Raw genomic sequence first — 55,754 nt, forward strand, 5'->3', positions numbered from 1 at the left:
GGTAACCACGCTTTACCGACATGCCACAGGTATAGGCCCAGCGGTGGGCACGGGAAACTTGAACGGGATTCTGCGTCTGCATGTTCTCGCCCTCTTCTGAGCGTTTTCATGATTGAGACAGGAGTAATAGCGTACTACTGAAATCGGCCCGTGCCTGACCGTTTATCAGTTTGCCCCAGCCGAAAAATCTTCACTGGAAGACAGAAGACAAGCTCCGTGAAACAGCGTCTCTACAGTCATTGACCCATGTAAATCGTCCGGCTAAATACAAGGTATGGATCGCTGTTATCAACAGCACCTTCCCAGGTAGCCAGAGCCTTCAAGGCTACGTTCACTTCGGTGATGGCTCTCCCCAAGTGCGATTAGCGTTCGGTAGTTCGCACGGTGACCGTTTCTACGGTGATGAACGCCTACTGCTCTCCTGAGCGCCTTTCGAGCTCTGCTCGTGAGGAAAACCCTCTTGATTTTCTTCAACCCACTGCGGGGAAATCTTTCCCCGCACGGGACAGGTTTCTTCGCGTTTTCAACGGAGACATACCATGCCCAACTCACTTACACCGGAAACACTGAACACCCTTCGGTTGCCCATCGTGTTCACACCTGGCGCGTGGCAACGCGCAGTACAGCTCGAGCGTTCTGATCACGCTGGGAAGCTGCAGATCGATCGGTTGAGCCACGTATTGCGCCTAGCCTTCGAAGCCCACTTGGCCTATCCACAAAGGCCCTATGTGCTGTTCGAGGTAGTCCACATTGAACCAACCGATCACTTCGACCACGACCCGTTACTGCAATTGAGTCTCAGCCTACTCCAAGAACCGGGTCAGCCTGGCGCCTTGCTGATAGCGCTTGCAGGAGAACACCAGCGCTAAGCGCAATTGGCGGCGCCCACCTCCACATTCGGACGGCATGCAAGACCTGCATCAATCCAGCCCATCACCCACCGGGGAACCCTCCCCCCGACGGGCAAGGCGTTCCTCCGTTTTTCTCTCGAGGAAATTGCCATGCGCGATATCTACCAAGACGTAACTGACAAGATCGTTACCGCGTTAGACCAAGGCGTTGCTCCCTGGATCAAACCCTGGTCCTCAAGTGGCTCAGCTGACGTCGGCCATCATCAACCCTACCCCATCAACGCCATTACGCATCGTCCCTATTCGGGCATCAATTTACCGCTGCTCTGGGCCGAGGCCAGGTTGCAGGGGTTCACTCAAGACCGTTGGCTGACCTTCAACCAAGCGAAAAAGGCCGGTGGGCACATCCGTAAGGGTGAGCACAGCACCCTGGCGGTGCTCTACAAGCCGATCGAGCGCGAGGAGCAGATCGAGTCAGGCCAACCCGTACTCGATGAAAACGGTCAGCCCAAGGTTGCTCACTTCGGCATTCTCAGGACACATTTTCTGTTCAACATCGAGCAAACGGAGGGGCTCGAAATGCTCAATGAAACTCTGCTCGAGACGGAACAGAGTGATCCCTTCCAGCCCAACAGCGCCGCGGAAAATCTGCTGTTAAGTTCAGGTGCACGCATCGTTCATCGGCCTGCCGACGAAGCCTTTTACCACCCGATCAGGGATCTCATCCAACTGCCGACAAAAGCACAATTTCACGATGAAGGCGAGTACTACGCCACGGCACTGCATGAGCTGACGCACTGGACCGGGCATCACGCTCGGTTGCAGCGCGAAGGCATGACGTCAGCCTGTCCGTTCGGCTCGCCAGGCTACGCGTTTGAGGAGTTGATCGCCGAAATGGGCGCTGCGTTTTTATGCGCCTACACCGGTATACAGGGAGAGCTCCGACACGAGGGCTACATTGACTCCTGGCTCAGCCTGCTCAAGGCAGACAAACGCGCGATCTTCCGCGCCAGTGGTCACGCCCGAAGCGCCTCGGAGTATGTGCTCAACCTGGAGCAGCAACTGAAGCAAGCGGTCTTAGATGACTCACTCTGCATGAACGATGGAGTTTGATCGTTACCTCACCGCTGCAAGTGCATCACAGGGCCCAACGCGAGTTGGGCCCTTTTTTCTGCGCCCAGAAAACCCCATGCCGCAGGGCTCGGATGCAAAGAGTCAGGGATGGGCACACACCCGCAGCCTGTCATTCCGCATCCAGGTTCTGCGCCAGAAAATCCACCAGCTCGAGAGGACTTCGGCTATCGATTACCTTGTAGATCAGATCACGCTTACTGCGCGGCAACTTCTTGACCACGCTCTTCGCCGAGGCCCGGACGGCTTCGTCAGTCCCATGGATACGTGCCGCGAGCAGCAGCACGAGCGTGGCGTCAGTGAGGTTCATGGCAAGACCCAAAAAATATGCACCGCAGTGTACCGACTCTTGTCTTTTCCATACCAGCCCCCCAACAAACTGACGTGTAGCAGTATCGATAATCCGATTGCCGCACAAAGGGACACGAGCCAAAAGGACGGGTAAGGGTTGGAAAGGAATGGGGAGTCAAGGGTAAGAGCCCTATCCGAAAAGGCTAAAAGGCCACTGACCCAGCTACTTCCCGGAGGTCACGATGCTCAGTCTGTTTCGCCACAAAAGGCGGAAGCCCCCTCCGCCACCGACCGTGAGCGTCGCCGAAGGTTACCTGCCCATCGAGTCGGCTTACAGCTTGTTAGCTGCGGAGCACCGCCGTCAGTTGCTCGATCGCATCTGGCAGTACACCGCCCTCTCCCACGCGCAGTTCACCCAGCTCTATTTAAACCCGATCCATCGCTACGCTGAACAGGTCCAGCAACTCCCGGCCAGCGAGACCCACCACCATGCGTATCTCGGCGGCATGCTCGACCATGGCCTGGAGCTGGTCGCTTGCAGTTTGAAACTGCGTCAGTCGTATCTGCTTCCCACCGGAGCCGCGCCTGAAGACCAGGCCGCCCAGACTGATGCCTGGTCCGCGGGCATCGCCTATGGTGCGCTGCTGCATGACATCGGTAAGATCGCCGTTGACCTGCTGGTCGAACGGCAGGATGGCCGTCTTTGGCACCCCTGGCAGGGACCACTGGATCAGCCCTACCGTTTTCGTTACCTCAAGGGTCGTGACTACCACCTACACGGTGCCGCCGCCGGCTTACTCTACACCCAGATTCTCGACCGTCCGATCCTCGATTGGCTCAGTGGATTTCCGTCGCTGTGGGCCAGCTTGCTGTATGTCCTGTCCGGTCAGTACGAACGTGCCGGCGTGCTGGGCGAATTGGTGATTCAAGCTGACCGAGTCTCCACCGCACAGAACATCGGTGGCAACCCGAACAAGGCGCTGCAAGCGCCGATCCATTCGCTGCAACATCACTTGATCAGCGGACTGCGTCATCTGGTTCAGCACGAGCTGAAACTCAACCAACCGGGTGCCGCCGGCTGGCTGACCCAGGACGCCCTCTGGCTGGTCAGCAAAACCGTCACCGACAAACTGCGCGCCTATCTGCTGTCGCAAGCGATTGAGGGCATTCCCTCATCCAACATTGCGGTGTTCGACGAGCTGCAGTCTCATGGTCTGGTCGAGTCCACCCCGGAAGGCAAAGCCATCTGGACCGCGCTGGTGACTCAGGGCAACTGGAAGCAGAGTTTCACTTTTCTGCTCCTTCAACCGGCATTGATTTGGGGCAGCGAAGAGCGCCCCGAAACCTTCAGCGGAACCGTGAGCGTGGTCGTCGAGGACAATTCGTCTGACGTTCCACCCTCGCCAACAGCGCCCAAGGCTGTCAGTACGGGATCGACTCCAACACCACCGCAACCAGAACCACTGGCAATGGAGGATGCCGACTACCTCGGAACACTGCTGGGTATGTTCGAACCGGTAGAACCCGAAATCAATGAGGCACCGCCAGAACCCTCTCTCGAAATCTCAGGTCCCCCTGGTCAGGTTTTCCTGGACTGGGTCAAGGAAGGCATCCTGAGCCACCATCTGATCATAAACGACAGCAAGGCCAAGGTGCACACGGTGAGCGGTTCGGTATTTCTGGTCACACCGGGCCTGTTCCAACGCTACGCTCAAGAGTTCCCTGGTATTTCACAGGGGGCCGATCAAGAAACTGAAGAGTGGCGTTGGGTGCAGAAGCAGTTCGAGAAATTGAAGATCCATAGGAAGCGTGACGACGGTCTGAACATCTGGGCCTGCCAAGTGCGAGGTCCCAGGAAGAAAACCATCTTAAAGGGGTATCTGATTGAGGAATCGAAGCTGCTTTTCGAATCGATCCCCCCCGACAATCCTTTTCTTAAAATCGCAGAGCCTTAAATTTCCGTAACTGTAAGTCCCAGCTCGGCGAGCAATTCAGCCAATGAAATGGTTTGCCTGAAATGGTGCATCCATAGGCTAACTCGCACTCCTTACCTCTCGTCTGGAAAAGCCTTCGACGGGCTACGAATTGGCTCATCAATTCGACCACTCCATTGGTTATTTCTGGCCTGCTGCAAGTCATGAATGACTCCCTCTCTCGCGTTACGGCCTAGTTGGGGTGCTGCGTGGCCGACGCCTGTGCTGGCACAGCATCACAAAGCCGCGAAGGGTGGCCGAAAGACGTAGGAGACATGAAATGAAACTGATAACGATCTTTGAACTGGCCACAAAATCTGAAAGCGAACTGCGCGTGCTGTACCGGGCGGTCTTCAATGTCGCAGCGCGCACCGGGAAACCTGGAGCATCAGAATGCCCCTGGCCTCGCTGGAAAATATCCACCGCGTAATGATTTCAAGAGCGTTGCGCCCTTGAGTCGTCATACGGAGCGGCCATGAGGCCGCTCCGTACTGCCAATCAGGCTCGCGACCCGTGAAGCAATTACTGGATGTTTTGTTTACGCCAGTTATCTACCGCAATCGAAAGTCGCTTGTCTTTGACCGGCTTTTGCCATTCATCCCAGAAATTGACCGTGCCGCTATTCGGTTTGTTTATGGGCTCATCGATCCCGATTCTGCTTGGCAGCAAGCTCGCATCGCCAACAACCAAGGCCTCGCCTGTATCGAGGGTCGGCAGGATGTCGCTGAACCCACCGAGGCTATCGGGAAGAAGTCTCTTGATAACGCCCTGATCCTCGGCGTTGGTCAGCCGCATGGATACGAAGTTGCTGCATTGGCTGAGCATCGTCTTATTCACTTCGGACGGACGCTGGCTTATCACGACAAGGCTGACACCGTACTTACGGCCTTCCTTGGCGATGCGCTCGAAAATATCCAGGGAAATATCGTCAGCTGATTCCGCCATGCTTCGTTGGGGCATGTAGAGATGGGCTTCATCACAGAGAAGCGCAATAGGATGACGCAGCTCGGATGGCGTCCACTGTTGGACGGAGAATGTGACCCGCGCGACAAGGGAAACGATCAGCGGGAGAACATCTGATGGAACCTCGGAAAAGTTTATGATCTTGATACCAGCTTTGCCATTTTCTTCAGAGCTGCCGAGCACGGCAGTGGTGAACTTTTCAAGCCAGGAAAAATCCAGAACGTCTCCACCGCCATTGAACATAAAGCCAAGGCGCCGATCAGAAATTTTGTTCTCCAGGCGGGAAATCATGCGTGCGGGCTTTCCAAAAAAATCTCCCTGCTTTTCTTTACCGGCCGCAGCCCCCGGAACCATCTCCACGTTGATGTCGTTCAGCCTGCCCATCAGGACATTCAGATCGAATGGAACCGGGCTATCTACGGTGAAGTGCTTCAGAATTTCCTGTTGGTCGCCATCCTCCAGATACTTTCTTTTGGCCTGGTTGATCTCACGCGCCATAATCATGGCCTGGTTGGGCGCATTCTGGTCACTCCGGTCAACAAACATTGCCACGAGTGCTTCATACGAAAGCAGCCAGTAAGGCAGGTAAAGCACACCGTCATCAATGGTGCGTTTAGCCTCAACATCTGCGGGACCGGCCACTTTGAAGTGCTGAATACCTTGGCCCACCAACGGCGAGTATTCACCATGAAGATCAAAAACAATGGCGTTAGCCGTAGAGAGCCCCGCCATCGGCTCAATGATCTTGGCTGTCGTCCAGGATTTACCTGATCCGGTACTGCCGCCGATGAAGGCGTGGCGCTGGAAAAACTTGTTACCGTTGAGGTAGGCAACGGCATGTTCGTCCAGGGTGTATTTGCCCAGCGTCAGGGCATTCCCATCGGCTGAGACGCTAGAGAGCGTACGCATAAAGCCAGTAAGGTTTTCGCCCTCTAGCGAAAAGCAATTTGCATCAATTTCCGGAACGCTTTCCAGAGTGCGGCGAAAGACGTTTTCTTTTCCTCCGTCACGATCCAGCATCGTGCCAATCAGGGCGATTTTGCACAGGTTCAGTTCTGAGGTCTGGTCGCTGATGCCATCGCCTGCGATGTCCTCGATGCCGCGCTTGCGGGTCACCTGGGTGATGAGGCCGATGAGATGCTGTCCGGGCCTGCTGCTTTGGAGCACGGCCAGATGGTTGACTTGCAACCTTTTGAGTTGGTCGACATTTTCCACGTCCACGATCACGTTTGTCGTGTCAACGGAGGCAACCTTCCCAAGCGCGTCTTTATCCTTAAAGTTAAAAATCGGCATCTCTTCTTCCTACATGATGAGTGACAGGTAACCCTCAAGACTCCAGATGTTTTTTTCAACGGTCACCGGAGTCTTATTCAAAGAGGAGTAGACGATGGACTGGTCGTCTGTTGCTCCCCGTTCTATTGCCAGGTAATTCTGCGCCTTGCCATCAAGGATGAGCTTCCTGGCAGCGTCTGAGAGCGCATAGGTAATGATCGTGATCGGGGTATTCTGGCGCTGGCATTTAGACATGATATTCGGCTGAATATGCTCGTCGTTGAAGCCGTAGCCAATACACAGGTAAGAGTTGGCAGCGGTAATGGCCAAATCGGCATTGTGAATAGTCGAGCGATATGGCTCTAAATGCGTCGTTTGATATTTCTGAGTGCCCGGGGTCACGATTTCCGGCTTGTAGTTAGCAGGTATCCCTTGAATGTTTGAAAGGGCTACGATGTCTTCAAGAGGCGATTTAAATCAGTCCAGAGAACCGTGAACCTTCCAAATATTCACCCTGCGTGCAGACGTGATTTCATTCGGTGCGGCGCGCTGCCGAAAAAATCCGTGTGAGAAGCCCGTGTAATGATGGGCCCCCTCCTGATCGCAGGCGTATTCTGCCAGCCTGTCATAATTCGTAGTGACGATATTTATTTTGGTGAGGCTGCTTTTGAACATGTGGCGCAGCAGTCGACTCAGCGGAAACATCGCTTGATTCTGAAGGCTATCGTGGAAGATTTGAATGTCTTCAGAGCTGATGAGCGACCAGGTTGCTGTGATAATTCTGGAGGTCAGTTCTTCAGTAACGGCCACCTGATGCAGCGCCGACTCCAGATCAACGCCGTCCAATAAGAGCTGGCAGAATTTCTCCCAAGCCTCAATCTCGGCAGCAGACAAGCCAGAAGTGTCGGTATTTGCGACCAGGTGCTTCGCAAGCGCACCCATTCCAGACATGCCATGGGCAGCCGATGCACCGCTGCCCAGGATGATGAGAGGAGCCTTGCCATAAAAGTCCTGCGCTTGTTTTTCAAAATTCAGGTCTGACAAAATTCTATCCTTGCCGTTTGTGTCGATCCGAAAAAACTACGCTTGGCGGCCTATCAGCCTACAAGGCTCAATACCCTGGGGATCACCATACACAATCCTGAAGTCAATTTGGATTACGGTCGGTGCTTAACGTTACTCCATCTGCGCCGCCACGGTGGCGACATGTCTTGAAAGGCTGGTCACAAAGGTTTTGAAGCTGGTCAAATCCGAAAGAGCCCCGTGCACTCCTGAGCCCACAGCATCATGCGGCGAGGCGATTAAAGAGGTGGCAGAATAGAGCTGCTCCTGCATGAGCCGCTGGCACAAAATGTCGTACCGGCTCAAACAGGATGCCCCGTTAAGCTCCTTGAACGTCGGGAAGTGAGGCGACTTGTCACGAACGGGTGTCCGCGAGCCTGGGGCATCTTCGACCGCCATCAGCCAGCCAATGAAAGGCCGGGGTTGCTTACCAAACGCGCCCTCACGATAGGCAGTCCACAGACAGTGTTCTGTGCCGATGGCCTCTTCCGTTCTGTTGTTGAAGTTGTTCCCGAATGTCGGCCCTACCTGGCTCTTGAGCTCAACGGCGGCAATCAGCTGGCCCTTGTGCATGACGATAATGTCCCAGAGCCTGGTGGGCCTGAAGTAGCCCGGAAGCGTCAGGGCAGCCTTTTGCTGATGAATCTGCGGCACGAGAAAGGGCAAAAAGCGGCGTGAGCCCACCGCTATCGAGATCCAAAATATCTGTGGGAGTAAATGTGGGAGTAATTTTCCAGGCATGAAAAAGCCCAACTGGCTAGAGTTGGGCTAAGTCAGTGAAAAATATGGTCGGGACGGAGTGATTCGAACACTCGACCCCTAGCACCCCATGCTAGTGCGCTACCGGACTGCGCTACGCCCCGACTAGGCGTTAAATCTGTTCCTCATCTCGAGGAACGCTCAAGAATATATCGCAAGCTTTTGAAAACTGGAAGTATTTAAAAGCAGGAATTTATTTCTTGAGAACCACCAGAACATCTTCAAGCTCGGCGATCATCTGGCGGATCATTTGTTTGTATTGGGTGGTGTCGTCTTTGGCTTCATCGCCGGACAAACGCAGGCGTGCGCCGCCGATGGTAAACCCCTGATCGTAAAGAAGCGCGCGGATCTGCCGGATCATCAGCACGTCCTGGCGCTGATAATACCGGCGGTTTCCGCGGCGTTTGACGGGGTTGAGTTGAGGAAACTCCTGCTCCCAGTAGCGAAGCACGTGCGGTTTTACGGCACATAGCTCGCTGACTTCACCAATGGTGAAGTAGCGTTTTCCCGGGATGACGGGGAGTTCGTCGTTATGACTTGGTTCCAGCATAAGCCTCAACTCGGGCCTTCAACTTCTGCCCTGGACGAAAGGTGACCACACGGCGAGCCGTGATCGGGATTTCTTCTCCCGTTTTCGGATTGCGGCCAGGCCGCTGGCGTTTGTCCCGAAGGTCGAAATTGCCGAAACCGGACAATTTGACTTGTTCGTTGTCTTCAAGAGCGTGCCTGATTTCTTCAAAGAACAGCTCGACCAATTCCTTGGCCTCCCGCTTGTTCAGGCCCAGCTCTTCATACAGACGTTCCGCCATCTCAGCTTTCGTCAAAGCCCCCATACGTCACTTCCTTAACGTGGCGTTCAACCTTTGTTCGAGCGAGGTGAGGATGTTTTGCGTCGTGGTATTCACCTCATCGTCATTAAGAGTGCGCGATGGATGCTGCCAGGTCAAGCCAACTGCAAGGCTTTTTCTATCAGGATCAATGCCTTTACCCTGATACACGTCAAATAGCCTGAGGTCTGTGAGCCATTCGCCTGCATTTTCACGGATTACGTCCAGTACGGCGGTCGCCGCAACGTCTTTATCCGCCAGCAGTGCAAGGTCACGACGCACTTCAGGAAAGCGCGATAACTCCTGGAATTCAGGCATTTTGCCCAACGCCACTTCGGCCAGAACCAGCTCGAATACGAAGACCGGACGGTCGAGACCGAGGGTTTTCGACAATTCAGGGTGAATCGCGCCAACGAAACCTACCAAACGGCCTTCACGTTCGATGCGCGCGGTTTGACCCGGGTGCAACGCAGGGTGTTTGCCCGGCACGAAAGTGAACGAATCCAGTGCACCGGCGAAGCCCAGTACTGCTTCCACATCAGCTTTGACGTCGAAGAAATCGACGACATCGCGACCTTGCGCCCAGCCTTCCGGCAGACGGCTACCGCATACCACACCAGCGAGCATCGGCTCTTGCTTCAGGCCTTCCAGCTGACCAACGAAGCGCAGGCCGCTTTCGAACAGGCGGACGCGATCTTGTTGACGGTTCAGGTTGTGCTGAAGCGCCTTGACCAGACCAGGCCACAGGGTCGAACGCATGGCAGCCATGTCGTTGGAAATCGGGTTGGCCAGCAGCAGCGGCTCGACACCTGGATTAAACAACTCGAATTGTTTCGGATCGATGAAGCTGTAAGTGATCGCTTCCTGATAACCACGAGCCACCAGCAGGCGACGCAGTTCAGGCAGATCGCTACGCGCTTCGGCCTTGGCTTGCGGCGCCAGACGGGCTTGCGGGTAGCGAACCGGCAGACGGTTGTAACCGTACAGACGGGCCAGTTCTTCGATCAGGTCGACTTCCAGGCTGATATCGAAACGGAAGCTTGGCACTTCAACGCGCCACTGCCCTGCCCCATCGGCGGAAATGGCCAGGCCCAATGCGCTGAGCAGACGCTCGACTTCGGCCGAATCCATCTCCATGCCCAGCATCTGGGTGATGCGCTGGGCACGCAGGGTGATCGGCGCGATCGACGGCAGGTGTTGCTCGCTGACGGTCTCGATGATCGGACCCGCTTCGCCGCCGGTGATGTCCAGCAGCAGGCCAGTGGCACGCTCCATGGCTTCACGGGCCAGCTGCCAGTCCACGCCACGCTCGTAGCGGTGCGAGGCATCGGTGTGCAGGCCGTAGGAACGAGCCTTGCCAGCGACAGCAATCTGGTCGAAGAACGCGCTTTCCAGGAAAATATCGCGAGTGGTCGCGGTGTTGACACCGCTGTGCTCGCCACCCATGACGCCGGCGATAGCCAAGGCACGGGTGTGGTCTGCAATCACCAGCGTATCGCTACGCAAGCTGACTTCCTGACCATCAAGCAGAACCAGCTTCTCGCCTTCTTCGGCCATGCGTACGCGGATGCCGCCATTGATTTCGGCGAGATCGAACGCGTGCAGCGGTTGACCCAGTTCCAGCATCACGTAGTTGGTGATGTCGACGGCGGCGTCGATGCTGCGCACGTCGGCACGACGCAGACGCTCGACCATCCACAGCGGCGTAGGCTTGGACAGGTCGACGTTGCGGATCACACGACCCAGGTAACGCGGGCACGCGGCCGGTGCAAGTACTTCAACCGAACGCACTTCGTCGTGCACGGCCGGAACGCTGGCAATCGCCGGGCGCACGACTGGGGCGGCATAAAGCGCGCCGACTTCGCGGGCCAGACCGGCCAGGGACAAGCAATCACCGCGGTTCGGGGTCAGGTCGACCTCGATGCTGGCGTCGTCGAGGCTCAGGTACTCACGAATGTCCTGACCGACTGGCGCATCGACCGGCAATTCCATCAGGCCATCGTTGCCTTCGCCGATTTGCAGCTCAGCCTGGGAGCACAGCATACCGTTGGATTCAACGCCACGCAGCTTGGCTTTCTTGATTTTGAAGTCGCCCGGCAGTTCGGCACCGATCATGGCAAACGGGATCTTCAGGCCGGGGCGCACGTTTGGCGCACCGCACACTACCTGGAAGGTCTCCGAGCCATTGCTGACCTGGCAAACACGCAACTTGTCGGCGTCCGGGTGTTGCTCGGTGCTCAGCACCTCGCCCACGACCACGCCACTGAATTCACCGGCGGCCGGCGTAACGCTATCGACCTCAAGACCGGCCATCGACAGACGAGCAACCAGCTCGTCGCGACTTACCTGCGGGCTTACCCAGCCACGCAGCCATTGTTCACTGAATTTCATCCTGCTCTCCTAAGAATTCGTTACGACTAGCGAAATTGCGCGAGGAACCGCAAGTCGTTGTCGAAGAACAGACGCAAGTCGTTCACGCCGTAACGCAGCATGGCCAGACGCTCAACGCCCATGCCGAAGGCAAAGCCCGAAAACTCTTCCGGGTCGATCCCGGACATGCGCAGCACATTCGGGTGAACCATGCCGCAGCCCATCACTTCCAGCCAGCCAGTCTGCTTGCAGACGCGGCAGCCTTTACCGCTGCACATCACGCATTCCATGTCGACTTCAGCGGATGGCTCGGTGAACGGGAAGTACGAAGGACGGAAACGCACGGCCAGTTCTTTTTCGAAGAACACGCGCAGGAACTCTTCGATGGTGCCTTTCAGGTCGGCGAAATTGATATCGCGGTCGACCAGCAGGCCTTCGACCTGGTGGAACATCGGGGAGTGAGTGATATCGGAGTCGCTACGGTACACACGGCCTGGGCAGACGATGCGGATCGGCGGTTGTTTCGATTCCATGGTGCGGACCTGTACCGGAGAGGTATGGGTGCGCAGCAACATATTGGCATTGAAATAGAAGGTGTCATGCATCGACCGGGCCGGGTGATGGCCTGGGATGTTGAGCGCTTCGAAGTTGTGGTAATCGTCTTCGACCTCAGGGCCTTCGGCGATGCCGTAGCCGATGTGGGTGAAGAATTGTTCGATACGTTCCAGAGTGCGAGTAACCGGATGCAGACCACCGGAGGTCTGACCGCGGCCAGGCAGGGTCACGTCAATGGACTCGGCGGACAGTTTGGCGGCCAGGTCGGCCTCTTCAAACAGTGCCTTGCGGGCATTGAGAACCTCTGTGACACGCTCCTTGGCAACGTTGATCAGCGCGCCGACTTGCGGACGCTCTTCTGCCGGCAAATTCCCCAGGGTCTTCATCACCTGAGTCAATTCGCCCTTTTTGCCAAGGTAGTGAACCCGGATTTGCTCCAGGGCATTGATATCTTCAGCGCTTTGCACAGCCTCTAGTGCTTGAGAGACGAGCGCATCCAGGTTTTCCATGTACAGACTCCAGATACAAAATAGGGGAAGAGCTTGAAGGCTCTTCCCCTATTTATGACGTTTAACACCTGACCCCACAGAGGTGAGGCCGGGTGACTGTCGGGGGTACTTAAGCCAAGGTGGCTTTAGCTTTCTCGACAATCGCAGCAAACGCCGCTTTTTCGTTCACTGCCAGATCAGCCAGAACCTTGCGGTCGATCTCGATGGACGCTTTTTTCAGGCCGGCGATGAAACGGCTGTAGGACAGACCGTTGATACGTGCACCAGCGTTGATACGAGCGATCCACAGAGCGCGGAACTGACGTTTTTTCTGACGACGGTCACGGTAGGCGTATTGGCCTGCCTTGATTACCGCTTGCTTGGCAACACGGAATACGCGCGAGCGAGCGCCGTAGTAGCCTTTAGCAAGTTTCAGAATTTTTTTGTGACGTTTACGGGCAATGACGCCACGCTTTACACGAGCCATGAGTTACTTCCTCTATTCTTGACTAAAATTAACGAAGGCGCAGCATGCGCTCGACTTTTGCCACGTCAGACGGATGCAGCAAGCTGCTACCGCGCAGTTGACGCTTACGCTTGGTCGACATTTTAGTCAGGATGTGGCTCTTGAAAGCGTGCTTGTGCTTGATACCGTTAGCAGTTTTCAAAAACCGCTTAGCAGCACCACTTTTAGTTTTCATTTTTGGCATGTTCGGATACTCCGCATTCAGTTGATAAACATAATCAGAAGGCCTGCCGTGCCCTATTGATTACTTCTTCTTTTTCGGGGCGATGACCATGATCAGCTGGCGTCCTTCCATCTTAGGATGCTGTTCGACCGAACCGTACTCGAGCAAGTCACCTTCAACTCGCTTGAGGAGTTCCATCCCCAGCTCCTGGTGGGCCATCTCACGGCCGCGGAATCGCAAGGATACCTTGGCCCTGTCCCCATCACTCAGGAAACGTACCAGGTTGCGCAGTTTTACCTGGTAATCCCCTTCCTCCGTCCCTGGACGAAACTTGATTTCTTTAACCTGAATCTGCTTCTGGTTTTTCTTGGCCGCGGCAATCTGCTTCTTCTTCTCGAAGATCGATTTGCCGTAGTCCATCAGTTTGCAAACAGGGGGTACTGCATCGGCGGAAATTTCCACCAAATCCAGTTTGGCCTCTTCAGCCTTAAGAAGCGCGTCTTCAATTGACACAATCCCAAGCTGTTCACCTTCAGCTCCAATTAACCGAACCTCGCGTGCCGAGATATTCTCGTTGATCGGGGCTTTCGGTGCAGCTCGTTTATCTTGTCTCATTTCACGCTTAATAATAATTACTCCGAATCTGGGCGACCACGCCGGGAAACCGCTTGCGCGAGAAACTCAGCGAACTGGGCGACGGGCATCGAGCCCAGGTCAGCACCTTCACGAGTACGCACAGCGACAGTCTGCATCTCGACTTCCCGATCTCCGATAACCAAGAGATAGGGAACCTTGAGCAAAGTATGCTCGCGGATTTTAAAGCCGATCTTTTCATTTCTCAAGTCAGACTTGGCACGAAATCCGCTTTCATTGAGGGTTTTTTCAACCTCAGCGGCAAAATCAGCCTGTTTATCAGTGATATTCATGATCACTGCCTGGGTCGGAGCCAGCCACGCGGGGAATGCACCCTCGTAGTGCTCGATCAGGATTCCGACGAAACGTTCGAACGAACCCAGGATCGCCCGGTGCAACATAACCGGGTGCTTGCGACTGTTGTCTTCGGAGACGTATTCGGCTCCCAGACGGACAGGCAGGTTAAAATCGAGCTGAAGGGTACCACATTGCCAGACGCGGCCGAGGCAATCTTTCAGCGAGAACTCGATTTTCGGACCGTAGAATGCACCCTCGCCCGGCTGCAGATCGTACGGCAAGCCAGCACTATCAAGGGCTGCAGCCAGTGCAGCTTCGGCGCGATCCCACAGCTCGTCGGAACCGACGCGTTTTTCCGGACGAGTGGACAGCTTCATCTCGACGTCTTTGAAGCCGAAGTCGGCATACACGTCCATGGTCAGCTTGATGAACGCAGCGGATTCGGCCTGCATCTGCTCTTCAGTACAGAAGATGTGCGCATCGTCCTGAGTGAAGGCGCGCACGCGCATGATGCCGTGCAGTGCACCCGACGGCTCGTTACGGTGGCAGGCACCGAACTCGGCCAGACGCATCGGCAGTTCGCGGTAGCTTTTCAGGCCCTGATTGAACACCTGCACGTGGCACGGGCAGTTCATCGGCTTGATGGCGTAGTCGCGGTTTTCCGACTGAGTGGTAAACATGTTGTCGGCGTAGTTGGCCCAGTGCCCGGATTTCTCCCACAGGCTGCGGTCAACGACTTGTGGAGTTTTGATCTCCAGATAGCCGTTGTCGCGCTGAACCTTGCGCATGTACTGCTCGAGCACCTGATACAGAGTCCAGCCGTTCGGGTGCCAGAACACCATGCCCGGCGACTCTTCCTGGGTGTGGAACAGGCCCAGACGCTTGCCGATCTTGCGGTGATCGCGCTTCTCGGCTTCTTCGATGCGCTGGATGTAAGCCGCCAGTTGCTTCTTGTCCGCCCATGCGGTGCCGTAAACGCGCTGCAATTGCTCGTTCTTGGCATCGCCACGCCAGTAGGCGCCGGACAGCTTGGTCAGCTTGAAGGATTTCAGGAAGCGCGTGTTCGGCACGTGCGGACCGCGGCACATGTCGACGTATTCTTCGTGATAGTACAGGCCCATGGCCTGCTCGTTCGGCATGTCTTCGACCAGGCGCAGCTTGTAGTCTTCGCCGCGGGCCTTGAACACTTCGATCACTTCGGCGCGCGGAGTGACTTTCTTGATCACGTCGTAATCTTTCTCGATCAGCTGTTGCATGCGCTGTTCGATGGCGGCCAGGTCATCCGGCGTGAAAGGACGCTCGAAGGCGATATCGTAATAGAAGCCTTCGTCGATGACCGGACCGATGACCATCTTGGCCGTCGGGTACAACTGCTTGACCGCATGGCCAACCAGGTGGGCGCAAGAGTGGCGAATGATCTCCAGCCCCTCTTCATCCTTTGGCGTAATGATTTGCAGCGAGGAATCGCTGTCGATGATGTCGCTGGCGTCGACCAGCTTGCCATCGACCTTGCCGGCCACGGTGGCTTTGGCCAGACCTGCACCAATGGATGCGGCGACCTCGGCTACGGAAACCGGGTGATCGAATGAACGTTGACTGCCGTCGGGAAGAGTAATAGTTGGCATGGCGCCTCCTCTCCTAGTGGTGACCCCTACCAAAGGTCACGTGGGTTGGGATGAGCCAGTACAAGATCCGATCCAGGCCATTCAATAACGAACGCCTGCCTTACAGCGGCAGGAGCCTTGCGGCCAACCGGAAAACCGAACCAGAGTGACTGGGATTCAAATCAGGGTTATTCGAGCCGCTGCCGCTGCCGGGACTGAAGGTCATCCGGAGCCTGCAAACGCCCGAACGAAGCATGCTAGCACAGATGAACGGTCATCGCGGCGGCAAGGTTTTCTGCGGGGGCAAATCAGGCATTTTTATGCCAGAGTGCTGAACTTGAACCATGCTTTACCCCTCAGATAACAAGACATTGACCCAAAAGGAGCATCTCAGCATGCGTCTGAATCGTTTATTCGCCATCGTCGCACCCGTCGTCCTGTTGCTGCCGCTGGCTGCCCATGCCGATTGGCCAAAGGGCGAGCGTGAGAAATACATGGCTCAGTGCACTCAGGCGGCCACTCCGCAGATCGGCGCTGCAGCTGCAAAGTCTCACTGCGCTTGCGGTGCCGACGCGATCAAATCGTACCCGGCTGGCGACATTCAGGCCCTGATGGATAACAAGGCCAGCCCGGAACTGCAACAGAAAGCGCTGGGTCAGATAGCTAAATGCAAGGCCGATGCACCGGCGAAAAAGTGAGAAAAAAGTCCTTTTAACTCGGCTCACTGCCGATAAAAAGTGATGAAATTGAGCTTTTTCGTACAAATTTTTCAGGTTTTTCAGCTTTTTTTCTTGTCTTAACTTTCGACTGAAAGCCTTTTAAACCGGGGCTTTCAGCCACACGAAGCAACAAAGCAAACGTGACTGTAGGGCAAACAGCACACCCAGGGGGCTCCCAAAGCGAACATTTCGACTATGATAGTCCGGTGTGCCCAGTTGGCCTGAGCAGCACAGTACTACTGAAAATATATGTTTCTTGGAGATACACCATGTCTAATCGCCAAACCGGCACCGTTAAATGGTTCAACGATGAAAAAGGCTTCGGCTTCATCACTCCTCAAGGTGGCGGTGACGACCTGTTCGTACACTTCAAAGCTATCGAAAGCGACGGTTTCAAAAGCCTGAAAGAAGGCCAGACCGTTTCCTTCGTGGCTGAGAAAGGCCAAAAGGGTATGCAAGCTGCACAAGTCCGCGCAGAGTAATTTTCTGCCGCACTAAAAAAACCCCGTCCATGTGACGGGGTTTTTTATGGGCGTAACAAAAACCTGAAGCAATCAGCCGCAGTTGACGCGAGTGACCACCAGGTTGTTGTCGGTGTTCAGGTTCAGGCGATCGGAGCGGTACTCCAAGGTCACCATGTCATCAGGCTTGAGGAACCGGGCATTCTGCGCGCCTGCACGGGTACGTGCCTGCTCCAGCAATTGGGGCGAAGCCTTTTTGCCAATGGTGAATTCGGCAGCCTTTGCTTCACAACGGCTGTGGCCGGTGTCGGTCGCCACAGGGTCCTTTGCCGACTCGGTGGACGTACTGCTGCAACCGGCCAGCAGGGTGGCGGCCAACAAAGTACCCAATGACGCGAGCTTCCAAGGCATGAAGCCTCCTTTTTTCAATAATTAAGCTGAGATCGTGCGACCGCCATTTTGGCGTTTGGTTTCAGAGTGGCGCTATCGCCCCGCCCTCGATCCGGGCAGCGGCGAGTGTGCCTGAGCATCGGTGCGCCGTTCATCCCTCAATCATGACTGAATATGAACAGAGCTCAATAGACGTCGATGTAGTCGAAAGGCGGTTTCGGCCAATTTTGCTTGAGCGCATTGAAAATCTGCATGACCCAGACCTCGTCGCTGGCTGCTACCAATCCGACATAACCGGAACCCTTGGCCCAGGTCTCCAGGCGAAACAGCAACCCGTCGATGTCCGTGCCGCCCACAATACCCGACGAAATGTAGGCGATGCCGCCCTTGGTGACCCGCAACTGAGTGTGTTCATCATCACTGGCAGAGGCCAGTAGCTGACGCACCGCTTCCAGGGTCAAGCCGTCAGGAGTGTTCAAATCGATCTGCACAGCACGGTCCTTGAAAAATCGTCAAAGACCAAGTGTCGCATAGCCCTCCCCTCATGCCTAAGTCGGAGTGCCAAACGTCCCGCAAAATGGTTAACTCGACACTCAGACTTTCCCGACTTCACGAGCGCCATCATGACCACCGTAAGTATCGACGCCGACATCAAAGCCAAGTGGCCACAGGGCCACAGCTCTTACAGCCCGGGTAGCCCGGAAGAGTTGGCGATCATTGGTATCGATTTGCTGGTCAAGGAACTGGGGACGCAAGCCGCCCAGACATTCATCAAACAGGTTCTCGAGAAGTACCCCGCCGACTATATTGGGGCAACAGAGACCGAGTAGCGTAAAAACCCGCAGGCCGGCACCTGCGGGCCTGTGACTTACTTCAAACGAGCCAGACGCTGGGTCAACAGGTCGAAGAAGCCCTGAGCGTCGCCGCTTTCAACCCAGAAGGCATTTTTCGGGGCCTTCAGGCCGTCATACCAGTCGACAATGGTCTGGCCGAAGGTCGGCCCTTCGCGGCTATCAACCACTACGTTGACCGAACGCCCGGTGAACAGCTCTGGCTTGAGCAGGTAAGCGATGACTGTGGCGTCATGCACCGGGCCACCCGGAATGCCGTAGTGCTCCATGTCACCTTTGACGTACTCGTTGAGAATATCGCCCACCAGTTTGCTGGCATTGTTGTTCAGGGCGGCGATCTGCTTCAGGCGCGCTTCACTGGTCAGGATCTTGTGGGTCACGTCCAGCGGCAAGTAGGTCAGCTTGACGCCACTTTTCAGCACCACTTCCGCCGCCTGAGGGTCGGCGAACAGGTTGAATTCGGCCACCGGGGTGATGTTGCCGCCGTTGAAGTGCGCACCGCCCATGATCACCACTTCCTTGATGCCCTGAACGATTTCAGGCTCCTGGATCAGCGCCAGGGCCAGGTTGGTTTGTGGACCGAGCATGGCGATGGTGATGCTGTGGGGCTTGGCGGACTTCAGGGTATCGATCAGATAGTTGACCGCATTGCCTTCGGCCAGGCCTTTCTTCGGCTCGTGCACCGTGACACCCGACAAACCTTCCTTGCCGTGGATGTTCTCGGCATAGATCGGCGTGCGCATCAGCGGTTTCGGTGCGCCCGCGTAAACAGGCACCTCCTCGCGCCCCGCCCACTCGCGCGCCAGACGTGCATTACGCGAGGTCTTGTCCAGACGCACGTTGCCAGCAACGGTGGTCAGCGCACGAATATTCAACTCTTCCGGCGATGCCAGGGCGAACAGCAAGGCGACCACGTCGTCGGCACCTGGATCAGTGTCGATGATCAGGTCGATCTTCTCCGCCGCTTGGGCGCTTGTTGCGGTAATCAGAGACAAAAGCAGCAGACTCCGGAGCAGGTGGTGCAGTTTCTGAGCATAGCGGTGCATAGCGCACTCCTTGTGCGTGGGAAGAACGGAAAGTTAAAACGTTACTCCAGCCACCAGGACGATGTTGCAGTACGGCTGACATTCGCCTGTACGAATAATCGCCCGTGCCTGTCGGCTGAGTACTTTGAATTGGTCATGACTGAGCAACTCACGTCGGCCCAGCGCACCTTCGGCATTCAGTTCATCCAGCGCGCTCAAGGCCGACGGTTTCTTGTCCAGAATCTCATGGGCCAGCACATGGCTTTCGACCTGCATTTCGCTCAGCACGACCTTCAAGGTACTGACGAAATCCGGAATCCCGTGGGTCAAGGCCAGGTCGATCAATTCAACGCCGGGTGGAACCGGCAGGCCGGCATCGCCGATCACGACCGCGTCGCCATGGCCAAGGGAGGCAATCAGCCGCGACAGCGCGACGTTGAGCAAAGGAGTCTTTTTCATGGTGCTTTAAAGGCCTGTACGTCGGACAAGGTAGGAATCGAAGGTTGCGCGCCAGCCCGGGTAACCGACAGCGCTGCGGCGACTTGGCCGAAGCGGATCGCCTCGACCTCGCTTTTGCCGGCCGCCAAGGCTGCTGCGAAACCACCGACGAACGTGTCGCCGGCTGCGGTGGTGTCGACCGCCTTCACTTTCGGTGCCGGGAAATGCTCGAAGCGTTTGCCATCGGCGAACAGTGATCCTTGAGAACCCAGGGTGATGATCACTTTGCCAGCGCCCATGGCGATCAAACGGGCCGCGGCGGTTTCGGCGGTGCTCAGGGAGTCCACCGGCAAACCGCTGAGGGCCGAGGCTTCGCTTTCGTTGGGGATCAGGTAATCGATGGCCGCATACCAATCCGCCGGCAGCGGGCGGCTGGCCGGCGCCGGATTGAGAATCACGGTTTTACCCAGCTCATGACCGCGCTTCAGAGCATGGCCGACCGTGGCATCCGGTACTTCCAGCTGACAGATGATGACATCCGCCGCTTGTAACACCGCGTCGAAACGGTCGATCACTTCGGGCGTCAGCGCACCGTTGGCACCGGCAACAATCACGATCGCGTTCTGACTGTTGTCATCGACCACGATCAACGCCACGCCGCTGGAATTCTCGACCGTACTGACCGCCTGGCAATCGATCTGCTCGGCCAACAGAGCCCCGCGCAGCGCTTCGCCATAGGCGTCGCTGCCGACACAACCGACCATCGATACCTGCGCCCCCAGCCGCGCCGCGGCCACGGCCTGGTTCGCGCCCTTGCCGCCGGAAACCGTGGCAAACGATTGGCCGATCAGCGTTTCACCACCACGGGGCAGCCGTGGCGCCCGGGTTACCAGGTCCATGTTCAGGCTGCCTATTACCACTACTTTTGCTGGCATACATCACTACTCGTCAATTCTGTTTCTGCGGTGCTTTTGGTTTCAGCGGAATTGGGCGAACACACTAGCCAGCGGCGCAGTCGATTCTCGCAAGACAATACTGGGGGTCACGATGCGCTGATCGGTCGCCAGAGCCGGCGTGGCGATCCTGCGCAACAGCACTTCGGCCGCCATCTCGCCAAGCTGCAAGATCGACTGGCCCACGGTGGTCAGCGCCGGATAGACGTATCGGCTCATCTGGATATCGTCGAAGCCGATCACCGACAGCTCGGTGGGCACACGGATATTGCGCTCGGCAGCGGCGCGCAACACACCGATGCCAATCATGTCGTTACCGGCGAAGATCGCGCTGGGTGGGTTCTTTTCCAACAGGATCGCGGCGGCGTTGTAACCGCCCGTGCTGGTGAAGTCGCTCTCCAGCATGCGCTCGCGCGGCACTTCGACACCCGCCTCTTTCAAGGCACGGCAATAACCGGCCAGACGCATCTGCGCCACGCTGGTACTCGCCGGCCCACCAATCGTGGCGATGTCCCGATGCCCCAGATCCAACAAGTGCCGGGTCGCCAGATAGGCACCGTATTCGTGATCGATGCGCACCAGATCGGCATCGAGACCTTCGAGCCCACGGTCGACGATCACCATTGGCGTACGCACACCCGCCAGACCTTCGGCCAGGCCGCTGTCACCACCGGCAGACGCAACGATCAAGCCGTCAATGCGTTTTTCCAGCAACACGCGAAGGTAGCTGCGTTGCTTGTCCGGGTTGTCGTCGGAGTTGCAGAGGATGACGCAATAGCCGTTGCGCTCGCAGTAATCCTCGATGCCACGGGCCAACTCGGCGAAGTACGGGTTGAGGCTGTTGGGCACCAGCAGGCCGATGGTCGCGGTGGTTTTCGCTTTCAATGACCGCGCCACCGCACTGGGCACGTAGTCGAGACTTTTGATCGCCGCCTCGACCTTGATCCGTACTTCCTCACTGACCGGCCGCGTCTTGTTCACCACATGGGAAACCGTGGTGTAGGAAATACCCGCGAGTGCCGCTACATCCTTGATTGTTGCCATGACTCAGGTCCGCCGGCTTGCGCGCTGACTGCGATAAGTATCAAGCACCACCGCCACCACGATCACCGCGCCGGTGATGATGCGTTTGGTGGGTTCGGTCGCGCCGATCTGCGCCAGACCAGCCGCCAGTACCGAGATGATCAGCACGCCGAAGAATGTGCTGATAACCGAGCCGCGCCCGCCCATCAGGCTGGTGCCGCCGATCACGACCGCGGCAATCACTTGCAGCTCCAGACCGGAGCCGGCGTTCGGATCCGCCGCTTCCAGGCGCGAAATCTGAAACAACGCAGCGATACCGGCCAGCAGCCCCATCAGGCTGAAGACCAGGATCTTGTAGGGCTTCGGATTGATCCCCGCCAGACGCACTGCCTCTTCGTTGGTACCAATGCCGATCAGGTAACGACCGAACACCGTACGCGTCAGCACGGCCTGGGCGATGAAGATAATCAGCAAAGCGATGATGAATGACGGCGAGATGCCGAACGCGATCGGATTGGACAGCCAGGCGAAGGCATCACCGATATAGGCAGTGCGCGAACCGGTCATCTGATACGCCAGGCCCCGCGCCATTTCCAGCACGCCGAGGGACACGATGAACGACGGAATCCGCCACGCCACGGTAATCGAGCCGGTGATAGTCCCGGCCAATGCCGCTACCGCCATGCCGAGCAAGGCCGAAGGCAAGACGCTCCAGCCCCAACCGAGAATCGCCACGCTGACCGCGGAGGCCGCGAGCGCCAGCACCGACCCCACTGACAAGTCGATACCGCCGATGATCAATACGAAGGTCATGCCGACCGCCAGCACCATCAAGTCGGGAATCTGGTTGGCCAGGGTGCTGAAGGTGTCGTAAGACAGGAAGTGGCTGCTCAGGACCGAGAACAGCGCGACCATCGCCAGCAAGGCACCGGCCAGGCCCAGATAAGTGCCGAGGCCGTAAAAATTGCCACTACGTTTGCCGGCCAAAGATGCAGTATTCATGGAAGATCCCTAGGCGCTGCTTCGTTGAGCAACGCATCACGTTTTTGGTAGCCGGCGAAAGCGGCGGCAAGCAAATCATCCTGGGTCCAGCTGTCACGCTCGAAAGTGTCGATCAGACGCCCTGCCGACAGCACACCGATGCGATCGCAGATCAGCATCAGTTCGCGCAGGTCGCTGGACACCACTACCAGCGCCTTACCCTGACGGGTCAACTCACCGAGTAATGCGTAGATATCGAACTTGGCGCCGACGTCGATGCCCCGGGTCGGCTCATCGAACAGCATCACCGTGCAATCGCGCTCGAGCCAACGGCCGATCACGACTTTCTGCTGATTGCCGCCGGACAATTCCGAGACCAATTGCGTCGGGCTGGAACTGCGAATCCGCATGGCGTTGATCTGACGCTGGGCCAGAGACATCTCGTCACCGTTATTGACGAAGCCACCGCTGGAAATCACCGGCATATTGCCCAAGGCAATGTTGGCGCTGATTGATTGCGTCAGCAGCAGGCCTTCGCCTTTACGGTCTTCGGTGATCAGCGCGATGCCGTGACCGACCGCGTCGGCCGGCGAACGAATATTCACCACCTGAGCCGACGCCCCCAGCGCGACGGTGCCGCTGTCGGCTGTATCCGCGCCGAAGATCAGGCGCAGTAACTCGGTGCGCCCTGCCCCGATCAAACCGGAAATCCCGAAAATTTCGCCGGCGCGCACCTGGAAGGACACATCGCGAACCTTATCGGAACGAGTCAGTCCTTTGACCGTCAAGGCCGGCGCGCCGATCTTGCGCGGCCCCATGTCGATGTGCTCACCCAATTCACGGCCGACCATCAGGGTGACCAGTTGCTCGCTGTTGTAATTGGCCATCGGCTCGACACAGACCAGGTTGCCGTCGCGCAATACCGCAATGCGCTGGGCCACCCTTGCCAGTTCTTCGAGGCGGTGGGAAATGTAGATGATCGACACGCCACGCGCCTGCAGACGAGTGATCTGCTCGAACAGCATTTCGACTTCACGGGCCGTCAGCATCGCTGTCGGCTCGTCGAGGATCAGCACGTGGCAATCGCCGATCAGGTTGCGGGCGATCTCCACCATCTGCTGATGGCCGATACCCAGTTCGCCAACCAACGTATCTGGATCAATGGCGTCCAATCCGACCTGAGCCATGGCCTCGATCGCCGCCTTGCGCAATTGCTTGCGGCTGATCCAGCCACCGTGGCTGGGCAGGTTGTCGAGAAACAGGTTTTCCGCCACCGACAACGTCGGCAACAGATTGAGTTCTTGCATGACCATGCGGATGCCCAGCTCTTCGGCCTGGCTTCGGCTGCCGGGACGGTAATCCTGCCCCTGGAATTGCATCTGGCCGGTGGTCGGCGTGACCAGTCCGCCAATGATTTTCGACAGCGTGCTTTTACCGGCGCCGTTCTCGCCGGTCAGCGCCAGCACTTCGCCGCGCATCAGCGTCAGGTCGATACCAGTGAGGACGGGTTGTGCATAGGTCTTACCGATACCGCTGACCGAGAGGACAGCGTTCGGGGCGCAAACTGACATAAAAACTCTCCATGTGCTCGCCCCAAGAGGCGAGCACCGTTGTGTCGCCAGAAGGACTACTTGGTAACCAGCTCTACCGGAGTTTCGATGACGCCGTTGACGCCGCTATCGACTGTCTCGCCTTTGATGATTTTCAGCGCCGTCTCGATGCCGAACACCGCTTGCCGGGCAGCAAACTGGTCGGCGGTGGCCAGGACGCGGCCATCCTTGAGCATTGGCTTGATGGCGTTGATGTTGTCGTAACCAACCACTTGCACCTTGCCGGCCTTGCCCGCCGCGCGTACGGCAGATACTGCGCCAACCGCCATGCTGTCGTTGCCGGCCAACAGGGCCTTGATGTTCGGGTATTCGCTGAGCATCGACGAGGCAACCTTGCCGCCCTTGTCGATTTCCCAATCACCGGACTGCAGGGACACGACTTTGATCTGCGCCGCTTCCATCGCATCCTTGAAGCCTGCCGTGCGCTGCTGGGCATTGGTGGTAGTGGAAACGCCTTCGATGATGCCGACTTCGTCACCGGCCTTCAGCTGCTTGGCCAGGTACTCACCCACCAGACGCGCGCCTTTGCGGTTATCCGGGCCTACGAACGGAACGGTGATGTTTTTGCTTTTGACCACGGCCGGGTCCAGCTGGTTATCGATGTTGATCACGGTGATGCCGGCATCGACTGCTTTCTTGATGACCGGAACCATGGCCTTGGAATCTGCCGGAGCGATGACCAATGCATTGACCTTGGACAAAATCATTTGCTCGACGATGCGCGTCTGGCCGGCCGTGTCCGTTTCGTCCTTGATGCCGTTGGAGATCAGCTCGAAGTCGCCGGAGTGGTCTTTCTGGTAAGCCTTGGCGCCGTCTTCCATGGTCAGGAAGAATTCGTTGGCCAGGGATTTCATGACCAGCGCGACTTTAGGTTTTTCAGGGGTTTCGGCGAAAGCCGAAGAGACGGGCAAAGCGGCAGATGCCGCAGCCAGCATTGCGACAGCGAGAAGACGTCCAGCGAATGGCAGCTTCATGGGTTCACTCCGATCTTATGATTATTCTGAGCAACGCTTGCGCTAGACCCTGCCCTTACGGGATAAAGCCATCAAGGGCGACCGCGCAAACGTTTGCGTAGACCGAACTATGCGAACCCTGTCGAAATTTGTCAACGACCTGTTTTGTGTCTCGATTGGCAAAAGCCAACCCTTTTGCATCACGCCGTGGTGCTGACCAGATTGCCACTGCTGGAACCCTTGGCCAGCTCTTTGACCAGATTGCCTGTCACTTGCGCGAGCGCACCGCTGGTATCGGCGATTTGCCCCTGAATCGACATGACAGCGGTGGCTTTGGCTTCCGGAGTCGGATAATTCGCTGCCTGAGCGGCCGCCAGTTGTTGCTGCTGTTCGCGCAATTGCTGCTGCAGTTCCTGCATGCGTTTGAGCAGTACCTGCACCGCAATACTTTGACTGCTGCTTTTTTCGGATTTGCTTTCGCCCTGAGTCTGCGCAGCGCCACCGGTTCTGACCTGGTTGTCGCTCCCCTCCTCTTCGCCCAGCGCTTGGGCCGAGGCGTCGGACGTCGCTTCACTCAAGGCATTGATGGTCGCCGGGGACTTGCCCGCGATAGTGATTGCGGCTGCATTTGGAAAACCGACAGTAAACGACATGTGAACTCCTGGAAAAGATCCCTTTAAAGGAGCATCGACCTGCGCCAGGGTTTCTTTAGCACTGATTTCAGATTTTGCAAGGCGACTTTCTCAATGAAGGTCGGAGAGCCGAACGTAAAAGCTGCACATGTTCGGAAACCCGGACGACCAAGTCCGAATACTTTTCCAGACGTTTCAATAATTCATATAAGAATCATCAGGTTAAAAGATCTTATTGTTGATTATCAGGCTGGTACAGATCCTGCTCTTCTCCTACACCCCCAGCGTTCAGATCTGCTTGGGGCCGTGTCTAGATGAACCTGCATCCGCAACGTTTCACTACGAGAGAAAACAATAATGAAATCTGCCTTCAACACTTTTATTCCGGGCGCTTTGGCCCTCCTGCTACTCCTTCCGTCCGCCCTTCAGGCAAAAGAAGTCGAAACTCAACAGAAACTGGCGAACGTGGTGATACTGGCCACCGGCGGCACCATTGCTGGCGCGGGAGCCAGTGCTGCGAACAGCGCCACCTATCAAGCGGCAAAAGTCGGTATCGAACAGTTGATCGCAGGGGTTCCGGAACTGAGCCAATTGGCCAACGTTCGCGGCGAACAGGTCATGCAGATCGCGTCCGAAAGCATCACCAACGACAACCTGCTGCAACTGGGTCGTCGGGTGGCTGAGTTGGCCGACAGCAATGATGTCGATGGCATTGTCATCACCCACGGCACCGACACGCTGGAAGAAACCGCTTACTTCCTCAACCTGGTAGAAAAAACCGACAAGCCGATCATCGTCGTCGGCTCCATGCGCCCAGGCACCGCCATGTCGGCCGACGGCATGCTGAACCTGTACAACGCTGTCGCCGTGGCCAGCAGCAAAGACGCGCGCGGCAAAGGCGTACTGGTGACCATGAACGATGAAATTCAGTCGGGTCGCGACGTCAGCAAAATGATCAACATCAAGACCGAGGCGTTCAAAAGTGCCTGGGGCCCATTGGGGATGGTGGTCGAAGGCAAATCCTACTGGTTCCGTTTGCCAGCCAAGCGCCACACCATGGATTCGGAATTCGATATCAAGACCATCAAGAGCCTGCCTGACGTCGAAATCGCCTACTCCTACGGCAACGTCAGCGACACCGCCTACAAAGCCCTGGCTCAATCAGGCGCAAAAGCCATCATCCATGCCGGCACCGGCAATGGCTCGGTCTCGTCTCGCGTGGTTCCCGCCCTGCAAGCCCTGCGCAAGGACGGCGTACACATCATTCGTTCTTCCCACGTCAACGCCGGTGGTTTCGTACTGCGTAACGCCGAACAGCCTGACGACAAGTACGACTGGGTTGTGGCTCACGACCTGAATCCGCAAAAAGCCCGCATCCTGGCCATGGTCGCGTTGACCAAGACCAACGACAGCAAAGAGTTGCAACGGATGTTCTGGGAATACTGATCCACCCTCGCCCGACCTGTTCCGGGTCGGGCACCGCTGTCACCACTCGCCAGCCTTGGTGAGTGGTTCACGACCTTTTCCGATAAAAAAATCCCCATCGTCCTACACCAAACGGAAAAAACTACTGTCAGAGGATTTTCTTGAATTTTAAGCAGTTGCGAAAATGCTTACAGTTAAATACTGTATGCACGTACAGCTTAATAAGGATAATTCCGTGGCCACTCCCTCTGCCTCTCCTGACGCCTATGAACGCCTGGGTATGCGCGTTCAGAAAATCATCAATTCCCCCACCACCCAGAAAGCCAAAGCTGCGCTGATCTTCCGTCTTCCGGACGAACCCATGGATGAGTGGGAACGCTTGCTCGAAGAAATCGACGAGAACGACAACGTCACCCTCGCCCATCGCGACGATGGTGGTGTGCAGATTTTCTGGGTTGTGCCGAAGGAAGATTGAGTCAATGAGTGTCCGCTGGTTTGCTTTACTGCTTCTGTGCATCACCCTCGGCGCCCAAGCTGGCGCCCCACGCACCTTCAACGAAGCCAAGAAAGTTGCGTGGAAGTTGTACGCGCCGCAATCCACCGAGTTTTATTGCGGCTGCAAATACACCGGCAACCGTATAGACCTTGCTGCCTGCGGTTATGTGCCGCGTAAAAATGCCAAACGCGCCTCGCGCATAGAGTGGGAGCACATTGTCCCGGCCTGGCAGATCGGCCATCAGCGCGAATGCTGGCAACAAGGCGGTCGCAAGAACTGCACGCGGTACGATCCGACCTATCAGAAAGCCGAGGCCGATCTGCACAATCTGGTGCCAAGCATCGGCGAGGTGAATGGCGATCGCAGCAACTTCAGCTTCGGCTGGCTGCCGGTGCAAACCGGTCAATACGGTTCGTGCCTGACACAGGTCGACTTCAAGCAGAAGAAGGTCATGCCCCGCCCTTCCATTCGCGGCATGATCGCCCGGACTTACTTCTACATGAGCAAGCAGTACGGCTTGCGCCTGTCAAAACAGGATCGGCAACTGTATGAAGCCTGGAACAAGACCTATCCGGTACAGGCCTGGGAACGTCAGCGCAACCAGAGCGTGGCGTGCGTGATGGGGCGCGGCAACGAGTTTGTCGGCCCGGTAGACATGAAAGCCTGCGGCTGACCGACCGCTGAAAACACAAAGGCCTGGGGCATTACACCCCAGGCCTTTGTTCGTTTCTAACCGCTGTTTTTGTTTATTGAGCCGTCGGATGTTCGACCACCAGCGACTCGATATTCCTTTTCTTTGCCCGGGTAAGCGCTGCCGTCACCTCAGCTTGCTTAGCTTCTGCCTCGGTTTTCGAATTGAACGGCCCTATCAGGATACGAACCTTTCCGTTCTCCCTGATGACGCTGGAAACGAAGCTATGCTCAATCAACCAGCCGCTCAGGTCGCTGACCGCCTGGGGCGTTTCGCCGCGTACCTCGACGTCCCATTGCGGACCGGTTGTCGCCGCGGGTGCGGAAGCGACTGTCGGTTGCGGCTTTTGCGCGTCAACCCCCTTACCCTCATCGCACCCGGCCAACGTCAATACTGCGATTACCAAGGCCATTTTGCGCACAACGCTTCCCTCTGGATGCTGAAAGCGGCGATTTTAACACTCATGGATCCTGTTCGAGCGCCGCAAAATGGGCGCAAAACAACGAGAATGATGGTTGCGGCCTCTGTATAGTTACGCCTTGGGAATTAATGCAGCATCTGCGCGTCAGAAAGAGGCACCCAAACTGCGAGACTTCGCACTAATCTATACCTATACCGACCTCTGCACTGTCCGAATCAGGTGCCCCACAAGCAATCAAGGAGAAAACCATGCTGATACTCACCCGCAAAGTCGGTGAAAGCATAAACATCGGTGACAACATAACGATCACCATTCTGGGCGTTAGCGGCCAGCAAGTCAGGATTGGCATCAACGCCCCGAAAGACGTTGCGGTGCATCGCGAAGAAATCTATCAACGCATTCAGGCCGGCCTGACCGCCCCAGACAAACCGCAAACACCCTGAATCCTGCAGTGGTCAGTAGCCAGCCCATTCTGCCTCGAATAACGGCTGGCTAAAGATTCAAGCACCGCATCGCCCTCTGCCCAGCCTCTTTACAATACCGTCGCAACGTGGAGCCGATACTACCGCCCATCTCATGCCATGACTGTCAGACGTTTCGGATTTGCAGCGAGAAAGAGCTTCCTCCTTCCCGGCTAACCAAACGTTACCCCACGCGCCATGCCCGTGGCAGCTACGACCATCAGCACCAACAGCAGCGCTTCGATATGACTGATACGGGCAAACAGCGTTGCGCGCCCGGTATCGATAGCCGCCCCACGCCCCAGCGCAATCCGCCATTTGATCAGCGTCACCATCGGCGCAATTTCAAGCAACAGGATAAGGACGAAGAGCGTCATTTTGAGATGAAACAGCGGTTGGTGAAGATAGTAATCAGTGCCTTTTTCATATCCGCCAAAGGCTCGCATCCCACCCGTGATCAAGAGAATGACTGCAGAGATCCCCCACAGATTATCCGCCACCAAAACGCTGCGCGCCTCTCCTGCACCGGCAGTCAGACGACGTAAAGCCGTGCCGCGAGTCAGTACCGCCCAGAAGCCCAGCGCAAAGGCCAACAGGTGAATCGCCGCCAGAAACCAGTGAGCCAGCATCGACATACTCCTTATAGACGAAGTTGAAATAGCCCTACAGTAGTAGTTCATCGGCGGAGATTTGCCCACGCACGCGGCCCCGCTTATACATCGCCATCGACATGGAGTCACTATGCGCAAGGATTACCTGGCTTTCTTTATCTCGCTGTTCCTGTCCCGGCTGGCTGACCAGATCTTGCTGTTCATCGTCCCGCTGATTGTCTTTCAGACCACCAACAGTGTGTCTTTGGCAGGCCTGGCTTTTTTTGCCGAGTCGTTGCCGCGCTTTCTGGCATTTCCGGTATGCGGCGCACTGTGCGACAAATTTCCGCCCATTCGTATCCTGCACATCAGTCAGGTCTACCGCGCAGCGGCCTGCGTCGTAGCCGTGGCACTGTATGGCATGTTTGATGGCATCTACTGGATCGTGATTCTGTCCGTGCTGTGCGGCGTGCTGACCACCCAGGGCATCATGGCCCGCGAAGTGGTCATGCCCTACATTTTCAAGCAATACACCTACACCAAGACCCTCTCCTATTCGCAGATCGCCGATCAGACCGGGCTGGTGCTCGGCCCACTGGTCGCGGCGCTGATGCTGGAAGTCTGGGCGTGGCACTGGGTGGTGCTGGGGATTGCCGGACTGTTTCTGCTGGCTGATCTGGCGATGCTGATCTGGCAACGCAGCAATTCGATCACTCTGGAGTCGTTCGAGCAACATCAAGACATCTGGCTGCAACCGCTGCGCATTGCATTCGGGCATATTCGCGACCTGGTGGAACTGCAGAAGGTGATCAGCCTGGCGGTGGGCGTGAACCTGATCATCGGCATAACCCTGGCCACATCAGCAGCCATGGTGATCGGCCAATACAGTGCCAGCAAAGACTTTTATGCAGGGCTGCAAGCCGCAGGGGCAGTGACCACCATCGTCATTCTGTTCTTCCTGGCGCGGGTGACCCTACCGTTGAGAGTACTGGGAGTCGTTTCCTATACGATGATTGCCACCGGCGCTCTGATCACTGCCTTCAGTCCGAACGCTTGGGTGTATGTCATCGGCTTCCTGCTGATCGTCGGTTTCGACAAGATGTTCAACGTATACATACGCAGCACCCGCCAGCGGGTGATTCCGCCCAAGGACTTCGGCAAGACCGTGGGCGTCATTACCTTGCTGAACAATCTTTCTCAACCATTGGCCGGATTGCTGATTGCCTTGTTGGCCGCCCCTCTGGGAGCACAGAAAGTCATTCTGCTGCTGGCGGTGATCACCGGCTTGATCGGGGCGGGCGTGGTGTTTTTCGCCAGGGCGAGCTATGCACCTGCTGTCTCAGTGCCCGATTCAATTGGCAAATAGCAGGCACAAAAAAGCCGGGTTCCTGATGGATACCCGGCTTTTAGAGTCTTGGACTTAATCCGTTCTTTTTGAAGTCGAAGTGCGAGCGTTGCTTAGTCCTTTAGCATTGTGATCGCCAGGCGTAGAGGTCGAAATGGCAGAGGCCTTCGTCACCCCTCGCGTGTCCTTGGAATTCGCGATGCCCGACGTCACCGAACCATGGCCGTTATCATCGTTTCGATCGCTACCGTAGTGATTGCCACTGGCGCCTCGGTCCCGAACGGCCTTGCCTGCGTGATCGCTGCTCAAGCCATTGCCGTGGCCATTGCTGACGCCGCCGGAGTGGCCGGAACCACTGTGCCCACCGCCGCCACCGTTACCGCCGCCATTGCCACCGCCGTTACCACCACCACCACCACCACCACCACCACCACCACCACCCTTCGCGTAGGCGGAGCTCATGATGGACAGATCAGCGGGCAATAATGGGGCGGCTGCAAGCATCATCACGCATGACATGACAGCTGCAAAACTCTTGTTTTTTAATAACATGGGTGGGTTCCGTGAGGTTGATATCGCACGAAGTAATTGACCGTTTCGGCCCCACACAGTTCAAAGGTCAACGACCAACGGGCAGGCAATGTGCAGTTATCGAACAATGCACATTGCTTCCCGTAGTTTTACTGATCGTTATGCAGCGAGGGCGCGATTGGAGTTTGTCGTTTCACTTCAATCGAATGCGCCATTGAGAACCTCGTAGATGATCCCGGTAGCGATCGCCACCAATATCAAGTCAGTGCCAGCCTGCCGCCACTCGTAGCCATCGTAATGCGGAAGCCTGCCGAGCAATCGGCCATCGAGCTTTTTGGCGATCCCCGGCGGTAGTGGTTTTCCGCGAGCGAGGTTTTTTTGAATGCCGGGTGGCAACGCGGGCCCGGGGCTCCAGTAGTCACGATAACCACCCACGACTCCAAGAACACTTCCGTGATTGATGCTCGGGCCGTGACTCCAATCGTCACCCCCTGAACCTTTGCCTTTGTTTCCATGGCTGGCGTTGCCATGGTCCTGGATGTTTTGTGGATTTCCCTTGCCGCTTCCCTGGCCCTTCCCGTTTCCCGGGTCGGCCAATGCAGTCATTGAACCGGACGCCAAGGCAAGACACGTCATAGCGGCAATCAACGAGCGAGATCTAAACATATCCGTTCTCTCAGAAAGGGGATGCCCCCTGCAATGTAGACGGTTATGGCTGTGTTAGTTCAGAAAACGTGTGCAATGGAGGTGGCGACAGGGCCATACGGGAAAATCGAACGAACGGAGAGTAGAACTGGCCCAGTCAGTTGATAGCTGGGCCAGATGAAACAACTACAGCACTACGGTTGAGAGCATGCCTAAAGCCCCCAGGCAAAGCCCGATGAGTGCGCCACGTCCCGGCGCCTCATGAAACAAGTACCAAACCACTATCGGTTCAAGGAGCAATAGCGACGTGACTGAAATCACCGTAACAATCCAGATATCACCCTGTCCCGTCCTGAATAAGGTTTACACCTCCTGAAAAACAGATCAGAAGGTGTAAACCTTATTCAGGACGGGACACAGACAACAAAAAAGGGCCCACCTTTCGGTGAGCCCTTCCAGACCGCCCAGCAGAGCGGATTTTGTTTGGTAGGCGCGATTGGACTCGAACCAACGACCCCCACCATGTCAAGGTGGTGCTCTAACCAACTGAGCTACGTGCCTGCTGTGAGGCGGCATTCTACGGAATTCCGGAGGGGTGTCAACACCTTTTTTTCACCTAACCCTATGAATATGCAAAATATTTAATTTTGCTGCGGCAAAGAAGATTTTCCGCTGGCTGGCGGTCGTTTTTTAACTCGGGTAGGATCGATGCACTCGTAAAATATATTAAACAGAGGCTGCAGGATGGCGAACACTCCCTACCCAGAGTCCTATTACGCCGCATCGGCTAATGGAGCGCCGCCGCGCCCGGCCTTGCAGGATGATGTAGAGACTGATGTCTGTGTCATCGGTGCTGGTTATACCGGCCTGTCCTCTGCCCTGTTTCTGCTGGAGAACGGTTTTCGGGTAACGGTCCTGGAAGCGGCCAAAGTGGGTTTTGGCGCATCGGGGCGCAACGGTGGCCAGATCGTAAACAGCTACAGCCGTGATATCGATGTGATCGAGCGCAGTGTCGGCCCCAAGCAAGCTCAGCTGCTGGGGCAAATGGCGTTCGAGGGTGGACGGATCATTCGTGAGCGGGTGGCCAAATACAACATCCAGTGCGACCTGAAGGACGGCGGTGTGTTCGCCGCCATTACCGCCAAGCAGATGGGCCATCTGGAATCCCAAAAGCGCCTTTGGGAGCGCTTCGGTCACACGCAACTTGAGCTATTGGATCAGCGACGCATCCGTGAAGTGGTGGCTTGCGATCAATACGTCGGCGGCATGCTCGATATGAGCGGCGGGCATATTCATCCGCTCAACCTTGTCTTGGGCGAGGCAGCCGCCGTGGAGTCGCTGGGCGGCATCATCCACGAGCAGTCGCCAGCGGTGCGCATCGAGCGCGGCGCCAATCCGGTGGTGCATACGCCTCAGGGCAAGGTCAGGGCCAAATTCATCATCGTCGCCGGCAACGCTTACATCGGCAATCTGGTGCCGGAGCTGGCAGCCAAGTCGATGCCCTGCGGGACTCAAGTGATCGCCACCGAACCCTTGGGCGATGAATTGGCCAAGCGCCTGCTGCCTCAGGACTACTGCGTCGAAGACTGTAACTACCTGCTCGACTACTACCGCCTGAGCGCTGACAAACGCCTGATTTTCGGCGGCGGCGTGGTCTATGGCGCGCGCGATCCGGCGAACATCGAGGCGATCATTCGACCAAAGATGCTCAAGGCCTTCCCGCAGCTCAAGGACGTGAAAATCGATTACGCCTGGACCGGCAATTTCCTGCTGACGCTATCGCGACTTCCCCAGGTCGGACGGCTAGGCGACAACATCTACTATTCCCAGGGTTGCAGCGGCCATGGCGTAACGTATACGCACCTGGCGGGCAAGGTACTGGCCGAAGCATTGCGCGGTCAGGCCGAACGCTTCGACGCCTTTGCCGACCTGCCCCACTACCCGTTCCCCGGCGGACAATTGCTGCGAACACCGTTCGCTGCGTTGGGCGCCTGGTATTACGGATTGCGGGACAAGTTCGGATACTGACCGATAGAGGTGAAAAGGGGCCGCTGAATGCGGCTCCTGCGAAAAGCGGTTCACTCAGAAGTCGACGGTTGCCGAAAGGAGGTAGGTTCGTGGAGTCGAGAGCGTCAAGCCAGGCTCGCTGTCATCTGAGGCCCCAGCCGAACTCCAATAGCGTTTGTCCGCCACGTTCTCGACATTGGCACGCAGGGTGATGTTCTTTTCGTCGACCTTGAATGCGTAACGCGCACCTACGTCGAAACGCTCCCAGGAGTCGATTTCCTTGTTGTTGGACTGGTCCAGATACTGCGAGCTGGAATAGAGGCCGCGACTGGTCAGGGTCAGGCCTTGTACGGTCGGCACGTCCCACTCGGCGCCCAGGTTGACGTTGTATTTCGGCGTGGCCGGTGCCCGGTTGCCGTCAAAGGTGCCATTGGTGGTGTCGGTCAACTCGCTGTCGATGTACATGACACCGCCGAGCAGGCGGAAACCATCGAGCGGCTCACCGAACACACTCAGCTCCACACCCGTGTTCTCACGCTTGCCGTTCGGGCCGAAAACCCGCGTCGTGGCGTTGGTCTCATAGGCCGGCTGCTTGATCCGAAACACCGCGGCAGTCACGGCGAATGCACCCGCGTCATACTTGGCGCCGACCTCGACCTGGCGGCTGATGAACGGCGGGAATATCTCGTCCTCGTTCACAGAGGTCGACGGCGCGATCTTGCCCTGGCTCAGGCCTTCCATGTAGTTGGCATACAGCGACAGCTTGTCGGTTGCCTTAAACAGGATCCCGCCCGACGGCGAAACCTTTTCCTCATCGTAGGCTGTGGCGCCTTTGACATTATCCGTCCAGTCGTCAACCTTCACGCGCTGCCAGCGGGCGCCGAGGGTCAGCAGCAGCCGGTCATCGAAGAAACCCAGAGTGTCGGACAACGCCACGCCGCTGAAGCGGTTCTCGGTGTAGACCTTCGAATCGAGTCGAGTGGGTCTCGCAGGTGTTGGTGTTTCCACGGGGTCGTAGAGGTTGCTGCGGGCCGCGGCATAACGGGCGCCGCCATTTTCGAAGTCCATGTAGAAATAGCTGGCGGCCAGATTGACCTCATGGCTCACCGGGCCGGTATGAAACCAGTTGCGCACCCCTGCCGTGGCCGTCCGGACATTTTCGTCACGGGTGAAGTCTCGTGGCTGAACGCTGAAATCGCCAGCATCATTGGTGACCGCAACGGCATGCCGGAGAAAGTCATGGTTGCTTTTACGCGCGCCCACGCCGCCGTACAGCATGACGGAATCGCTGACATCGAATTCGCCGTTCACCGCTCCGAAAGTGTCGTTGGTGCTCGCCTTGCTCCAGGGCTGCGCATAGTTGTCGCGCACATCGTTCGCATTCGGCACCTTCGCATTGGCGCCGACCTGCACGCGCTCCTGCGGGGCGTCGGTATCACGCTCGGTGCGCCCGACGTCCGTTGAGAGTCGCAGACGCTCACCGCGAAAATCCAGGCCCAGCACGGCCATCTCGCGGTCGACACTCTGGTGATCCCATTCGGTGTCGCCGGACTGCTTCACGCCGTTGAAACGAATACCGAACTTGTTGTCTTCACCAAAGCGCCGGCCGACATCCACGGCACCGCCGACCTGATTGTCGGAAGCGTAGTTACCGGTAAACGAAGTGATGGGCTTGTCGGTCGCGCGCTTGGGCACCACGTTGATCCCGCCACCCACACTGCCCCGTGGCGAGATGCCGTTGATGAGCTGGCTCGGGCCTTTGATGATGTCGACGCGGTCGGCCATCTCCATGTCGATCGTATAGGTCGGCAGGACGCCGTAGAGACCGTTGTAGGCGACATCGCTGTTGAACAGGCTGAGCCCGCGAATGGTGAACTGCTCATAACGCCCACCCGCCGGGTTAGTGGCGCGAACCGAGGGATCACTGGCGATCAGGTCGCCCAAGGTACGAGCCTGCAGGTTTTTGACCGACTCGCCGGTATAGGTGGTCATGCTGAATGGCGTTTCCATGAAGTCTTTCGAGCCCAGCAAGCCTTGCGAACCGCGGCGCGCGACCTGGCCGCCGGCATACACCTCACCGCCCGCCTCGCCCGTAGCACCGAGAATCGAAGTGGGGGCCAGTTGCAGGCTGCTACCTTCTGGCGCCGGGGTCAGGATGTAGGCTTGTTCGCCCACCGATTGCAATTGCAGACCGGAACCCTGCAACAGCCGGGCAAAGCCCTCCTCGATCGCGTATTCGCCGGAAAGACCAGGACTGGTGCGACTGCCCACCAGTGCCAGGTCGACCGAGAGATTGACGCCAGACAGACCGGCGAAGCGGGTCAGCGCATCGCTCAGGCTGCCGGCAGGCACCTGATAATTGCGCCGGGCACTGTCTTCGGCCCAACTGGTAGTGATGAACAACGGACTAGCACTCAGGCCCAGCAACAGGCTCAAGTGCAACAACGGACGCAGGCGGGAAGAAGCCGGGCGCGGACAGCAAGGTATTACTGCGGGCATTGATAGAGTTCTCTTAATTCGTTCACATGCCTTGAATGACAAGCGAGTCGAAAAAAGGGGACAGGCTTCACACACTATTTTTGCGCGACAGCAACGTCACCCAGTAACGGGTACGTGAATGCACCTCCAGCGGCAGGCTGGCCGCGAGCAACGCGAGGACGCGATCGGTGTCGTCCAGGCGGAAACTGCCGGTGACACGCAACGCTTCAAGTTCCGGCTCCCAACGCAGCACACCCGGTCGATAAGTGCTGAGTTCGCGCAGGAAATCTCCCAGCGGCTGGTTTTTCGCCATCAGCACGCCCTCTCGCCAACCCGGCGCAAGCACATCGAATGGGCTGATCGGCCCGACACCGGCTGCTTGAAGACTGACTTGTTGACCACTGCGCAAAGCCAACACGGGCCCCTGCAAGGGCTGCAATTGCACGGCACCGTTGTACACCGACACGCGGCAACCGCGCGCCTCCTGACGAACACAGACTTCGCCTTGGCTGACGATGATCTGGCCAAACTTCGTTTGGATCGTCAGCGGCGACGCGCTTGGCACCTTCAGCGACAGTTCGCCCTCAATCAGCTTCAAGCGACGGCTCTGCAAATCCACATCGACGGCACTGGCCGTGTTGAGCTGCAAGGAACTGCCATCAGCGAGCTGCAGCTGTTTGCGCTCCCCGGTGGCCGTATGCAGATCGGCTCGCCAGACATCCAGGGGCAATTGTCGGCTAATCAACCAAGCGGCCGGCACCAACGCCACCGCACCCAATGCACGCTTGAGCACCACCCGCCGACCCGGCTCGGGGCGATCCAGACTTTTGAGCGCCAACGCTGAAGGCAGACTGGCAAACCGCTGACGCAAGGCTTGAGCCTTCTGCCAAGCCTGCTCGTGACTGACGCAACTGTCGCGCCAACGCTGCAGATTCGCACGATCCTGCTCACTGGCACTTCCAGATTCCAGCAAGGCAAGCCACTGCGCGGCAGCTCGCACTGCTTGACGGGCATCGGGCACTGGACTGTTCACAGCTCCACCAACAGACAATGCTCATAGGCTTGCGCCATGTAGCGTTTGATCGTGCGCTCCGATACCTGCAGGCGCTCGGCGATTTGCTGATAGTTCAAGCCTTCCAGCTGACTCCAGAGAAAAGCCTTACGCACTGCCGCCGGCAATCCATCGAGCAGTTCATCCAGGGCTTGCAGGGTTTCGAGCAACAACCAGCGCTGCTCGGGCGACGGCACACAGTCTTCCGGCAACGCCGCCAGTGCCGCCAGATAAGCCTGCTCGAGGCTTCGACGCTTATAGAAATTACTCAGCAGGCGTTTGCCCACGGTCAGCAGATAGGCACGGGGCTCTTGCAGATCGGCAATTCGTTGAGAGCTGGCGAGCAAGCGCAGGAACGTATCCTGGCTCAGGTCCGCCGCATCACAGCCATTGCCCATGCGCCTTCTCAACCAGCCTTCAAGCCAGCCACGATGATCGCGGTACAAGTCGTGGAAGGTTTGCTCCTTCGGCATCGCCACATCACTCATCTCAAGAAGCCCTGTGCCAAGGAGTTATCGTAAATGAGAGTGATTCTAATTAATGTCGAAGCTGTGAACCAAGTCCTTTATGCAATTGGGGCGCAGAAAGGTTGGATGGGAAGGACATGAGAGAGGAAAAGCCAAATCGCAGACACAAAAAACCCCGGTCTTTCGACCAGGGTCTTTGCTATCGACTCGAAACAGGCACTGGCTTTACCAGCGACTTGCTTCGTAGCTCCAAGGCGTTCAGTGGGCCTTGATGCAGATATGGCGCAGCGGACGGGACTCGAACCCGCGACCCCCGGCGTGACAGGCCGGTATTCTAACCGACTGAACTACCGCTGCGTATCGCTTTGGACTTTCGCCCAAGTAACTCGTCTGATTGAAAACTCAGAAACTTTTCAATCTCGAGGCAGGTAAACCTGACTCGGAAAATATGGCGCAGCGGACGGGACTCGAACCCGCGACCCCCGGCGTGACAGGCCGGTATTCTAACCGACTGAACTACCGCTGCGCGTCGGTGGAGGCTTTTAAAAGCTTCCATCTTGCTTTCGCAAGACTCTCGGAAGTGGTGGGTGATGACGGGATCGAACCGCCGACATTCTGCTTGTAAGGCAGACGCTCTCCCAGCTGAGCTAATCACCCGTTTGCATCTCCGAGGCCGCGAAATTTACGCAGGTACCGAAGCTAAGTCAATACCCCGCTTGAAGTTTTTCTGAAAAAGACAAAATTGTGTCTTAACAGTCAGACCGCTTTCGCGAGCAAGCCCGCTCCCACACTGGATCTGCGGCGGACCACAGGTTTGTGATCGACATAAATTCAGTGTGGGAGCGGGCTTGCTCGCGAAGACGGCGGCACATTCAACATCAATGCTGGCTATATCCATCGCAGCCACGCTTGGATTTACTCGCTGTAAATCATCTTCTTGGTCATGCCACCATCGACCACGAACTCCTGGCCTGTGACGAACCCCGCGCTCCTCGACAGCAACCACGCCACCATCGCCGCCACGTCCTCGACCGTCCCTACCCTGCCCGCCGGATGCTGCGCATGATCGGCGTCGGTCAGCGGCTCGGCACGCCGTGCCGCCGGATCCCGCGCATCGATCCAGCCCGGACTGACCGCATTGACGCGGATTTCCGGCCCGAGGCTGATCGCCAAGGCATGAGTGAGGGCCAACAGACCGCCCTTGCTCGCCGCATAAGCCTCTGTGTCGGGTTCCGACTGTGCGGCACGGGTCGAGGCCAGATTGACGATGGCGCCGCTGTGAGCACGCAGGTACGGCGCACAATGCTTGGCCAACAGCATCGGCCCGCTGAGGTTCACCGCCAGCACCCGGTTCCAGTAGGCCAGATCGAGGCTTTCCAGGGTGATGTTGTGCGGGTCGGCCACCGCCGCATTGCACACCAGCGCATCCAGACGCCCGAACTGTCCCAGCACCTCGGCCACGCCCAGTGCCACCTGCGCTTCATTCGCGACGTCCATGGCGATGAACCAGGCGTTTTCGCCAAGCACCTTCGCCACTTTCGAACCGCGCTCCCGATCCAGATCGGTCAGCACCACCTGCCAGCCTTCACTGATCAGCCAGGCCGCAATCCCCAGACCGATGCCGCGCGCAGCACCGGTGACCAGCGCGACGCGGCCATGGGTGCCCGTGGTCGGCGTCGACAACTCGATCACAAGGCAGCCAACCCGCGCGCCAGATCGGCCTGCAGGTCTGCCACGTCCTCCAGACCAACCGCTACGCGGATCAGGCTGTCACGGATCCCTGCCGCTTCACGCTCTTGCGGCGCGAGACGGCCATGAGAGGTGGTGCTCGGGTGCGTGATGGTAGTTTTGCTGTCGCCCAGATTGGCGGTAATGGAGATCAGGCGAGTCGCATCGATAAAGCGCCAGGCGCCCTCTTTGCCGCCCTTGACCTCAAAACTCACGACCGCACCAAAACCCTTCTGTTGACGCAGGGCCAGTTCGTGCTGCGGATGGCTCTTGAGACCGGCGTAATGGACTTTCTCGATACCGTCCTGCTGCTCCAGCCATTCGGCCAGTTGCTGGGCATTGGCGCAGTGCGCCTTCATGCGCAGGCTCAGCGTTTCCAGACCCTTGAGGAAGATCCAGGCGTTGAACGGGCTCAGGGTCGGCCCGGCAGTACGCAGGAAACCGACGACTTCTTTCATTTGCTCGCCACGACCGGCCACAACGCCGCCCATGCAACGGCCTTGGCCGTCGATGAACTTGGTCGCTGAGTGCACAACGATGTCCGCGCCCAGTTTCAACGGCTGCTGCAACGCAGGGGTGCAGAAGCAGTTGTCGACCACCAGCATCGTGCCCTTGGCGTGAGCAATTTCTGACAGCGCCTTGATGTCTACCAACTCGGCCAGCGGGTTGGACGGCGATTCGACGAACAGCAACTTGGTGTTGGCCTTGATCGCCGCATCCCAGCCGGACAAGTCCGCCAGGGGCACGTAATCGACTTCAATGCCGAAGCGCTTGAAGTACTTTTCGAACAGGCTGATGGTCGAGCCGAACACGCTGCGCGAGACCAAAACATGGTCGCCGGCGCTGCACAGGCTCATTACCACTGCCATGATCGCAGCCATGCCCGTGGCAGTAGCCACGGCTTGCTCGGCGCTTTCCAGCGCGGCAATACGCTCTTCGAACGCGCGCACGGTCGGGTTGGTGTAGCGCGAGTAAACGTTGCCCGGCACTTCGCCAGCAAAGCGAGCGGCCGCGTCGGCGGCGGTACGGAACACGTAGCTGGAAGTGAAGAACATCGGATCACCGTGTTCGCCTTCCGGCGTGCGGTGCTGACCGGCGCGTACGGCCAGGGTATCGAACGCTACGCCTTCGAGGTCGCTGTCCAGCCGACCGGCATCCCAATCCTGACTCATGCTGTCACTCCTTGCCCTGCTCTTGATTTAGAGAGTCTTTAGTAGATACAAAACCGGCCCCTAGGGGCCGGTAGTTACTCAGTTGTTGTACAGATCAATGATCGCACTGACTGCCTGGGTCTTGACCTTGGAGGCATCGTTGCGCGCCTGCTCGATCTTGTTCAGGTAAGCCTCGTCGACGTCGCCGGTGACGTACTGGCCGTCGAACACCGCGCAATCGAACTTCTCGATCTTGATCTTGCCGCCACCGACCGCTTCGATCAAGTCAGGCAGGTCCTGATAGATCAACCAGTCAGCGCCGATCAGGTCGGCAACGTCCTGGGTCGAACGGTTGTGGGCGATCAGCTCGTGAGCGCTCGGCATGTCGATGCCGTAGACGTTCGGGTAACGCACGGCCGGCGCCGCAGAGCAGAAGTAGACGTTTTTGGCGCCGGCTTCGCGAGCCATCTGAATGATCTGCTTGCAGGTGGTGCCGCGAACGATGGAGTCGTCCACCAGCATCACGTTTTTGCCGCGGAACTCCAGCTCGATGGCGTTGAGCTTCTGGCGTACGGATTTTTTCCGTGCAGCCTGGCCCGGCATGATGAAGGTCCGGCCGATATAGCGGTTCTTCACGAAGCCTTCGCGGAACTTGACGCCCAAGTGGTTCGCCAGCTCCAGGGCCGCGGTGCGGCTGGTGTCCGGAATCGGGATGACCACGTCGATGTCGTGATCCGGACGCTCGCGCAGGATCTTCTCGGCGAGCTTCTCGCCCATGCGCAGGCGGGCCTTGTAGACCGAGACGCCGTCGATGATCGAGTCCGGACGCGCCAGGTAGACGTGTTCGAAAATGCACGGAGTCAGCGACGGGTTGGTCGCGCACTGACGAGTGTGCAGCTTGCCGTCTTCAGTGATGTAGACCGCTTCGCCCGGTGCCAGGTCGCGAATCAGGGTGAAACCGAGTACGTCCAGAGAGACGCTTTCGGAGGCGATCATGTACTCGACGCCTTCGTCCGTGTGACGCTGACCGAAGACGATCGGGCGGATGCCGTGCGGATCGCGGAAACCGACAATACCGTAACCGGTCACCATCGCCACGACCGCGTAACCACCGACGCAACGGTTGTGCACGTCGGTGACGGCAGCGAACACGTCTTCTTCGGTCGGCTGCAACTTGCCGCGCTGGGCCAGCTCGTGTGCGAACACGTTGAGCAGCACTTCCGAATCGGAGTTGGTGTTGACGTGGCGCAGGTCAGATTCGTAAATCTCCTTGGCCAGCTGTTCAACGTTGGTCAGGTTACCGTTGTGCGCCAGAGTGATGCCATACGGCGAGTTGACGTAAAACGGTTGGGCTTCGGCCGAAGTCGAGCTACCCGCGGTCGGGTAACGCACATGGCCAATGCCCATGTGGCCGACCAGGCGCTGCATGTGACGCTGATGGAACACGTCACGCACCAGCCCATTGTCCTTGCGCAGGAATAACCGGCCATCATGGCTGGTCACGATACCGGCAGCGTCCTGGCCGCGGTGCTGGAGGACGGTTAGCGCGTCATACAGCGCCTGATTGACGTTCGACTTACCGACGATACCGACGATGCCACACATGCGACGCAACCCCTACTTAATGGATCTGAACTGAACACAACTCACTGAGGCGTTTTGGCCGTCGGCAAGAGGTGCTCCTTGAACGGTATATCAGCGGGTACGCTGATTCCGCTGGCAAGCCACTGACTACTCCAACCCAGGATCAGGTTTTTGGACCAGTCTGCAACCAATAGAAATTTTGGCACGAGCTGTGACTCTTGCCACCACCCGTCCTGCTGTACCGGCCCCAGGCTCAACAGCCCGACCGCCACAACCACCAGCAACACGCCACGCGCTGCGCCGAAGGCCATGCCGAGAAATCGATCGGTCCCGGATAGCCCGGTAACGCGAACCAATTCGCCGATAAGATAATTGATCATTGCGCCTACGATTAAAGTGGCGACAAACATGATGGCACAGCCCGCGATCACGCGAGCCGACGGCGTTTCGATGTATCCGCCGAGGTACTCGGACAATGAGCCACCAAACATCCAGGCAACGCCTCCTGCGATGATCCAGGTCAGCAGCGAGAGTGCTTCTTTGACGAAGCCGCGGCTAAGACTGATCAAAGCGGAGATGGCGACGATTGCAACGATCGCCCAATCAACCCAGGTAAATGGCACAGTGCAGCCTACAGACAGATAAGGCGGCGCATTTTAGCAGAGCCCATGGCTATCGGTAAGCTGAGATTGTCAGTGCTTTTCAAATCAGGGCGATAGTTTTAACCGCGCTCAGGCTGGAAACGCACCACAAAACCTTTGAGATTCTGCTGGCGACTCAACAAGTCACGCAGACGATCGGCTTCGGCGCGCTCGATCAGCGGCCCGACGAATACCCGATTCTTGCCATCGGCGGTGCGGATATAGGCGTTATAGCCTTGGCTGCGCAGGGTTTTCTGCAGGCTTTCAGCGCTCTCACGGCTCGCCAGGCTGGCCAGTTGCACGGACCAGCTGACCGACAGGCCATTGGCATCGACGCGGCTTGGGGTGGTAGCCGGCTTGCTCGGTGCGGCAGTAATTGGCTGGGCAGGTGCTGGCACAGGCTTGGCGACGGGCACCGGAGGCGTGACCGGTTTGGCAGCCGCCGGCGCTGGTGGCGCTGGTGGCGCTGCCACAGGAGCACTTGGCGCAATCGGTGTCGACGGAGCTTGCTGTGCTGCAATTTCCTCATCGCTTGGCACAGGTTCCTGCGGCAATGCCTGCGGTTCAGGCACCACCACCGGCTCGACCTGCACTTGCGGCACAGCCGGCGCTTGCGGTGCAGCTGGTGCGTCGACCCTCACCTGGCGCTGTTCGTCCTGACGGGAAAACAGCATTGGCAGGAAAATCACCGCCAGCGCCACCAGCACCAAGGCACCGACCATGCGCTGCTTGTACGCCTTATCCAGCAAAGCCATTTGCCGCTTCCTCCGTGGAGTGCCGGGCCAGCCATTCAAGGGCCTCGGCGACACAATAAAATGATCCGAACAACAGAATTTCGTCGTCGCTCGTCGCCTGCGCGCACTGCCCTTCCAGGGCGGCGGCCACGCTGCCATAAGAGGTGACCGAGGCGCCAAGGTTCTGCAACGCCGCGTGCAACTGCTCAACGGGCCGCGCCCGCGGCGAATCCAGCGGGGCGACAGCCCAATGCTGGACACTAGCATTCAATTCACCGACAACACCATCCAGATCCTTGTCCGCCAACAACCCGAACACCGCCAGACGCTTGCCTGCCGGTGGCCGACTGGCCAGGCGACGGGCCAGGTATTCTGCCGCATGGGGGTTGTGCCCCACATCCAGCAACACATTCAGACGCTTGCCCTGCCAGTCGAACTGACGGCGATCAAGACGACCGACCACGCGCGTCGCTTTCAGGGCATCAATAATCTGCGCATCTACCCAAGGCAAACCAAGCAGCAGGTAAGCCTGCAGTGCCAGTGCGGCGTTTTCCATCGGCAGATCGAGCAATGGCAGATCATGCAACTCGACTGCACGCCCTTGAGCATCAAGGCCGCGCCATTGCCAGTTGTGATCGGTGATACCCAGGTCGAAATCGCGCCCACGCAGGAAAAACGGGCAATTGAGCTCGCGCGCTTTATCCAGCAGAGGTTGAGGGGGATTCAGATCGCCACAGAGCGCAGGCGCGCCCTGGCGGAAAATGCCGGCTTTTTCGTAAGCCACGGACTCACGGGTATCACCCAGATAGTCCGCATGATCGACGCCGATGCTGGTGACCAGCGCGATATCCGCATCGACCACGTTGACCGTGTCCAGACGCCCGCCCAGCCCCACTTCCAGCACCACCGCATCAAGCCCTGCCTGTTGAAACAGCCAGAACGCCGCCAGGGTGCCCATTTCGAAGTACGTCAGGGAAGTGTCGCCACGACCGGCCTCGACCGCCGCGAAGGCTTCGCACAGCTCGGCGTCAGTGGCTTCGACACCATTGACCTGCACCCGCTCGTTGTAACGCAGCAGGTGCGGAGAATTGTAGACACCGACGTTCAGGCCCTGCGCCCGCAGCAACGAAGCCACGAACGCGCAGGTAGAACCCTTGCCGTTGGTGCCGGTGACCGTAATCACCCGAGGCGCCGGCTTGCCCAGTCCCATGCGGGACGCTACCTGTTGCGAACGCTCCAGCCCCATGTCGATGGCCGAAGGATGCAACTGTTCAAGGTAGGCGAGCCACTCGCCAAGGGTGCGTTGGGTCATATGTTGGCAGGCACCGGCGGAACCACGATTGGCTCGATCGGCGCGGCGACGAATTTCGGCGTCGGCAGGCCCATCATTTGTGCCAGCAGGTTACCCAGACGCGGACGCAGTTCCTGACGGTGAATGATCATGTCGATCGCGCCGTGCTCCAGCAGGAACTCACTGCGCTGGAAGCCTTCCGGCAGTTTTTCGCGAACGGTTTGTTCGATAACGCGCGGGCCGGCGAAACCGATCAGGGCTTTCGGCTCACCGACGATTACGTCGCCGAGCATCGCCAGACTGGCGGAAACACCGCCGTAGACCGGGTCGGTCAGTACCGAGATGAACGGAATGCCTTCTTCACGCAGACGCGCCAGCACCGCGGAGGTCTTGGCCATTTGCATCAGGGAGATCAGCGCTTCCTGCATCCGCGCACCACCGGAGGCGGCGAAGCAGATCATCGGGCAGCGGTTTTCCAGGGCGTAGTTGGCGGCGCGCACAAAGCGCTCACCAACGATGGCGCCCATCGAGCCACCCATGAAGGAGAATTCGAAAGCCGATACCACGACCGGCATGCCCAGCAAGGTGCCGCTCATGGAGATCAGTGCATCTTTTTCGCCGGTCTGCTTTTGCGCAGCGGTCAGGCGATCCTTGTACTTCTTGCCGTCACGGAATTTCAGACGGTCAACCGGCTCCAGGTCCGCGCCCAGTTCGGCACGGCCGTCAGCGTCGAGGAAGATGTCGATGCGCGCGCGCGCGCCGATGCGCATGTGGTGGTTGCACTTGGGGCAAACGTCCAGGGTCTTTTCCAGCTCCGGACGATACAGCACCGCCTCGCAAGACGGGCATTTGTGCCACAGACCTTCAGGCACCGAGCTCTTCTTGACCTCGGAACGCATGATCGAAGGGATCAGTTTGTCTACTAACCAGTTGCTCATGCTTTCTTTCTCCAGTACCGGTGGCCCGAACGCTCTGGTTCGCAGCCCCGCGTATGCCCTTGACCTAAATTCATGTGTGTGGCGATGATTGATCGGGTGGCCGGGTCAGCGAGACGTGACCTGCGTACAACCCATCAATCCTCAGCCGTGCCTGCTTATGCAGCGCAGTGCATTTTGGGACGGCGGCAGTCTGCCAGCCGTCACATCAAGCCCCTATAACCGCTTTGATGAATGCCTGAATCTTTGCGTGATCCTTGATGCCCTTGCTCGCCTCTACTCCACCGCTGACGTCCACCGCGTAAGGCCGAACCCGGGCAATCGCCTCGGCGACGTTGTCCGGCGTCAAGCCGCCCGCCAGGATGATCGGCTTGCTCAGGCCTTGCGGTATCAGTGACCAGTCGAAGGCTTCACCGGTTCCGCCGGGAATGCCTTCGACGTACGTGTCGAGCAGGATCCCGCTGGCACTGGCGTAGGCATCGCAAGCTGCTGCGATGTCGTCGCCGGCCTTGACCCGCAACGCCTTGATGTACGGTCGGTGCCAGCCCTCGCAGTCGGCCGCGGTCTCGTCACCATGGAACTGCAACAGGTCCAGCGGCACGGCGTCGAGGATTTCCCCCAGCTCGCAGCGGCTGGCATTGACGAATAAACCCACGGTGGTCACGAACGGCGGCAAGGCCTTGATGATCGCCCTTGCCTGCTGGAACGTTACGGCCCGTGGGCTTTTGGCGTAGAACACAAATCCGATGGCATCGGCCCCAGCCTCGACCGCCGCCAACGCATCCTCTATGCGGGTAATCCCACAAATTTTGCTGCGAACGGCTGACATGTCGATAGAACCTCAGGACAAATCCGGGAAAGTCCCGGATGGTAACAAAAGCGTTCGAGGGCGTCAGCCGTCAAGTTCCGAGAAACCGGTGAGGAAGTGTGGGCCGATGTAACGCTCGGGCAGTTCGAACTCGTCGCGGTACTCGACCTGCACCAGATACAGGCCGAACGGATGGGCCGTCACCCCGCCGGAACGACGCACACGACTTTCCAGGACTTCCTTCATCCACTCCACGGGACGCTCGCCGGCGCCGATGGTCATCAGCACCCCGGCAATGTTGCGCACCATGTGGTGCAGGAACGCGCTGGCGCGAATATCCAGCACGATCATTTTGCCATGACGGGTGACGCGCAGGTGATGCAGCTCCTTGATCGGCGACTTGGCCTGGCACTGGCCGGCGCGAAATGCGCTGAAGTCGTGGGTGCCAACCAGATACTGAGCAGCCTCGGACATGCGCTCGACGTCCAGTGGACGGTGGTTCCAGGTGATTTCTTCGTTCAGGTGCGCCGGGCGGATCTGATCGTTGTAGATCACGTAGCGATAACGACGGGCAATGGCCTTGAACCGCGCATGGAAATCCGCCGGCATGACCTTGGCCCAGCTGACGCTGACGTCATGCGGCAAATTGATGTTGGCGCCCATGACCCAGGCCTTCATCGAACGCTCGACCTGGGTGTCGAAATGCACCACTTGCCCGCAAGCATGCACACCGGCATCGGTGCGTCCGGCGCAATGCAGCGATACGGGTGAGTCGGCGACTTTGGACAAGGCCTTTTCGAGGGTTTCCTGCACCGTGGCCACACCGGAGGCCTGACGCTGCCAGCCGCGATAACGCGAACCTTTGTATTCAACGCCCAACGCGATCCGGAAAAAGCCGTCGGCCGCCATTTCGGCGGCCGGATTATCTATATTTGCCAAAGGGTGACAGCCTGCTGATCTACGCAAAGGCAGGCATTATAAGGCCGCCGGACCGGGATGCCAAAGCTGAGTGATCTTCGTGCCCCGCCCGACCGGTGCAATGCCGGGTTTGATGTTGAACGGGATGCCCTCATCGCGAGCAGGCTCGCTCCCACAAGGGGATTAGTGGCAGACACAAATGATGCGAACAGCCCGACCAAATGTAGGGGCGAGGCTTGCCCGCGAAGGCGATCCAACAGGCGCCATCGCATCACCACCCAAACAAAAACGGCAGCCTCGATGGGCTGCCGCTTTGTTTATGCCTTACCGATGACTCACGCCAGACGCGAGAGCATTTCCTTGGCTTCGCTCTTCTGACCGGCATCGCCCTCGGTCACTACCTCATTGAGGATGTCCCGAGCGCCGTCGCTGTCGCCCATGTCGATGTAGGCCTGGGCCAGATCGAGTTTGGTGGCGACTTCATCGGTGCCGGAGAGGAAATCGAAGTCCGGTTCATCGGCCGCCGAGGCCAAAGCGTCTTCGGCGGTGAAGCTCGGCTCACCGAGGCTCTGGGACAAACGATCCAGTTCGGCATTGACGTCGTTGAGTTCACTTTCGAAGGCATCAGGCTGATCCGGCGCGGCGGCGTCCATTTCATCGGCCAGTGACAGGTCGAAATCCGCAGGCAACTCCAGGTCGTCGAGCGTCGGCTCGGCCACGGTCGGCGCTTCGGCGGTAGACAAGTCCTTGAGATCTTCATCCAGACTCAGCAGGAAGTCGTCTTCGGCCAGGATTGCCGGCGAGGCATTGCCGCCCAGATCCATGTCCAGGTCGAAGTCCGACAGATCGTCGAGGTTTTCCTTGATTTCAGTCTGTTGCTGCAACACCGACTCAAAACTCAGGTCGTCGTCCAGCGGGAACTCGTCCAGCTCAGCCAGCGCTTCCGGTGCTGGTTCTGGTTCTGGTTCTGGTTCTGGTTCTGGTTCTGGTTCTGGTTCTGGTTCTGGCGCTGGTGCTGGCTCAGGCGCAACAACTGGCGCGATCGGAGTAGCCGCCTCCAGATCGTCCAGACTCAGATCGAAAGCGCTGTCGAAGTCGGACAATGACGGTTCCGGGGCTTGCGGTTCGTCCAGCAACAGGTCCTTGACGTACTGCGCGTCCAGCTCGGCGGCGATCGCCGCAGCGGCCAGTCCACCCGCAACTGCGACTGCCATCGCCGGGAAGCGGCTTTTCAATTCTTCAACCCGGGCGAAGTTATCGCCGTTGGCCACCAGTTGACGCTCCTGAGCGACGAACGCATCGCGGTCGCCCTGCTGACCGTAGACTTCCATCAGCTTTAAACGCAGGTCACTGCGTTGCGGCTCTTGCTTGATCGCGTCTTCCAGCAATGCGGCGGCCTGATTCAGACGACCGCCTGCAATGTGCGACTGCGCCTGAGCCAGTACGTCGTCGGAACGCTCGGCGGCAGGCGATACCAGTGGCGCAGCGATCGGTGGCGTTACCACAACCGGGGCAATCACCGGGGCCGGTGCTGGCGCAGGCGTTGGTGCGGTCGCAAGTTTCACGCTCGGCGGCGGAACTTCCAGACCTTCGAAGCTGCTTTCCGGCAGGTCCTGGTCGACGGAGAACTCTTGTTCCTCCTCCAAGGCACGGGCCATGCGCAGATGCTTCTCGGCCTCTTGCTGAGCTTTGCGGCGACGGGCCAGCAACAGCAGCAAGAGCAGCAGAACCACCGCACCGCCCCCCACCAGACCCAACAGGATCGGATTGGTCAGCAGCTCATTGAATTTCTGATCATCGGATGTCGCAGGCGCTGGCTCGACGGCTGGCGCAGGAGCAGCTTCCGGTGCAGCAGCCTCTGGTGCAGGCACCGCGTCCGCAGGCGCTGCCGCAGGGTTGGCCGCCAGCTCAGCCGACATCGCCGGAGCGCTCGAAGCCGGTGCATCCGCGCCACCTTCGGCCTGCAACTTGGCCAACTGGTTGTTCTTCAGTTCGATCAGGCGTTGCAGCTTGTCCAGCTGACTTTGCAGATCGTTCATGCGGCTTTTCTGTTCAGCGTTTTCACGACGAGCCGCGTCGAGGCTTTCCTCGGTGACGGCCAGTTTGTCGCTCAAGGCTTTCGCATCACCGGCGGCACCTTTGCCACCTTTGCCGGTATCGGCAGAGACCAGGCTCAGTTTGTCTGCGGCGGCTTGCGATGAAGCACCTTCACCCCGAGCGCGTTTGGTGGCGTCGAGTTGCTGCTGACCGGTTCCTGGTTTCGCCACGTAGCGACGACCCTGACGCCACGCGGTGTTCTGCGCGGCGACCTCAGCGACGGCCTTGGGTTGCGGCAGGTTGGTGCTCTGCACCTGATCAGGCAGGCGCAGCACCTGACCGGTTTTCAGTCGGTTGATGTTGCCGTCGATGAACGCATCCGGATTCAGCGCCTGGATGGCCAGCATGGTCTGCTGAATCGAACCGCCGTTACGCGTCTTCGCGGCGATTTCCCACAGGGTATCGCGCGGTGTGGTGGTGTATTGCGACGATTTGGTTGCGCCGGTCACCGGCGCGGTCACCGATTCGGCTGGCGCCGGTTGCGCGGCGGCATCGGCGGTCTGCGGCGAGAATTTGGACGGATCGAGCAGTACGCTGTAATCGCGCAGCAGACGACCGTTGGGCCACATCACCTGAACCAGGAACTTCACCATCGGTTCGGAGAGCGGTTTGCTGGACGTGACGCGCAGGATGCTTTTGCCGCTGGCGTTAAGTATCGGCGTAAACGTCAGGTCATTGAGAAACGCCTGACGATCGACACCGGCTTTGGCGAAATCTTCGGGCGAGGCCAGGCTCGGCACCACTTCGGCAGCCGTGAGGTCCTTGATGTCGAGCAACTCGATTTCTGCAACCAGAGGCTGGTTCAGCGTCGATTTCAGGGTCAATTCCCCGAGCCCGAGGGCATGCGCCATACCGGAGGACAGCGCCGAGGCGGCCGCTATTGCTAACACCAGTTTGCGAACTTGAACCATAACCTCTTCCTTTGTTTGAACATTCCTCGGCCAGCGAGAAGGTGTTGATTGCCGCTGCCGTAAGGCATTGCGCGCGGCGGCGAAGGGTCGTCGCGCGCGATCATTTCATTCATGCAATGGGAAGCCCTGCGGGGTGGCTCACCTTAAGCATTCCGGCCAAGCATGACGCTCGACTGGAATCATTCGATAAATTGTTGCCAAGTATCTTTTACAGCAGGTCTTTTATCAACAATTCAGCCACCTGCACAGCATTGAGCGCGGCCCCTTTGCGTACGTTATCTGACGTCAGCCACATATTAAGTTCCGCCGGCTCGTCGATCCCGCTGCGAACCCGACCAACGTAAACAACATCCTGCCCTACCGCATCACCTACCGGGGTCGGGTAATCACCCGCCTCGACCAGTTCGATGCCGGGTGCCGCTTCCAGGGCTGCGTTGACTTTCGCCAGATCGATAGAGCTCGACGACTGTAAGGTCATGCTAAAGCTATCGCCGAAAAACACCGGAGCTTGAATGCAAGTGACGGAAATCTTTAATGAAGGTAGCGCCATGACTTGACGCAGCTCGCGCACCAGGCGTTTTTCCAGCAGCGTATGACCTTGAGCATCGGGCGTACCGACTTGCGCCAGCAGGTTGAAAGCCATCTGCCGATCGAAGAACGCTGGCTCCAGCGGACGCACATTGAGCAGCTCGGCGGTTTGCCGGGCCAGCTCGGTGACCGCTTCGCGGCCTTGGGCAGAGACCGCCAGACACGCCGTCAAACTGATGCGTTGCAGGTCGAGCAAACCGAGCAATGGCGCCAGCACCACCGCCAGCGTCGCGGCCGAAGGGCTTGGGCTGCTGACCTGGAAGGGCTTTTTCAGGCCCGCCAGAACTTCAGCGTTGGCCTCAGGCACCACTTGCGGCGCCTGATCGGCCGGCAAGGCGCCGGACAGGTCGATCAGCGAGCAACCGGCGGCCGTGGCACGCGGAGCGAAACTGAGGGTCACCGCCGGACCGGCGGCAAAGAACACCAATTGGACTTTGCTGAAATCGAATTCATCGACTTCCCGCACTCGCACGTTCTTGCCGCGAAACGGCACCGAATGACCGGCCGATTCACTGCTCGCCAGCAGGTGCAGGTTACCGACCGGAAAATCCCGCTCTTCGAGAATCTGGACGAGTGTTTCGCCGACAGTACCGGTGGCGCCGATCACGGCAATATCAAAGGACTGGCTCATGGTTCTACCTCTGGCGAAACGGGGGGAGCGGCACTTTACCGGGTGGTTGGCAGTGAGGCAATTCGGCGGAGACCTGCGGCGCCAGTTCCGGCCTCATCGCGGGCAAGCCCGCTCCCACAGGTTTTGTGTTGCTCCCATATTTTGCATACGACCCCAACCTTGTGGGAGCGGGCTTGCCCGCGATGACGGTATAGCTGACAACCGAGTACCCTCAGACTGTCGCGCATAAAAAAACCCGCACCTCTTTCAAGGCACGGGCTCTTTCATTTCACCAATCGATCAACGCTCAAGCAGAATCCGCAGCATGCGACGCAGCGGTTCGGCCGCGCCCCACAGCAGTTGGTCGCCGACGGTGAAGGCACCGACGAACTGCGAACCCATGTTCAGCTTGCGCAGACGGCCAACCGGCACGTTCAGGGTACCGGTAACCTTTGTAGGGCTCAGCTCCTGCATGCTGATTTCGCGGTTGTTCGGCACCAGCTTGACCCAAGGGTTGTGCTGACTGATCAGCCCTTCGATGTCGGCGATCGGCACGTCTTTGTTCAGCTTGATGGTCAGCGCCTGGCTGTGGCAACGCATGGCGCCGATGCGCACGCAGATACCGTCCACCGGGATCGGGCTCTTGAAGCGACCGAGGATCTTGTTGGTCTCGGCCTGGGCCTTCCACTCTTCGCGGCTCTGACCGTTCGGCAGTTCCTTGTCGATCCACGGGATCAGGCTGCCGGCCAGCGGTACACCGAAGTTTTCGGTCGGGTACGCGTCGCTGCGCATGGCTTCGGCAACACGGCGATCGATGTCGAGGATGGCACTGGCCGGGTCGGCCAGTTGATCGGCGACAGCGGCGTGGGTCGCGCCCATTTGCTTGATCAGCTCACGCATGTTCTGCGCGCCGGCACCGGAGGCTGCCTGATAGGTCATGGCGCTCATCCACTCGACCAGACCGGCCTCGAACAGGCCACCCAGGCCCATCAGCATCAGGCTGACGGTGCAGTTGCCGCCGATGTAGTTCTTGGTGCCCGCATCGAGTTGCTGATCGATGACCTTACGGTTCACCGGGTCCAGCACGATCACCGCGTCATCCTGCATGCGCAGGCTGGAAGCGGCGTCGATCCAGTAACCCTGCCAGCCGGCTTCGCGCAGTTTCGGGAAGACTTCGCTGGTGTAGTCGCCACCCTGGCAGGTCAGAATCACGTCGAGGGTTTTCAGCTCTTCAATGCTGTAAGCGTCCTTGAGCGGAGCAATGTCCTTGCCCACGGACGGGCCTTGGCCACCGACATTGGAAGTGGTGAAAAACACCGGCTCAATAAGATCGAAATCCTGCTCTTCCAGCATCCGCTGCATGAGCACGGAACCGACCATACCGCGCCAACCGATCAGACCTACACGTTTCATCGCAACTACACCTTCTTAAAAGTGGGCCGCTGCTTTCATGGTTGAAAGTTGCAGCGGGCCAAAGAGATTACAGATTCCGCAGCGCGGCGACTACTGCATCGCCCATTTCCTGCGTACCAACCTTGGTGCAACCGGCCGACCAGATGTCGCCCGTGCGCAGGCCCTGATCCAATACCAGGCTCACGGCCTTCTCGATGGCATCGGCCGCGTCCTGCAGATTGAAGCTGTAACGCAGCATCATCGACACCGACAGAATGGTCGCCAACGGGTTGGCAATGCCCTTGCCAGCGATGTCCGGCGCCGAACCATGGCACGGCTCGTACATGCCTTTGTTGTTGGCATCCAGCGACGCCGACGGCAGCATGCCGATCGAACCGGTGAGCATCGACGCTTCGTCGGAAAGAATGTCGCCGAACAGGTTGTCGGTGACGATCACGTCGAATTGCTTGGGTGCACGCACCAGTTGCATGGCAGCGTTGTCAACGTACATGTGGCTCAGTTCGACTTCCGGGTAGTCTTTGGCCACTTGCTCGACGATTTCGCGCCACAGTTGGCTGGACGCCAGCACGTTGGCCTTGTCCACCGAGCACAGCTTCTTGCCGCGTACGCGGGCCATGTCGAAACCGACACGGGCGATACGGCGGATTTCGGTTTCGCTGTACGGCAGGGTGTCGTAGGCCTGACGCTCGCCGTTTTCCAGTTCACGCACACCGCGTGGCGCGCCGAAGTAAATGCCGCCGGTCAGTTCACGGACGATCAGGATGTCCAGGCCAGCCACGATTTCTGCCTTCAGGCTGGAAGCTTCGGCCAGTTGCGGGTACAGGATCGCCGGACGCAGGTTGCCGAAAAGGCCCAGTTGCGCACGGATTTTCAGCAGACCGCGCTCAGGGCGGATATCACGTTCGATGGTGTCCCATTTCGGGCCGCCCACGGCGCCCAGCAATACCGCATCGGCAGCACGGGCACGGGCCAGGGTTTCGTCGGCCAGCGGCACGCCGTGCTTGTCGATGGCGGCGCCACCGATCACGTCATGACTCAGTTCGAAGCCCAGGCTGTACTTGTCGTTCGCCAGCTCCAGCACCTTGACCGCTTCGGCCATGATTTCCGGGCCAATACCGTCACCCGGGAGAATCAGAATCTGCTTGCTCATGCTTTCCTCATGTCATCAGTCGGCACGCCCGTGGGCGTACCCGGAAAAAGTCTTGGCGCTTATCGTTCAGCCATCAGCACCAGCACATCGGTACTGAACGAACCATCGGGCTCAATCTCAAAATATTCGCGAACTTCATTGCCCATCGATTGCTGCAGCTCGCGGATCGCCGCGCGCATCACTTGCGGCGTACGCATGCGCTCAACCCAGGAGGTGTATTCCAGACGCAGCCGTTGGCGCGTGGTGCTGCGGGTATGCAACCCCGCTTCGCTGACCTGACGCAACCACTCACCGGCAGAATAATCGCGCACATGGCTGGTGTCGCGCAGCACTTCGACGCTTTGCAGGTAAGTGTCGAACAACGGGCTGCCCGGCGACAACACATCGATGAACGCCGCCACCCCGCCCGGCTTCAGTACCCGACGAACTTCCCGCAGGGCCAGCCCGAGGTCGCTCCAATGGTGCGCCGAATAACGGCTGAAGACGAAATCGAACTCGCCGTCAGCGAACGGCAAGCGCTCGGCGGCACCCAGTACCGTGGACACGTTGTTCAAGCCGCGATCGACGGCAGCAGTGGCCACCACGTCGAGCATCTGCTGAGACAAATCGTAAGCCACCACTTCCTTGACCAGCGAAGCCACGTGAAAACTCACATGACCGGCGCCGCAACCGAGGTCGAGCACGCGGGCATCGCCCTGCCCCACCAGTTCAGCCTGTAGCAGCGCGAATTCAGTGCCTTGAGCGTGTACGGCGCTGCTCAGGTAGGCCGAGGCCTGTTCACCGAAT

At 58.2% G+C, this 55,754-nt stretch carries 58 protein-coding genes and 5 tRNA genes (2 of these 63 running past the window's edge); 13 read left to right on the forward strand and 50 right to left on the reverse strand.

Annotated elements, in window-relative coordinates; all coding sequences use genetic code 11:
- Window positions 1-82, reverse strand: the beginning of a protein-coding gene (locus KVG95_RS21665; RefSeq protein ID WP_217857908.1) for a DUF3742 family protein. The gene continues 317 nt to the left of window position 1, outside the view; the window shows 82 of its 399 coding nt (coding positions 1-82); it begins with the start codon at window positions 80-82; its stop codon lies beyond the left edge, outside the window.
- A 457-nt stretch (window positions 83-539) separates the two neighbouring features.
- On the opposite strand from KVG95_RS21665, the gene KVG95_RS21670 reads away from it, so the two are divergent.
- Together KVG95_RS21670 and KVG95_RS21675 are read left to right on the forward strand one after the other, a co-directional pair.
- On the forward strand, window positions 540-869 hold the full coding sequence (locus KVG95_RS21670; protein ID WP_217857909.1) for a hypothetical protein: 330 nt from the start codon (window positions 540-542) through the stop codon (window positions 867-869).
- Between the two features lie 132 nt (window positions 870-1,001).
- Window positions 1,002-1,964, forward strand: a complete 963-nt coding sequence (locus KVG95_RS21675; RefSeq protein ID WP_217857910.1) for an ArdC family protein — start codon at window positions 1,002-1,004, stop codon at window positions 1,962-1,964.
- A 130-nt stretch (window positions 1,965-2,094) separates the two neighbouring features.
- Here the strand turns inward: KVG95_RS21675 and KVG95_RS21680 are convergent, their stop codons facing one another.
- Window positions 2,095-2,292 (reverse strand): DUF7740 domain-containing protein, encoded by a 198-nt coding sequence (locus KVG95_RS21680; protein ID WP_007901093.1) that lies wholly within the window; start codon window positions 2,290-2,292, stop codon window positions 2,095-2,097.
- Between the two features lie 223 nt (window positions 2,293-2,515).
- Here KVG95_RS21680 and mobH point away from each other — a divergent pair, with 223 nt between their 5' ends.
- Window positions 2,516-4,228 carry a MobH family relaxase gene (mobH, locus tag KVG95_RS21685; protein ID WP_217857911.1) on the forward strand — a complete coding sequence of 571 codons (1,713 nt, stop codon included), beginning with the start codon at window positions 2,516-2,518 and terminating at the stop codon, window positions 4,226-4,228.
- Between the two features lie 298 nt (window positions 4,229-4,526).
- Window positions 4,527-4,676, forward strand: coding sequence for a hypothetical protein (locus KVG95_RS21690; RefSeq protein WP_217857912.1), 150 nt, complete (start codon window positions 4,527-4,529; stop codon window positions 4,674-4,676).
- A 92-nt stretch (window positions 4,677-4,768) separates the two neighbouring features.
- Here the strand turns inward: KVG95_RS21690 and KVG95_RS21695 are convergent, their stop codons facing one another.
- The 13 genes from KVG95_RS21695 to thrS form a co-directional block, all read right to left on the reverse strand.
- Complete coding sequence (locus KVG95_RS21695) at window positions 4,769-6,502, reverse strand: ATP-binding protein (RefSeq protein ID WP_217857913.1); 1,734 nt, start codon at window positions 6,500-6,502, stop codon at window positions 4,769-4,771.
- A gap of 9 nt (window positions 6,503-6,511) precedes the next feature.
- Window positions 6,512-6,883: a hypothetical protein gene (locus KVG95_RS29885; protein WP_225923248.1), complete on the reverse strand. Its 372-nt coding sequence runs from the start codon at window positions 6,881-6,883 to the stop codon at window positions 6,512-6,514.
- A gap of 75 nt (window positions 6,884-6,958) precedes the next feature.
- On the reverse strand, window positions 6,959-7,525 hold the full coding sequence (locus KVG95_RS29890) for an SIR2 family protein (protein ID WP_225923249.1): 567 nt from the start codon (window positions 7,523-7,525) through the stop codon (window positions 6,959-6,961).
- Between the two features lie 132 nt (window positions 7,526-7,657).
- Entirely contained in the window at window positions 7,658-8,284 is a 627-nt protein-coding gene (locus tag KVG95_RS21705) for a PaeR7I family type II restriction endonuclease (RefSeq protein WP_302470634.1), read from the reverse strand.
- A gap of 45 nt (window positions 8,285-8,329) precedes the next feature.
- Window positions 8,330-8,406, reverse strand: a tRNA-Pro gene (locus tag KVG95_RS21710).
- A gap of 89 nt (window positions 8,407-8,495) precedes the next feature.
- Window positions 8,496-8,852, reverse strand: a complete 357-nt coding sequence (locus KVG95_RS21715; protein WP_003179985.1) for a MerR family transcriptional regulator — start codon at window positions 8,850-8,852, stop codon at window positions 8,496-8,498.
- Window positions 8,833-9,135 (reverse strand): integration host factor subunit alpha, encoded by a 303-nt coding sequence (gene ihfA, locus KVG95_RS21720; protein ID WP_002553164.1) that lies wholly within the window; start codon window positions 9,133-9,135, stop codon window positions 8,833-8,835. Before ihfA ends, KVG95_RS21715 begins: the two co-directional genes overlap by 20 nt.
- Before the next feature lie 3 nt (window positions 9,136-9,138).
- On the reverse strand, window positions 9,139-11,520 hold the full coding sequence (pheT, locus tag KVG95_RS21725; RefSeq protein WP_217857914.1) for a phenylalanine--tRNA ligase subunit beta: 2,382 nt from the start codon (window positions 11,518-11,520) through the stop codon (window positions 9,139-9,141).
- Between the two features lie 26 nt (window positions 11,521-11,546).
- Complete coding sequence (gene pheS, locus KVG95_RS21730) at window positions 11,547-12,563, reverse strand: phenylalanine--tRNA ligase subunit alpha (RefSeq protein WP_007905876.1); 1,017 nt, start codon at window positions 12,561-12,563, stop codon at window positions 11,547-11,549.
- A gap of 109 nt (window positions 12,564-12,672) precedes the next feature.
- Window positions 12,673-13,029: a 50S ribosomal protein L20 gene (gene rplT / locus KVG95_RS21735; protein ID WP_007905879.1), complete on the reverse strand. Its 357-nt coding sequence runs from the start codon at window positions 13,027-13,029 to the stop codon at window positions 12,673-12,675.
- A 28-nt stretch (window positions 13,030-13,057) separates the two neighbouring features.
- Window positions 13,058-13,252: a 50S ribosomal protein L35 gene (rpmI, locus tag KVG95_RS21740; RefSeq protein ID WP_002553160.1), complete on the reverse strand. Its 195-nt coding sequence runs from the start codon at window positions 13,250-13,252 to the stop codon at window positions 13,058-13,060.
- 60 nt (window positions 13,253-13,312) lie between these two features.
- Window positions 13,313-13,864 carry a translation initiation factor IF-3 gene (gene infC, locus KVG95_RS21745; RefSeq protein ID WP_172435341.1) on the reverse strand — a complete coding sequence of 184 codons (552 nt, stop codon included), beginning with the start codon at window positions 13,862-13,864 and terminating at the stop codon, window positions 13,313-13,315.
- Window positions 13,864-15,786 (reverse strand): threonine--tRNA ligase, encoded by a 1,923-nt coding sequence (gene thrS / locus KVG95_RS21750; RefSeq protein ID WP_123498780.1) that lies wholly within the window; start codon window positions 15,784-15,786, stop codon window positions 13,864-13,866. Before thrS ends, infC begins: the two co-directional genes overlap by 1 nt.
- A 374-nt stretch (window positions 15,787-16,160) precedes the next feature.
- On the opposite strand from thrS, the gene KVG95_RS21755 reads away from it, so the two are divergent.
- Both KVG95_RS21755 and KVG95_RS21760 read left to right on the forward strand, forming a co-directional pair.
- On the forward strand, window positions 16,161-16,463 hold the full coding sequence (locus KVG95_RS21755) for a hypothetical protein (protein WP_217857915.1): 303 nt from the start codon (window positions 16,161-16,163) through the stop codon (window positions 16,461-16,463).
- Window positions 16,464-16,753: 290 nt separating this feature from the next.
- Entirely contained in the window at window positions 16,754-16,966 is a 213-nt protein-coding gene (locus KVG95_RS21760; RefSeq protein WP_007905882.1) for a cold-shock protein, read from the forward strand.
- 72 nt (window positions 16,967-17,038) lie between these two features.
- On the opposite strand, the gene KVG95_RS21765 is transcribed toward KVG95_RS21760, so the two are convergent.
- Window positions 17,039-17,356, reverse strand: a complete 318-nt coding sequence (locus KVG95_RS21765) for an I78 family peptidase inhibitor (protein ID WP_038980107.1) — start codon at window positions 17,354-17,356, stop codon at window positions 17,039-17,041.
- Window positions 17,357-17,520: 164 nt separating this feature from the next.
- Window positions 17,521-17,826, reverse strand: coding sequence for a hypothetical protein (locus tag KVG95_RS21770; protein WP_038980106.1), 306 nt, complete (start codon window positions 17,824-17,826; stop codon window positions 17,521-17,523).
- A gap of 132 nt (window positions 17,827-17,958) precedes the next feature.
- Here KVG95_RS21770 and KVG95_RS21775 point away from each other — a divergent pair, with 132 nt between their 5' ends.
- Window positions 17,959-18,165 (forward strand): hypothetical protein, encoded by a 207-nt coding sequence (locus tag KVG95_RS21775; protein ID WP_052965360.1) that lies wholly within the window; start codon window positions 17,959-17,961, stop codon window positions 18,163-18,165.
- 38 nt (window positions 18,166-18,203) lie between these two features.
- On the opposite strand, the gene KVG95_RS21780 is transcribed toward KVG95_RS21775, so the two are convergent.
- From KVG95_RS21780 to KVG95_RS21815, 8 genes are all read right to left on the reverse strand, one after another.
- A complete protein-coding gene (locus KVG95_RS21780; protein WP_052965361.1) occupies window positions 18,204-19,232 on the reverse strand; it encodes a nucleoside hydrolase in 1,029 nt (342 codons plus the stop codon).
- A gap of 33 nt (window positions 19,233-19,265) precedes the next feature.
- Complete coding sequence (rbsD, locus tag KVG95_RS21785; protein ID WP_217857916.1) at window positions 19,266-19,670, reverse strand: D-ribose pyranase; 405 nt, start codon at window positions 19,668-19,670, stop codon at window positions 19,266-19,268.
- On the reverse strand, window positions 19,667-20,584 hold the full coding sequence (gene rbsK, locus KVG95_RS21790) for a ribokinase (RefSeq protein WP_217857917.1): 918 nt from the start codon (window positions 20,582-20,584) through the stop codon (window positions 19,667-19,669). Before rbsK ends, rbsD begins: the two co-directional genes overlap by 4 nt.
- A gap of 42 nt (window positions 20,585-20,626) precedes the next feature.
- On the reverse strand, window positions 20,627-21,646 hold the full coding sequence (locus KVG95_RS21795) for a LacI family DNA-binding transcriptional regulator (protein WP_052965364.1): 1,020 nt from the start codon (window positions 21,644-21,646) through the stop codon (window positions 20,627-20,629).
- Between the two features lie 3 nt (window positions 21,647-21,649).
- Window positions 21,650-22,627 carry an ABC transporter permease gene (locus KVG95_RS21800; RefSeq protein WP_052965365.1) on the reverse strand — a complete coding sequence of 326 codons (978 nt, stop codon included), beginning with the start codon at window positions 22,625-22,627 and terminating at the stop codon, window positions 21,650-21,652.
- Entirely contained in the window at window positions 22,624-24,177 is a 1,554-nt protein-coding gene (locus KVG95_RS21805; RefSeq protein WP_217857918.1) for a sugar ABC transporter ATP-binding protein, read from the reverse strand. Before KVG95_RS21805 ends, KVG95_RS21800 begins: the two co-directional genes overlap by 4 nt.
- Window positions 24,178-24,233: 56 nt before the next feature.
- Window positions 24,234-25,190: a sugar ABC transporter substrate-binding protein gene (locus tag KVG95_RS21810; protein ID WP_123356334.1), complete on the reverse strand. Its 957-nt coding sequence runs from the start codon at window positions 25,188-25,190 to the stop codon at window positions 24,234-24,236.
- 179 nt (window positions 25,191-25,369) lie between these two features.
- Window positions 25,370-25,822 carry a hypothetical protein gene (locus KVG95_RS21815; RefSeq protein WP_217857919.1) on the reverse strand — a complete coding sequence of 151 codons (453 nt, stop codon included), beginning with the start codon at window positions 25,820-25,822 and terminating at the stop codon, window positions 25,370-25,372.
- A gap of 336 nt (window positions 25,823-26,158) precedes the next feature.
- Here KVG95_RS21815 and KVG95_RS21820 point away from each other — a divergent pair, with 336 nt between their 5' ends.
- The 3 genes from KVG95_RS21820 (at window position 26,159) to KVG95_RS21830 (ending at window position 28,395) form a co-directional block, all read left to right on the forward strand.
- Window positions 26,159-27,247: an asparaginase gene (locus tag KVG95_RS21820; protein ID WP_217857920.1), complete on the forward strand. Its 1,089-nt coding sequence runs from the start codon at window positions 26,159-26,161 to the stop codon at window positions 27,245-27,247.
- Between the two features lie 163 nt (window positions 27,248-27,410).
- Entirely contained in the window at window positions 27,411-27,701 is a 291-nt protein-coding gene (locus KVG95_RS21825) for a DUF1654 domain-containing protein (protein ID WP_217857921.1), read from the forward strand.
- 4 nt (window positions 27,702-27,705) lie between these two features.
- Window positions 27,706-28,395 carry an endonuclease gene (locus KVG95_RS21830; protein ID WP_217857922.1) on the forward strand — a complete coding sequence of 230 codons (690 nt, stop codon included), beginning with the start codon at window positions 27,706-27,708 and terminating at the stop codon, window positions 28,393-28,395.
- A 73-nt stretch (window positions 28,396-28,468) separates the two neighbouring features.
- On the opposite strand, the gene KVG95_RS21835 is transcribed toward KVG95_RS21830, so the two are convergent.
- A complete protein-coding gene (locus KVG95_RS21835) occupies window positions 28,469-28,834 on the reverse strand; it encodes an SPOR domain-containing protein (protein ID WP_123720990.1) in 366 nt (121 codons plus the stop codon).
- A gap of 248 nt (window positions 28,835-29,082) precedes the next feature.
- Here KVG95_RS21835 and csrA point away from each other — a divergent pair, with 248 nt between their 5' ends.
- On the forward strand, window positions 29,083-29,277 hold the full coding sequence (gene csrA, locus KVG95_RS21840; RefSeq protein WP_007905913.1) for a carbon storage regulator CsrA: 195 nt from the start codon (window positions 29,083-29,085) through the stop codon (window positions 29,275-29,277).
- Window positions 29,278-29,468: 191 nt separating this feature from the next.
- Here the strand turns inward: csrA and KVG95_RS21845 are convergent, their stop codons facing one another.
- Window positions 29,469-29,924, reverse strand: a complete 456-nt coding sequence (locus KVG95_RS21845) for a DUF2214 family protein (RefSeq protein WP_217857923.1) — start codon at window positions 29,922-29,924, stop codon at window positions 29,469-29,471.
- 112 nt (window positions 29,925-30,036) lie between these two features.
- On the opposite strand from KVG95_RS21845, the gene KVG95_RS21850 reads away from it, so the two are divergent.
- Window positions 30,037-31,251 (forward strand): MFS transporter, encoded by a 1,215-nt coding sequence (locus tag KVG95_RS21850; protein WP_217857924.1) that lies wholly within the window; start codon window positions 30,037-30,039, stop codon window positions 31,249-31,251.
- A 54-nt stretch (window positions 31,252-31,305) separates the two neighbouring features.
- Here the strand turns inward: KVG95_RS21850 and KVG95_RS29895 are convergent, their stop codons facing one another.
- The 3 genes from KVG95_RS29895 to KVG95_RS21865 all read right to left on the reverse strand — a co-directional run bounded on the left by KVG95_RS29895 (window position 31,306) and on the right by KVG95_RS21865 (window position 32,967).
- The gene (locus tag KVG95_RS29895; protein ID WP_225923250.1) at window positions 31,306-31,782 is read right to left on the reverse strand and encodes a hypothetical protein; all 477 of its coding nucleotides are present in this window, start codon (window positions 31,780-31,782) and stop codon (window positions 31,306-31,308) included.
- A 177-nt stretch (window positions 31,783-31,959) separates the two neighbouring features.
- The gene (locus KVG95_RS21860; protein ID WP_123356320.1) at window positions 31,960-32,427 is read right to left on the reverse strand and encodes an anti-virulence regulator CigR family protein; all 468 of its coding nucleotides are present in this window, start codon (window positions 32,425-32,427) and stop codon (window positions 31,960-31,962) included.
- 463 nt (window positions 32,428-32,890) lie between these two features.
- Window positions 32,891-32,967: transfer RNA gene (locus KVG95_RS21865), tRNA-Val, on the reverse strand.
- 183 nt (window positions 32,968-33,150) lie between these two features.
- On the opposite strand from KVG95_RS21865, the gene KVG95_RS21870 reads away from it, so the two are divergent.
- Complete coding sequence (locus KVG95_RS21870; RefSeq protein WP_217857926.1) at window positions 33,151-34,434, forward strand: NAD(P)/FAD-dependent oxidoreductase; 1,284 nt, start codon at window positions 33,151-33,153, stop codon at window positions 34,432-34,434.
- A 54-nt stretch (window positions 34,435-34,488) separates the two neighbouring features.
- Here the strand turns inward: KVG95_RS21870 and KVG95_RS21875 are convergent, their stop codons facing one another.
- The 20 genes from KVG95_RS21875 to KVG95_RS21970 form a co-directional block, all read right to left on the reverse strand.
- Window positions 34,489-36,912 carry a TonB-dependent receptor gene (locus KVG95_RS21875; protein ID WP_217857927.1) on the reverse strand — a complete coding sequence of 808 codons (2,424 nt, stop codon included), beginning with the start codon at window positions 36,910-36,912 and terminating at the stop codon, window positions 34,489-34,491.
- Window positions 36,913-36,979: 67 nt separating this feature from the next.
- Complete coding sequence (locus KVG95_RS21880; RefSeq protein WP_217857928.1) at window positions 36,980-37,924, reverse strand: FecR domain-containing protein; 945 nt, start codon at window positions 37,922-37,924, stop codon at window positions 36,980-36,982.
- On the reverse strand, window positions 37,921-38,430 hold the full coding sequence (locus KVG95_RS21885; RefSeq protein WP_217857929.1) for a sigma-70 family RNA polymerase sigma factor: 510 nt from the start codon (window positions 38,428-38,430) through the stop codon (window positions 37,921-37,923). The genes KVG95_RS21880 and KVG95_RS21885 overlap by 4 nt, the downstream gene beginning before the upstream one ends.
- A 259-nt stretch (window positions 38,431-38,689) precedes the next feature.
- Window positions 38,690-38,766: transfer RNA gene (locus KVG95_RS21890), tRNA-Asp, on the reverse strand.
- 92 nt (window positions 38,767-38,858) lie between these two features.
- Window positions 38,859-38,935: transfer RNA gene (locus tag KVG95_RS21895), tRNA-Asp, on the reverse strand.
- Between the two features lie 55 nt (window positions 38,936-38,990).
- A tRNA-Val gene (locus KVG95_RS21900) sits at window positions 38,991-39,066 on the reverse strand.
- A 258-nt stretch (window positions 39,067-39,324) separates the two neighbouring features.
- The gene (locus KVG95_RS21905; protein ID WP_217857930.1) at window positions 39,325-40,101 is read right to left on the reverse strand and encodes an SDR family oxidoreductase; all 777 of its coding nucleotides are present in this window, start codon (window positions 40,099-40,101) and stop codon (window positions 39,325-39,327) included.
- The gene (locus KVG95_RS21910) at window positions 40,098-41,309 is read right to left on the reverse strand and encodes an O-succinylhomoserine sulfhydrylase (RefSeq protein ID WP_217857931.1); all 1,212 of its coding nucleotides are present in this window, start codon (window positions 41,307-41,309) and stop codon (window positions 40,098-40,100) included. Before KVG95_RS21910 ends, KVG95_RS21905 begins: the two co-directional genes overlap by 4 nt.
- A gap of 78 nt (window positions 41,310-41,387) precedes the next feature.
- Window positions 41,388-42,893, reverse strand: a complete 1,506-nt coding sequence (gene purF / locus KVG95_RS21915) for an amidophosphoribosyltransferase (protein WP_007905939.1) — start codon at window positions 42,891-42,893, stop codon at window positions 41,388-41,390.
- Between the two features lie 41 nt (window positions 42,894-42,934).
- Window positions 42,935-43,495 (reverse strand): CvpA family protein, encoded by a 561-nt coding sequence (locus KVG95_RS21920; protein ID WP_052965529.1) that lies wholly within the window; start codon window positions 43,493-43,495, stop codon window positions 42,935-42,937.
- 98 nt (window positions 43,496-43,593) lie between these two features.
- Window positions 43,594-44,268, reverse strand: coding sequence for an SPOR domain-containing protein (locus KVG95_RS21925; protein ID WP_217857932.1), 675 nt, complete (start codon window positions 44,266-44,268; stop codon window positions 43,594-43,596).
- A complete protein-coding gene (gene folC / locus KVG95_RS21930; RefSeq protein ID WP_217857933.1) occupies window positions 44,252-45,559 on the reverse strand; it encodes a bifunctional tetrahydrofolate synthase/dihydrofolate synthase in 1,308 nt (435 codons plus the stop codon). Before folC ends, KVG95_RS21925 begins: the two co-directional genes overlap by 17 nt.
- Complete coding sequence (gene accD / locus KVG95_RS21935; protein ID WP_007905946.1) at window positions 45,556-46,476, reverse strand: acetyl-CoA carboxylase, carboxyltransferase subunit beta; 921 nt, start codon at window positions 46,474-46,476, stop codon at window positions 45,556-45,558. Before accD ends, folC begins: the two co-directional genes overlap by 4 nt.
- Window positions 46,477-46,681: 205 nt before the next feature.
- Window positions 46,682-47,302 (reverse strand): phosphoribosylanthranilate isomerase, encoded by a 621-nt coding sequence (locus KVG95_RS21940; RefSeq protein WP_217857934.1) that lies wholly within the window; start codon window positions 47,300-47,302, stop codon window positions 46,682-46,684.
- A gap of 63 nt (window positions 47,303-47,365) precedes the next feature.
- Entirely contained in the window at window positions 47,366-48,190 is an 825-nt protein-coding gene (gene truA, locus KVG95_RS21945) for a tRNA pseudouridine(38-40) synthase TruA (protein WP_217857957.1), read from the reverse strand.
- Between the two features lie 344 nt (window positions 48,191-48,534).
- Entirely contained in the window at window positions 48,535-51,207 is a 2,673-nt protein-coding gene (locus KVG95_RS21950; protein ID WP_217857935.1) for a FimV/HubP family polar landmark protein, read from the reverse strand.
- Between the two features lie 208 nt (window positions 51,208-51,415).
- Window positions 51,416-52,426: an aspartate-semialdehyde dehydrogenase gene (locus KVG95_RS21955; RefSeq protein ID WP_217857936.1), complete on the reverse strand. Its 1,011-nt coding sequence runs from the start codon at window positions 52,424-52,426 to the stop codon at window positions 51,416-51,418.
- A gap of 279 nt (window positions 52,427-52,705) precedes the next feature.
- On the reverse strand, window positions 52,706-53,818 hold the full coding sequence (gene asd, locus KVG95_RS21960; RefSeq protein ID WP_047531244.1) for an aspartate-semialdehyde dehydrogenase: 1,113 nt from the start codon (window positions 53,816-53,818) through the stop codon (window positions 52,706-52,708).
- A gap of 67 nt (window positions 53,819-53,885) precedes the next feature.
- Window positions 53,886-54,968 carry a 3-isopropylmalate dehydrogenase gene (gene leuB / locus KVG95_RS21965; RefSeq protein WP_217857937.1) on the reverse strand — a complete coding sequence of 361 codons (1,083 nt, stop codon included), beginning with the start codon at window positions 54,966-54,968 and terminating at the stop codon, window positions 53,886-53,888.
- Window positions 54,969-55,027: 59 nt separating this feature from the next.
- Window positions 55,028-55,754, reverse strand: partial view of a class I SAM-dependent methyltransferase gene (locus KVG95_RS21970; protein WP_217857938.1) — the 3' portion only. The gene runs 41 nt beyond the window's last position; 727 of the gene's 768 nt are visible here — the last part of the coding sequence; the start codon falls outside the window, past its right edge; its stop codon occupies window positions 55,028-55,030.

Origin of the sequence: Pseudomonas farris, from assembly GCF_019145235.1 — a bacterium.
In the GTDB taxonomy this organism is placed as follows: domain Bacteria; phylum Pseudomonadota; class Gammaproteobacteria; order Pseudomonadales; family Pseudomonadaceae; genus Aquipseudomonas; species Aquipseudomonas farris.

Bases quoted from the DNA above. Each gene is read 5' to 3' on its own strand.
- folC (WP_217857933.1), bottom strand. From the start codon at position 45,559: ATGACCCAACGCACCCTTGGCGAGTGGCTCGCCTACCTTGAACAGTTG.
- ihfA (WP_002553164.1), bottom strand. From the start codon at position 9,135: ATGGGGGCTTTGACGAAAGCTGAGATGGCGGAACGTCTGTATGAAGAG.
- KVG95_RS21825 (WP_217857921.1), top strand. From the start codon at position 27,411: ATGCTTACAGTTAAATACTGTATGCACGTACAGCTTAATAAGGATAAT.
- KVG95_RS21715 (WP_003179985.1), bottom strand. From the start codon at position 8,852: ATGCTGGAACCAAGTCATAACGACGAACTCCCCGTCATCCCGGGAAAA.
- KVG95_RS21755 (WP_217857915.1), top strand. From the start codon at position 16,161: ATGCGTCTGAATCGTTTATTCGCCATCGTCGCACCCGTCGTCCTGTTG.
- leuB (WP_217857937.1), bottom strand. From the start codon at position 54,968: ATGAGCAAGCAGATTCTGATTCTCCCGGGTGACGGTATTGGCCCGGAA.
- KVG95_RS21810 (WP_123356334.1), bottom strand. From the start codon at position 25,190: ATGAAGCTGCCATTCGCTGGACGTCTTCTCGCTGTCGCAATGCTGGCT.
- KVG95_RS21695 (WP_217857913.1), bottom strand. From the start codon at position 6,502: ATGCCGATTTTTAACTTTAAGGATAAAGACGCGCTTGGGAAGGTTGCC.
- KVG95_RS21875 (WP_217857927.1), bottom strand. From the start codon at position 36,912: ATGCCCGCAGTAATACCTTGCTGTCCGCGCCCGGCTTCTTCCCGCCTG.
- thrS (WP_123498780.1), bottom strand. From the start codon at position 15,786: ATGCCAACTATTACTCTTCCCGACGGCAGTCAACGTTCATTCGATCAC.
- KVG95_RS21795 (WP_052965364.1), bottom strand. From the start codon at position 21,646: ATGGCAACAATCAAGGATGTAGCGGCACTCGCGGGTATTTCCTACACC.
- purF (WP_007905939.1), bottom strand. From the start codon at position 42,893: ATGTGTGGCATCGTCGGTATCGTCGGTAAGTCGAACGTCAATCAGGCG.
- KVG95_RS21775 (WP_052965360.1), top strand. From the start codon at position 17,959: ATGACCACCGTAAGTATCGACGCCGACATCAAAGCCAAGTGGCCACAG.
- accD (WP_007905946.1), bottom strand. From the start codon at position 46,476: ATGAGCAACTGGTTAGTAGACAAACTGATCCCTTCGATCATGCGTTCC.
- KVG95_RS21800 (WP_052965365.1), bottom strand. From the start codon at position 22,627: ATGAATACTGCATCTTTGGCCGGCAAACGTAGTGGCAATTTTTACGGC.
- KVG95_RS21940 (WP_217857934.1), bottom strand. From the start codon at position 47,302: ATGTCAGCCGTTCGCAGCAAAATTTGTGGGATTACCCGCATAGAGGAT.
- KVG95_RS21925 (WP_217857932.1), bottom strand. From the start codon at position 44,268: ATGGCTTTGCTGGATAAGGCGTACAAGCAGCGCATGGTCGGTGCCTTG.
- KVG95_RS21675 (WP_217857910.1), top strand. From the start codon at position 1,002: ATGCGCGATATCTACCAAGACGTAACTGACAAGATCGTTACCGCGTTA.
- KVG95_RS21820 (WP_217857920.1), top strand. From the start codon at position 26,159: ATGAAATCTGCCTTCAACACTTTTATTCCGGGCGCTTTGGCCCTCCTG.
- KVG95_RS21680 (WP_007901093.1), bottom strand. From the start codon at position 2,292: ATGAACCTCACTGACGCCACGCTCGTGCTGCTGCTCGCGGCACGTATC.
- KVG95_RS21845 (WP_217857923.1), bottom strand. From the start codon at position 29,924: ATGCTGGCTCACTGGTTTCTGGCGGCGATTCACCTGTTGGCCTTTGCG.
- rbsD (WP_217857916.1), bottom strand. From the start codon at position 19,670: ATGAAAAAGACTCCTTTGCTCAACGTCGCGCTGTCGCGGCTGATTGCC.
- mobH (WP_217857911.1), top strand. From the start codon at position 2,516: ATGCTCAGTCTGTTTCGCCACAAAAGGCGGAAGCCCCCTCCGCCACCG.
- asd (WP_047531244.1), bottom strand. From the start codon at position 53,818: ATGAAACGTGTAGGTCTGATCGGTTGGCGCGGTATGGTCGGTTCCGTG.
- KVG95_RS21705 (WP_302470634.1), bottom strand. From the start codon at position 8,284: ATGCCTGGAAAATTACTCCCACATTTACTCCCACAGATATTTTGGATC.
- KVG95_RS21860 (WP_123356320.1), bottom strand. From the start codon at position 32,427: ATGTTTAGATCTCGCTCGTTGATTGCCGCTATGACGTGTCTTGCCTTG.
- KVG95_RS21805 (WP_217857918.1), bottom strand. From the start codon at position 24,177: ATGTCAGTTTGCGCCCCGAACGCTGTCCTCTCGGTCAGCGGTATCGGT.
- KVG95_RS21765 (WP_038980107.1), bottom strand. From the start codon at position 17,356: ATGCCTTGGAAGCTCGCGTCATTGGGTACTTTGTTGGCCGCCACCCTG.
- KVG95_RS29895 (WP_225923250.1), bottom strand. From the start codon at position 31,782: ATGTTATTAAAAAACAAGAGTTTTGCAGCTGTCATGTCATGCGTGATG.
- KVG95_RS21760 (WP_007905882.1), top strand. From the start codon at position 16,754: ATGTCTAATCGCCAAACCGGCACCGTTAAATGGTTCAACGATGAAAAA.
- rbsK (WP_217857917.1), bottom strand. From the start codon at position 20,584: ATGCCAGCAAAAGTAGTGGTAATAGGCAGCCTGAACATGGACCTGGTA.
- KVG95_RS21910 (WP_217857931.1), bottom strand. From the start codon at position 41,309: ATGAGTCAGGATTGGGATGCCGGTCGGCTGGACAGCGACCTCGAAGGC.
- KVG95_RS21950 (WP_217857935.1), bottom strand. From the start codon at position 51,207: ATGGTTCAAGTTCGCAAACTGGTGTTAGCAATAGCGGCCGCCTCGGCG.
- KVG95_RS21870 (WP_217857926.1), top strand. From the start codon at position 33,151: ATGGCGAACACTCCCTACCCAGAGTCCTATTACGCCGCATCGGCTAAT.
- KVG95_RS21955 (WP_217857936.1), bottom strand. From the start codon at position 52,426: ATGAGCCAGTCCTTTGATATTGCCGTGATCGGCGCCACCGGTACTGTC.
- KVG95_RS21830 (WP_217857922.1), top strand. From the start codon at position 27,706: ATGAGTGTCCGCTGGTTTGCTTTACTGCTTCTGTGCATCACCCTCGGC.
- KVG95_RS21690 (WP_217857912.1), top strand. From the start codon at position 4,527: ATGAAACTGATAACGATCTTTGAACTGGCCACAAAATCTGAAAGCGAA.
- rpmI (WP_002553160.1), bottom strand. From the start codon at position 13,252: ATGCCAAAAATGAAAACTAAAAGTGGTGCTGCTAAGCGGTTTTTGAAA.
- pheT (WP_217857914.1), bottom strand. From the start codon at position 11,520: ATGAAATTCAGTGAACAATGGCTGCGTGGCTGGGTAAGCCCGCAGGTA.
- pheS (WP_007905876.1), bottom strand. From the start codon at position 12,563: ATGGAAAACCTGGATGCGCTCGTCTCTCAAGCACTAGAGGCTGTGCAA.
- KVG95_RS21670 (WP_217857909.1), top strand. From the start codon at position 540: ATGCCCAACTCACTTACACCGGAAACACTGAACACCCTTCGGTTGCCC.
- KVG95_RS21885 (WP_217857929.1), bottom strand. From the start codon at position 38,430: ATGAGTGATGTGGCGATGCCGAAGGAGCAAACCTTCCACGACTTGTAC.
- KVG95_RS21850 (WP_217857924.1), top strand. From the start codon at position 30,037: ATGCGCAAGGATTACCTGGCTTTCTTTATCTCGCTGTTCCTGTCCCGG.
- rplT (WP_007905879.1), bottom strand. From the start codon at position 13,029: ATGGCTCGTGTAAAGCGTGGCGTCATTGCCCGTAAACGTCACAAAAAA.
- KVG95_RS21780 (WP_052965361.1), bottom strand. From the start codon at position 19,232: ATGCACCGCTATGCTCAGAAACTGCACCACCTGCTCCGGAGTCTGCTG.
- truA (WP_217857957.1), bottom strand. From the start codon at position 48,190: ATGGCGGCCGACGGCTTTTTCCGGATCGCGTTGGGCGTTGAATACAAA.
- KVG95_RS21815 (WP_217857919.1), bottom strand. From the start codon at position 25,822: ATGTCGTTTACTGTCGGTTTTCCAAATGCAGCCGCAATCACTATCGCG.
- csrA (WP_007905913.1), top strand. From the start codon at position 29,083: ATGCTGATACTCACCCGCAAAGTCGGTGAAAGCATAAACATCGGTGAC.